The following is a 57,671-nucleotide window of genomic DNA, read 5'->3' as shown; positions in this document are numbered from 1 at the left end:
CTAAATAGCAAGCGGTCGAATTCGTAAGATTTTTTGCAAATTCGGCCGCTTAGTTTTTAATAGGAGAATCAGATTAGGCTTTTTCTCTAGCAACTGCACGATAACCAATATCACGACGATAGAAACGTCCTTGCCATTGGATTTGTTCAGCCAGTTTTAGCGCTTTTTGTTGCGCCTCAAAGACGGAATGACCAAGAGCTGTTGCACATAGTACACGTCCGCCATTAGTCAGTAATTTACCTTCTTTTTGTTCCACACCAGCGAGGAACACTTTCTGCGATTTTGATGCTAGTACTGGAATACCTGTAATTTCATCGCCTTTACGATAATCTGCAGGATAGCCTTCTGCTGCAAGTACAATGCCTAGTGAAGCTTGCTCACACCATTTTGATTTAATGGTATCTAATTTTTCATCACAAGCTGCTAAGCAAAGTTGGACAAGATCAGACTCTAAACGCATCATGATCGGTTGTGTTTCAGGATCACCAAAACGACAGTTAAATTCAATCACTTTCGGTTGTCCGTTCGGCATAATCATCAAACCAGCATAAAGGAAGCCAGTATATGGATTTCCTTCTGCCGCCATGCTTTTCACCGTTGGATAAATCACTTCTTGCATAATACGGTTATGAATTTCTGCAGTGACTACAGGTGCAGGAGAGTAAGCCCCCATACCGCCAGTATTTAAGCCTTGATCGCCTTCGCCAATACGTTTATGGTCTTGACTTGTTGCCATTGGCTCAACATTTTTACCGTCTACCATCACGATGAAACTCACTTCTTCGCCATCTAAAAACTCTTCGATAACTATACGATGCCCTGCGTCACCGAATGCATTACCAGAGAGCATATCTTTTACTGCATAGGTAGCTTCTTCCAGTGTCATTGCTACAATCACACCTTTACCTGCAGCTAAACCATCCGCTTTAATTACGATTGGTGCACCTTTTTCTTTTAAGTAAGCTAGAGCAGGTTCCACTTCAGTAAAGTTTTGATATTCAGCTGTTGGAATTTGATGACGAGCTAAGAAATCTTTAGTAAAAGCTTTTGAGCCTTCTAACTGTGCCGCCGCTTGAGTTGGACCAAATATTTTTAAACCATTTGCACGGAATGCATCAACCACACCAATAACAAGCGGCGCTTCAGGACCAACAATTGTTAAACCAATTTGGTTTTCTTTTGCAAAAGCGACTAATGCTGGAATATCAGTTGCTGAAATAGCTACATTTTCAACTCCTTCTTCTAACGCTGTACCTGCATTCCCAGGTGCAACAAAAACTTTTTTAACTAAAGAAGATTGGCGAACCTTCCAAGCAAGCGCATGCTCACGACCACCGTTACCAATAATTAATACATTCATCTGGATTCCTTATAAATCAACAAAAGCAAACGTTTGCGCAATTCTACGCTATTTTAAGGAAAACGCCTAGTGGAATTGAAAACAGCTCAAAAATCCTCCTGCACTTTCATGAGTATAAGGATTTTTGTGTTACCAAATGTTGCAACTTTCTATTTATACCCGAATTATTCGTGGGCGTGATTCAATGGAAAAATACCAGAAAAGATAGTAGAACATTTACTTGAAGAAGGTTAAATTCTTTGTATTTCTATTACTGAAAAACAATTTGCCAATATGGAAATTCTGGTTGGTGAGAAAAAATTGCAAGAAAAAGGTAAAATCAAACTAACTTTTGTTATTTTAAAGCCATTTTTCACTTATAAAAGATTAAGTGCTAACAGGATGTTTTACAAAAATATTTGATTAAGTTTTAATTTTCTGTATAATCTCGCCGTTCAGTCACATTCAGTTTTAATCCTTGCTTCCACAAGTTGGTGACTGGCTAAAGTTGGAGGCTGCTAACCCGTAAGGATAGTCAATGCGTCACTACGAAATCGTTTTTATGGTTCACCCGGACCAAAGCGAACAAGTACCAGCAATGATTGAGCGTTACACAGCATCTGTAAAAGAAGCTGGCGGTCAAGTTCATCGCTTAGAAGATTGGGGTCGTCGTCAATTAGCGTACCCAATCAACAAACTTCACAAAGCACACTACGTGTTAATGAATGTAGAAGCACCTCAAAGTGTAATCGACGAGTTAGAAACTAACTTCCGTTATAACGATGCAGTTCTTCGTAACTTAATCGTTCACACTAAAGCGGCAGTAACTGAAGCTTCACCAATGGTGAAAGCGAAAGAAAGCAAAGTTGCTGAAACGGTAGCTGAAGTTGAATCAGAGGAAGCTGGCGAGTAATTCGCCAATTGATAATTGCTTAATTTTAAGTGGTTCTGTCGCCTCAATAGTTAAGCAAAGCCAAAGCCCGTTAGGCATTCCAAATTATCGCTTTTGGCTTGAACATCGTTCAATGCAAACTGAAGTTAATTTAGTACGCCAAGCGTGGTGTAAAATCCAAGTGATTTTAAATGGCAATCAATTTAGTTTAATAACCCAACAAATCAAGCTCGGTGATAGAATTAGAGTTTATGGATTTATCCATACTCACAAAGACTATCATGGTTTAAACCAATTAGTTATTCACGCCGAACACATTGAATTTATAGATCAGGAGAAGCCAAATGGCACGTTATTTCCGTCGTCGTAAGTTCTGCCGTTTCACAGCGGAAAATGTTGTTGAGATCGATTACAAAGATATCGCTACATTAAAGAACTACATTTCTGAAAGCGGCAAGATTGTTCCTAGCCGTATCACTGGTACTCGTGCGAAGTATCAACGTCAATTAGCTCGCGCAATCAAACGCGCTCGTTACTTAGCGTTACTTCCATACACTGACAACCATCAGTAATAGAGAGGTCGAGTACAATGCAAGTTATTTTATTAGATAAAGTTGCTCACTTAGGTTCTGTGGGCGACCAAGTAACTGTTAAATCAGGTTTTGCACGTAACTTCTTAATCCCACAAGGTAAAGCAGTTATGGCAACAGCAGCAAACATTGCTCACTTTGAAGCACGTCGTGCTGAATTAGAAGCGAAAGCAGTAGCAGCATTATCAGCAGCACAAGATCGTGCAGCTAAAATTGCTGAAATTGCAGTAGTATCAGTATCTGCAACAGCAGGTGATGATGGTCGTTTATTCGGTTCTATCTCTGCAAAAGACATCGCTGATGCATTAACTGCAGCAGGCGTTGAAGTAGCTAAAGCAGAAGTTCGCTTAGGTGAAGGTCCACTTCGCACAACTGGTGAACACGAAGTTAAAGTTCACTTACACGCTGAAGTGAACGCAACTGTAACTGTTAATGTAGTTGCTGAATAATCATTAGATTGCTCAAAAAACCCAGCTTAGGCTGGGTTTTTTCATTTTGGAAATGAGCTAATTCGTTATTAAAAAACCCCCACCATGCGGTAGGGCTGAATTAAATAATTAGGCTACTTTTTTCTTTAAAATTGCATAAAGCTCATCTTTTATATGTAATTTTTCTTTTTTGAGCGCTTCAACTTCATCATTGGTTGCAAGCTCTATATTTGACTCCATATTTTTTATCCGTTGATCCAACTCATTATGCTTCTCAAATAAGCGAGAAAAATGCGCATCACTGTTTTTTAATTTAGTGATCAGTTCACGAAATTCAGGGAACATATACAACTCCTATACTGTCTTAGTTGAACTTTAGGTTGATTTGATACTACTCCTTTTTCGCTGAGTTTGGATAACTTTCTGTTAAATCTTTGAAGTCGATCACAAAATTTTCGTGAAATAAAGATTGATGAATTTACTCTATATTTGGCTTAGGTATAATACAGCCTCTTTTGTTTAGTGGGGACAATAATAATGCGCTACAAAGCTCTCTTATCTTTTTTCTTTGCAGTATTGAGCAGCACTGTGGCTGCTAAGTGGGAAAAAATTAATGATGTTGATTACACTTGGGGACCATTCAAAATTTATAATATTTCCCTATTTACAGAAACAGGCGAATATAAAAATAATGAGCGCCCAGTAATGCTAACACTCAAATATAGCAAACCTGTTGATGGGCGAGATTTTGCTATTTCGGTAGCAAAATCATGGGCGAATTTAGGGATTGCTTTGCCTGAACAAGATGAAACAATCGACCGTTTGCGTAAAATCTTACCTGATCTCAAACCGAATGATTCACTTAGTTATATTGCACTTTCTGATCGTGGCTATTTTGTGCTAAATGATCAGGTAATTGAGCAAGATTTCAATGCAGAATTTAATGATGCTATGCTGGCGATTTGGCTAGATCCAAAAGTTGATCTAAGCTATAAATTAATTGCGAAAAAAGTAGATGGTGCAGAGCAAGAGGTACATCATTCAGCAGAATATCGCCAAAGTTTGGAGGAAATTTCGATTGAGCCGAAGCAAGCCAAATTATCGAGCAAAACTGAATTAGTTGATCTGCCTGCCTCAACAGAACAAGCGGTGGATTCTGAAAGCCAATCGACCAAACTTGAGACCTCACAAGCGGTTAAAAAAGTAGAAAGTTTTGCAAAGAGTGAAGAATCTAAAGCAGTCTCCCAAGTGAAACAAATGCCCGCGAAAGCGATTGTCGCTACGACGGAAACAGCGCCAGAGTCGAGCTCAGAAAATGTAACCGAAACTCCAGCTGACAACCAAGAAGCAGAGCCTCAACCAACGGAAAAAAAGGCAAAGCCAACGAAGGAAGAGCTAGAAAATCCAGAAAGAGAAATCATGCCTGAATTGGATCCTACCCCGATTCATCAATTACCTGTATCCTAATGAAACTAACGATTAAAGACATCGCTATACGTTGTAACGTGGGAAAATCCACCGTTTCTCGGGTGTTAAATAATGATCCTAACGTGAGCATTAAAACCCGAGAACGAGTGCAAGCGATGATTAAAGAATTAGGGTTTCAGCCCAACCAAAGCGCTAGAGCAATGCGGGGGGCTTCTTCCCCTGTTGTTGGAATTATTGTCACCCGACTTAACTCAACGGCAGAATCCCAGACATTAAGCACAATTTTACAGCAACTCTATGCTAAAAATATTACCCCTCTGATAGTGGAAAGCCAGTTTAAGCCTGAATTAATTACTCGCCATTTTGAATTATTTCGCCAACGGCTAGTAGATGGTGTGATTGTATTTGGTTTTTCAAAGCTCTCGCTTGAGACCATTCAGCAATGGCGTGGCTATCTGGTGACTGTTGCTCGTGCTTATCCCAATATTCCAGCGGTTTATTATGATGATGAAAATGCGGTGCGAGCATTAATGACTAAACTATATCAGCAAGGGCATCGTCAGATTGCTTATTTAGGCGTGAATGATTGCGATGAAACCACTGGATATCAGCGTAATCAAAGCTATCTACATTTCTGCAAAACTCATCAGTTAGAAGCGAATTTAGTGAAAGCCGAATTAATGCTTGAAAGTGGCTACCAGCTCATGCCAAAACTAATGAGTAAACCTGTATCAGCAATTTTATGTGCGAGTAGTTCGCTGGCGATGAGTGCATTGAAATATTTGCAAGAAATGCAACAAAATCGACCGCTTGCTTGCATTGGGCAAAATAGTTTATTGCAGTGTTTTGCACCTGATTTATTAACGCTCGATTTTGGTTATCCGCAGGCAGGAAAATGGGCAGTCGAATTGCTGTTAATGCAACTCAGTGGTAACCTGACCACTGAGCAACGTAAAGTGCCATTTAGCCTTTCTTAACCGCTTTCACAAATAGTAGAGGAGGGCGATGTTGTAAATCTTTAAATTCCGAATGCCATTCTGGTTGAGTGGCTAACATCGGCTCTTCCACTTGTACAATCTCAAAACCAGCTTGAACCAGCTGATTAAAAATAGTAGCAAGCGTACGATGATAAGTTTTAAAGGCTTGCTGAAACCAACTTCTATCCCGTTCGCCTTCCTCTCGATAATAATTTAAACGATAAGCAACTTGTTGTTTCTGTTCATTTTTTTCCCAGCGATAGCCATCTCTATAACAAGTTACAATTGGGTGTTCTTGAGAGAAAATCAGCGTGCCGCAAGCAGTCATTTTTGCCGAAATTTTTGCAAGTAAATCGGCAAAATCTTCAACATAGTGAAAAGCAAATGAGCTAGTCACAACATCAAAATTTTGCTCGGGAATGCGATCTAATTGCTCCATTGGTAAGCAATAAAGTGAGAAAGCGGTCGATTCTTGCCAATTTTTTGCAAGAGCAATTTTAGCTTGAGCTAACATCAATTCAGATAAATCTAACCCCACCACGCATTGTGCTCCAAGTTTTAAATAGTGTGCTAAATGTACACCTGTGCCGCAACCTAAATCTAATATTTTTTTATTGGTTAGTTCGGGTAAAAGCGAAAACATGGTGGGCTTTTCTACCACTTCATTCATACTGATCGGGTTTTCCCGTAATTGCTGATAACGCTCAAAAAAAATCGGCGTGTCGTAAATACTTTTTTTCAAATTTTACTCCAAATAACAATCCGCCCGTAAAACGGGCTATTTTTCGGCTTCCCTGTATTTCACATGCCTCTCAAGAGATATGTGAAATACTGACAACCGTTCAATAACTCTGTAGCCCCCCTTAAAGGTATCTACTCATAACTTCCCATAGCGCGTTTTCGTCTTTCTCCTATACGTTAAATTTTGGTTGTCAGCCTTATTTATTATAGGAGTATTTTTTATTCCGCCCATTGCTTAAGTTCTTTGATTCCATACATATAGTGTATGGTTGTATATAGCCAGATTATGTCTAGCTATAAAACAAAGGCTAAACCAAATAAAGTTTAGCCTTTGTTTTTTTATTGTGAGGAATTAAAAGTTAAAACCGAGCTTCACATTTACGCTGGTTGCTTTTCCTTGCTTAAACCAACTTTGGATAATGTCCGTTTTAATCAACCAATTCTGTTTAGTAAACGCAACGGCAAGTTGCGAATCTAAGCGGTTAGTATAGTCATTAACCGCTTTGCTCACTAAAGTTGTATCAGCAATGCGACTTGTGATTTGTGTGCCGTTGTGGTGATTAAGACGATGCGTATAATTTACTGCGAAGGTTGGCGTAATTGTCCAATCTTTTGCTGTCAATATTTTCTGAACTTTAACGCCTGAGGCAGCATTCAAGTCTGTTATTCTATAACTATCCGTTGATGTTGCAAGCAAACCACTTTCATTTGCAGATTTCATCGATAATCTCACCCCTTGTAAACTTACAGAAGGCTCAAATGTCCAGCCATTGAATTGGAATAATGAGCCAACGCGCGCTTCTAGTCCTAAGGTTGAGCCTGTGGTTTTAACTTCACCTAATGTTGTGCCACTAAAACTACGGTGTTGTTTATAAGAAATTTTACCAACATTGCTAGCTAAATCTACAAACCAGTTTGGCAGTTGATAACGCGATCCAAGCGTAAATTGCGCTTGCTTAATGGTTGCCGAAGCAAAAGGCTTAGTAAGTTTGTCTTTACTATGAGAAATTTCGCCATACATTACTACGCCATTTGCTATTTTATGTGCCGCCCCTAATGCAATTTGACTGCCTTCACCTGAAAGTTTATCGGCATAGTTTGAATGCGCTGATTTTACTTTTTGACCACTGTTATCAAGCCAAAGCGTTGTTTCTTTCTCAGTTAAGGTTTGATTATCACTTAGTTTGAGATGAGCACGATTGAGCTGAGCCGAGCCTTGACTTCTTAACAACGCTAAACTATCCGCATAAATACTATTACTCACAGCATAATGAAAATCTTGAAGCTGATTTTTCTCAAGGGCGTTTTGTAACCAAGTATTATACACCCCCGCTTGCAATGCTAAGGCTGAATCGCGTAGTCGGTTCAATACTTTCAAACCAGCTTTACCATTGGCATTTGCATTTGGATCAGAGATAGTCTGGTTGGCATTGATTTTTACATCAATACCTTTTGGTGTGAAATAAAGATCTTGACGTAACCCTTTTTGCGTTAAGTATTTATTCTTTGTTAGTGTTGAGAAGCCACCTTGATACGTTGCATTATCTTGTAATGCCAATACACCAATACGATCACCTTTTTCTGCTGTTTTGAGTAAATTATTTTCTACTGTTAATGAACCAGCTAATTGCACCGTCGCTTTATCTGTTGCTGTAATAGCATTATTTGCCAAAACGTCTAAACGACTATTTGCTGATGAAGTGTAGCTTTGTTTAATAGTAAGATCACTTGCTGATAACTCAGCATTATTTATTAGATGCTCAACACTATTTTTACCCGTTAACGCAACTTGGCCATCATTGATAGTTAAATCACTTAAGTAATTTTCACCTGTTAATGTTAAAGTGGCTTTTCCTACTTTGGTAAAATGATGTGAACTAGTTAAATCATTTTCCCACGTATCTTGTTGAGTGATATTGAACGTTTCATCTTTTAACAACTGTTTCGGGCCTTTCACCGCACTTTTTAAATCAACTAATCCCCAACCATATTGTTCATCAACGCCTTTTTCGCCTAAATCTTCTGCCGTAGTAAGTAAGACATCACGAATTTGCGATGCGGTTAAATCAGGGAAACGCTCTTTTAATAATGCTAAAGAAGCTGTGACAACAGGAGTAGCATAAGAAGTACCCGACTGTTGCTCTAATGTATCAATACGCTTATCTTTATCAGCCCCTATTGTACCAAGTAACGAAAACGTACCTGGTGCAGTAATACACCAATTTTTACTCACACCACAGTAGTTGGAATACGATTCCCATTTTTTAGCAGTATCCACCGCAGCTACAGAGAGATAGTGAGATTCAAGTTCTGGAAAGTAACGAGGCAGCGCAGCCATAATACCTGGCTGTTTTTTACCTTCATTACCTGCCGCAAAAACCATCAAAGTACCTTGGTTTGTAATAATCTGTTTAATCGCTTCTACAAGAGAATTTTCTTTGGTTGTGAGCTCTTCTTTGTATTTTTTATCAACTTCCGCTGCGGTATCAAAAGTAGAATCATCATTCCAGCTATTATTGATTGCGAGCGGTTTTTTCCCCGCGAGTTTTAACAATGCAGTGGCAATAGGTAAGCGTGCGTATTTAACCTTTTCCGACTGTCCAATAACAAGTTCTGTTGATTTATCATTTTCTCCTTCATCCTCTTGTCCTTCACCTGTGGTCTTTGTTGCTTCTGCGGTTGCAACAAAAAGAGTTGCTTGAGGTGCGATCCCCCCTTGGTAGCCTAAAGCCTGAAGCTTTTTAGCACCAATCGTACCCGTAACTTGTGCACCGTGCCCCGTATAAACTCGCTTTGAGTTGCCATTTTCCTGCTCTTCTATTTCTGTTACATACGCCGTTGGATCAAAGGTCTCTTCCTCGCCTTTTAAATTTGTGAGGGTAAACGAAATTGGCTTGAGTAAATCCTTATTTACAAGGGCGTGCTTAAAAAAATAGCCATTATCCAATACCCCTACAACGACATTTTTACCCGAATATTTCGTAATAAGCGCTTCGCTAAGCCCTATAGTGCTATGCGGATTAATTATTGTATTTTCTTGCGCTGACACTGCTGAACAAATTGCCAAGGCAATTAATGTTTTTGAAAAGTCTTGTTTAAACATAATTTCCCCTTTTATAAAAATTGAAATTTAAAAATAATTATTATTAAAAATATTGTGGGCATTATACTCAGATAAAACTCTATAAAAACAGAGGGATTGTAAATCTCATTGCTTACCATTAATGGTCAGAGCTGATATAGATCGGCATCTATTTTGTTTGTAACAATTTATATTTTAATGTTAAAAAATTTTTCTTTCTTATTGCTTTTTGACTGCTAGCAGCACTCAGTGGCAGTTTTTTGCGTATCACAAACTTACTCAATTGGGCGAACATCCGCTCAATACCAAGCCTGATCAATTCTTTATTCTTAAAAAAGGGACATCAAGCCTAAAATTAGCCTAGGTGTTAAAAGGGTGAAAAACTTATCCCTTGTTCTCTTATGAGATACTTATTCTTACCTCTATTGTCGAACAAGATCTAGGTGTTGTAAGCAAGCGCCCACAAGTTACCACAGTGTTTATTAACCGCTTGAAAATTAAGATAAAATTGCAAACTGATCCAACGGTAATTTTACGGAATGGGCGAACGTTATGATAGCAATGAAGTGAGAAAGCGGTCGATTCTTACCAATTTTTTACAAGAGCAATTTTTGCTTGAGCTAACATCAATTCAGATAAATCTACCCCTCCAGGCGCTGTGCTCCAAATAAAAAAGCCCACAAATGTGGGCGATATGTTACTGATATAGGGCAAGTTTTTGTAAGGTTTGATATGCTTTATCGGTTGTGAGTAGGGCTTTTACGCGTTGCACATTGGCTTTAAGATCTCGCTCACCAAAGGTGCGCATCAACATAGCGGTATTCACTGCGACCGCATCAATATGTGCGGCTTCGCCTTTGCCTTGTAATAAAGCGGTGATTTTTGTCGCATTTTCTGCAGGCTCTCCTCCTTTGAGCGCCTCAATGCTGTGGCGCTGAATCCCGAAATCTTCTGGCGTAAGGGTGAAATAATGAATCTCGCCATTTTCAATTTCAGCAACTTGTGTTTCAGCATGTACCGCAACTTCATCTAGCCCCGCCCCATGTACCACAATTGTATGTTCATGATTTAGACTTTTTACCGTTTCGGCATAAATTTTTAGCACCTCAGGTGAATAAACTCCGAGTAATTGACGTTTAGCATGTGCGGGATTAACTAATGGCCCTAAAATATTAAATAACGTGCGTGTTTTTAGTGCTTGGCGCACAGGAATCGCATATTTAAAACCTGCATGATAGAGCGGTGCAAATAGGAAACAGAGATTACACTCATCTAACGCTTGGCGTGCAGTTTGTGGCGAAATTGCTACATTAATCCCTAATGAAGAAAGTACATCGCTGGCACCTGTTTTGCTTGATACGCTACGGCTACCGTGTTTAGCGATTTTATAACCTAAGGTCGCCGCCACGATAGCACTGGCAGTGGAAATATTTATTGTATTTTGCCCATCGCCACCTGTGCCAACAATATCTGCAAATAGATAATCTGGTGTTGCAAATGGCGTAGAATGTGCAAGAGCTGCTTCCACTGCACCAGATACTTCAGCGATAGATTCGCCTCGCAATTTCAATGCAATAAGAGCCCCAGCAAGCTGCTCGTTGGTTAATTTGCCTTGAATAATTTGTTCGAAAAAGTATTGTGCTTCTGCTTTGTTTAAGGTTTGTCCATTAAAAAGCTGGCTAAGAAGATTGTCGAGTTGCATATTTTTATCCTGTTATTTTGTTATAGAAACAAGCGGTCATTTTTGGGGTTAATTTTGCAAGCCAAGTAGCCATTCAACCGATTGTTTTAATAATTTCGTACCTTCTACAGTTAAAATCGATTCAGGGTGAAATTGGAATCCACAAATAGGCAGTTGTCTATGACGAACCGCCATCACAATATTCTCAAAACGTGCATTAACCACCAATTCTTCAGGCAAGTTATCGCCCATTAATGAATGGTAGCGAGCAACAGGCATCGGGTTATTAATGCCGTGGAACATGGCTTGATTGTCGTGTTCTATTCGAGAAACTTTGCCATGCAACACGCTACCTGTATGCACCACTTTACCTCCCAATGCCTCAATAATCGCTTGATGCCCGAGGCAAATACCAATCATCGGCAGCACGCCTTTAAGCTGTTTGATGATTTCAAGCAAATTGCCTGCTTCTGCAGGAGTACCAGGGCCTGGCGAAAGTGCTACGATACAATCTTTTATATTTTTTGCTTTTAGTAAAAAATCGTCTAATGGATAATCGTTACGAAAAATCGTTACTTGATGACCTAATTCACGAAATTGATCGACTAAGTTGTAGGTAAATGAATCAAAATTATCAACAAAAAGAATATGAGCCATAAATATCCGCCTTATTTTATATTTACTTGTGCAATTGCTTTTAATACCGCTTTCGCTTTATGACGAGTTTCATCCGCCTCGGATTGAGGATCGGAATCCAGTACCTCACCGCAGCCAGCCTGTACATAAGCTATTCCGTCTTGTACAAAAGCGGAGCGAATCACGATACAGGTATCCAAATCGCCTTTCGATGTTAAATAACCAACCGCTCCACCATAGCTATGGCGTTTTTGTTGTTCTACTTGATAAATCAATTGCATTGCTTTGATTTTCGGCGCGCCCGTGAGAGTCCCCATATTCATACAGGCTTGATAAGCGTGTAAAGCATCTAAATCAGTGCGCAAAGTGCCAACTACGCGTGAAACAAGGTGCATAATTTGTGAATAGCGGTCGATTTGCATTAAATCGACAACCTTGCGTGAGCCCGCTTGGCAAACACGAGCAACATCGTTACGAGCAAGATCCACTAACATTAAATGTTCTGCTAATTCTTTTTGATCTAAACGTAACTCTAACTCCAAACGAGAATCTAATTCAGGATCGATATTGCCATTTGCATCAAAACCACGAGGGCGAGAACCCGCAATTGGATAAATTTCTAATTGGCGGTTTACGTGTGAATATTTCAACGCACTTTCAGGTGAGGCACCAAATAGCGTGAAATTTTCGCCCTGCATTAAGAACATATACGGACTTGGATTATTAATTTTGAGCTGGCGATACGCTGCTAAAATATTCGGGCAAGGTAAGCTAAAACGGCGTGAAGGTACAATTTGGAAAACATCACCAATATTAATATGATGTTTGAGTTTTTGTACAATTTGCTTAAATGCTTCGTCTTCAATATTAGTACTCACTTCACCGCTAGCGACTTGAATAGGTAAACGTAATTCACACGGCTGATATTTTGCAAGAATTTGGCTAAATTCGACCGCTTGTTGTTGTAGCTGACCTTGTTGTGTTTCATCGAAGCAGAAAGTATGTAATACCGATTCTTGTTTTTGGTGATCAACAAATACTAATTGTTCGGCGAGGTAAAAGCTGTAATCGTGGCAACGCAAGCCATCATCGTGCAATTGAATACCGTCCATTGGAATAAAGTGAGCCACCAAATCGTAACTAAACAAACCGCCTAAATAAATGGGATTTGCTTCATCAGCAAACAACTGACTCACCGCTCGTAAACCGTCAAAAACGGTGCTGGTTTTGAGCTTACTATCTTCATCTAAGTTTCGTGCAATGAGTGGAAAAGTCGCAGACAAGCGGTCAAATTCGGCATTAAATTTGCAATTTGGCGCAGGACTTAATTGAGCTAATGCCGCTTGGATATGTGGAATAACGGCTTTGCCATTTTCGGTCAGCGCTTCAAAAGTAACACTTTGCGCATCGCAATAAATATGCAGTGCAGCTTGGGCAAACAATAAGCTTTTTAAACTGTTTTTACTTTGAATTTCGGCAGAATCCAATAACAGTGTGTGCGGTTTATTGGCGCATAAATGATAAAAAGTGACTGTTGTATCTTCATAGTAAGGGAGTTGTGTTTGTTGAATATTGACCTTCATCTCGCAATTCCTTTTATTTTTAATATCTGCACTATTAAACTAGTGTAACAAGAATAAGTCAAGCAATTTTTTAGCGAAAAAGCATTTTCGGTTTGTTGTTCTTTCGTAGCTTTTGTACAATTAGCTTTTACTTTTATCATTACTCTTATCTATTGGAATATATTATGGCGACTCCACAATCGGGCATTACGCTCACCCACCGTAAATCGGGAATTTTTATTGAAGCCAATGTGCTTAATATCGACGCATTTCACCCTAAGATTGCAATCATTTACCAAAATTTCCAGCAATTTCAGCAACAATTCGCAAGCGATGAATTGGGGCTAACACTTGCTTTTGGTAAAAGTCTTTGGACACAACTAAAATCAGGCTCCGCGACTGAACTGGCAGATTTCGTAGCATTAGGTAAAGCAGACAGGGAATTTGCGCCAGCAACACAACGTGATTTGTTAGTACATATTCAATCAAATCGTCCTGATGTAAATTTTTCTATTGCGCTGATGGTGGTCGAACAGCTAAAAGATATAGTTCAAATTGTGGAAGAAACACATGGTTTCCGCTGGGTAGAAGAGCGTGATCTTACGGGTTTTATTGACGGTACAGAAAATCCGCAAACTGCTGAAAAATTACGAGAAGTGGCGTTAATTGAAGAAGGCGAAGATGCAGGTGGAAGTTATGTTCTAACTCAACGTTATGTGCATCAATTAAACAAATGGCACAAAATGAATACCGAACGCCAAGAAGAAGTGATCGGTAGAACCAAAACGGATAGCGTAGAGCTTGACAATGTGCCAGAAACTTCTCACGTTGGGCGAGTCGATTTAAAAGAGGACGGCAAAGGGCTGAAAATTTTACGCCATAGCTTACCATACGGGTTAGCAAGTGCTGAACATGGTTTATATTTTATCGCTTTTGCAAAACGTTTACATAATATCGATCAACAGCTGAAAAGTATGTTTGGTGAATTAGATGGAAAAACCGACCGCTTGTTAGGCTTTACTAAGCCTATTTCAGGCAGTTATTACTATGCGCCATCAGTGGAGCAATTGATGGGATTGTAATGCGTTTATAAAAAATAAACGAGAAATAGACAACAGGATTATCAATAGAACTTATGATGATTGTTATGCTTTTATCTACATTCACTTTTCATGTTAGACATAGCATCAGAATTTATCATTTATAAGTTTAGCATTATATCATTATTATGTAAGGGAATACGGCATAATTCCTTAGAGAATCTAAAAATGTTGGTGTATAATACACCAACATTTTTTTCGAAGGATATTACGCTATGAGCCAATTTTTTTATATTCATCCTGATAATCCTCAGGCACGTTTGATTAATCAAGCAGTAGAAATTATTAAAAATGGTGGCGTTATTATTTATCCGACAGATTCAGGTTACGCTTTAGGCTGTGCAATTGGTGAAAAACATGCAATGGATCGCATTGTGGCTATTCGCAAATTGCCTGAAAATCACAATTTTACGTTGGTATGTAGTGATTTATCAGAGCTTTCTACCTATGCATTAGTAACTAATCAATCTTATCGCTTAATCAAAAATAACACCCCGAATCCTTACACTTTTATTTTACCTGCTACGAAAGATGTACCACGTAGATTAATGACTAAACGTAAGACAATTGGGATTCGTGTGCCAGATAATGCTATCGCTTTAGCCCTGATTGCAGCTTTAGGCGAACCTATTTTATCTTGCTCGTTGATGCTACCAGATACTGAAGTCACGGAATCGGATCCTGATGAAATTCGAGAGCATTTAGAGCGTCGTGTCGATCTGATTATTCACGGTGGTTATTTAGGGCAACAGCCAACAACGGTGATCGATTTAACCGAAGACAGCCCTCGAATTATTCGTGAAGGCTCGGGCGATATTACGCCGTTTAACTAATCATTTCCTCCTTGCATAAAGGAGGAATTTCTATTTAAAGACGCTCGTGAGAGCGACAAAGGAATCTTAATGAAAACATTTCAAACTAAAAATACAGAACAAAGATCAGCAAAATTTTCTAAAAATCCACGTTTAGCTGAACGCAATGAAAAGCGTGCTGAGCGTCCAACCTCAAAACCGTTAAAAACTAAAACCTCTTCATCTTTTGCGAAAAAAGCGCAAAATCCGACCGCTTCATCAGCAGAATCACAAGAGAAAAAAACAAAAGTTGTAGGTGAAAAACTACAAAAGATTTTAGCGCGAGCAGGACAAGGTTCTCGCCGTGAATTAGAAGAAATTATTGCGGCAGGCCGTGTGAGTGTAGACGGTAAAATTGCAAGTTTAGGTGACCGTGTACAAGTGAGTAGTTCAACAAAAATTCGTATCGACGGTGATCTCATCAGCTTAATTCCTGCACAAAAAGAAATTTGTCGCGTATTAATGTATTACAAACCTGAAGGCGAATTATGTACTCGTTCAGATCCAGAAGGTCGAGCGACAGTATTTGACCGCTTACCTCGTTTAACGGGTGCACGCTGGGTTGCAGTAGGGCGTTTAGATATTAATACTTCTGGTTTATTACTATTTACCACTGATGGTGAACTAGCAAACCGCTTAATGCATCCAAGTCGTGAAGTTGAACGTGAATATTCGGTGCGTGTGTTCGGTAATATTGATGAAGCCATGTTACAGCGTTTACGTAAAGGCGTTCAGCTAGAAGACGGTCCTGCAAACTTTAAACAAATTAAAACCATCGGCGGAACAGGTTTAAACCAATGGTTTGATGTTACTCTAACAGAAGGGCGTAATCGTGAAGTACGTCGTTTATGGGAATCACAAGGGGTTGAAGTGAGCCGTTTGATTCGTATTCGTTACGGGAATATCAAATTAGAAAAAAGTTTACCTCGTGGCGGTTGGGAAGAAATGGGCTTAGAGCAAGTAAACTATTTGCGTGAACTGGTTGGTTTACCTGCTGAAACTGAAACCAAAGTGGATGTAACCAAAAATCGTCGTCGTACTAATATTCGCCAGATCCGTAAAGCAGTGAAACAGCATACTAAATATCGTACTAAATCTTAATTTCTATAATGAATGTTATAGAAAGGAAGCACTAAAGAGATTTGATAATGCTCTAATCAGATATAAAGGACAACATTGCTACTAAAAAGCCTACTAACATCTATATTATAAGGTGTTAGTAGGCTTTGACGTTATTAGTCAAAAGAGCTTTTATTATGCTATCCCTAAAAACAAAAAAATAGCAAAATAAATAATATCCTGTGCCATTTTGCTAATGGTAATGTAAATAATAAGCCTCTAATAAGTATTGAGATAAAGAAGGAACAACCTTATCAACATGATCAAATTTTGAGTTTAGCGGGACTCAAAAGCCGATTAAATCAGATATATCAATCTTCTAATACCATTAGACCAGGTAAAGTTGCGAAACTTTGCGATTTCACGGTGTTATGGAAATCATTTAGGTAAGCATAGTTCTTATCAGCTTCTCGATATGCTCCATAAAGGTTACTGTATAACCCCTGTTGGGTAATTTTTTTCGCTACCACATAGCCTCGGTCAAGATATGGTTTTACCGCCCAATACGGTAGCGTTGCAATACCTCGTTTACTTGCAACTAATTGAATAATAGCGATCGTTAATTCGCTTGTTCTACGAATCGGGTTGATCCCTGCTGGACGTAGTACTTTCCGCAATAAATCTAACATATCATCAGGCACTGGATAGGTTATCCAAGTTTCATCAATAAAATCTTCGGCTTGCCAAACATCTTTGCTTGCAAGTGGATGATCTTTAGCGCAAATCCCCACCATTTCATAAGAAAAGAGTGGGCGATAGATAATACCATCCGTTTCTTCTGCTTCAGCAACCACTGCCCAATCTGCTCGGTGAGTTAATAATAAGCCGACTGTGTCTGTATGGAAGCCCGACACGATATCAAGTTCTACTAACGGCCAACTTTGGCGGAAAGTATCCATTGCTGGCATTAACCAGTCAAAACAAGTGTGGCACTCCACTGCAATACGTAATTCACCCACTTCACCTTGTTTTACTCGCGCGAGATCGAGTTCTGCTTCGGAGACTTTAGGCAAAATTTCATGCGCTAATTTTACTAGTCGCTCGCCTGCAGACGTAAAACGCAAAGGCTGGGTCTTACGTTCAAACAGCGTTAATTCATACTGTTCTTCTAGTAATTTAATCTGATGAGAAAGCGCGGATTGCGTTAAATGAACACGCTTTGCTGCAAGCGAAACACTTCCGCTTTCTTTTAAAGCGAGCAATGTTTTTAGATGACGAAGTTCAAGAAATATGGGTTTCATTTACAATTAATACAGTATTCATAAAATTAAGTAGTGGATAAAGTATAATATAAATTATTGTTTTCAATAAGTAAATTTTTTTCATTCTGATTCAAGAATAAATTATTTAATTCATGGAACTAAATAAATAAAATCTGGTCAACTTATAATTTTTACATGTTGATTTATACATTATAAATTATTTTTTAACAATTGACTTTAATTTATATGCTGTTATTTTATGTTTAATAAATAAAACTTACAAAACTGTAGATCATTTATTTCAAACTATATACACTTCGGTCAATTGTTTATCAGGACTGACCAGGAGTGTATATTATGCAAAAAATTACAAAAATAAGTTTAACGTTATTAGCGAGCTTAGTTTTAAGTGCTTGTAGTAGCAATAGCGGCGGTAGTGATAATCATGAATTCATCAAACGCTACACCAAATAGCGTTACAACAGATCATTCGAATCAATCGAATAACGCTACTAATAATAGTGGTAATTCAAACCAATCGAATGGTACTATTAATAATAGCGGTAATTCAAATTCGAATAATTCTACTAATAGCAATAGTTCAAATAATCAATCCTCACCCAATAATATGTCATCAAGTTCTGCAACAGGTGCTACTATTATTTTAAAAGAACGAGATGATAAAGTATTAGAAGAGCGTGTAGATGTAACTAATCCAAGTACAGAATATTTAAATGTAGATGGAAAATCACTTAGAGTAAGCTATAAAAATTCGGGTATTTATGCAGGTACTTGGTTAAATATGGGGGACTTACTTGCCTGCTGTGATAAGTATAGTTCAGTACGCTTTGGCGTGATCGAAGGTGGCCCAAATTCAGAAAGCTATTTCTTCTATAACGGCATTCCAACCAGCTCAATGCCAACAAGTGGCACTGCAACCTATCATGGCTATACGCTAATTTCAGGCAATACTCCACAATTTAATCATGATGATTGGTTAGCAGATACCGCACAATTTAATGCTGATTTTGGCGCGAAAAAGCTAAATGGTACTTTAAATGTGGCTACACTTGATCCAGTGAATATTAGTGCGGATATTTCTGGTAATAGTTTTGCAGGTAAAGCAAGTTCAAATACTTTTGCAACTCAAGCTAACGTAGAAGGTAAATTCTACGGGGAGAATGCTAAAGAGCTCGGTGGTATGTTTAGAGATGAAACCCAAATTGGTGACGACGTTGATGGCGCTGGTGGCGCTTGGGGTGGCGTATTTGGTGCAAGCAAATAATTAAGCAATTTAGCCTTAATATTGCTTAGTTAACAAGCGGTCTGATTTTGTCTTTTTTTTGCAAAAAATCGGTGAAATCAGACCGCTTGTGTTTTATGTAAACTTGCCTTCCTTTGAAAAAGGATTATTAAAAATTTTCATAATTAAATTGAAAATTATGAAGTTGCATAATATTTACCATTCTTGCATTATTTAAACATCCAAGTTGAGCCACAAGTAAGGTTCAGCAAACTGAATAACAACATAGCAGGAGTGCCATATGACAACATCACATATCTTAGGTTTTCCACGTGTAGGGGCTAAGCGAGAATTAAAATTTGCGCAAGAACGTTATTGGCGTAAAGAGTTAGCTGAGCAAGATCTATTAGATTTAGCGAAAGCATTACGAGAAAAAAATTGGCAACATCAAGCCGAGGCAAATGTGGATTTTGTTGCAGTAGGTGATTTTACTTTCTACGATCACATTTTAGATCTGCAAGTGGCAACAAGTGCGATTCCTGCCCGCTTTGGTTTCGATAGCCAAAATCTAACATTAGATCAATATTTCCAATTAGCACGTGGTAATAAAGAACAATTTGCGATTGAAATGACCAAATGGTTCGATACTAACTATCACTATCTCGTACCTGAGTTCCACAAAAATACCGAATTTAAAGCGAACCCAGCTCATTATGTAAATCAAATCCGTGAAGCTAAAGCCGCTGGACATCAAGTAAAACCCGTAATTGTAGGGCCGCTTACTTTCTTATGGCTAGGTAAGGAAAAGGGTGAAGCATTTAATCGTTTTGAATTGCTTTCTCAACTGGTTCCTGTTTATCAACAAATTTTAAATGCGATTGCTGCCGAAGGCGTGGAATGGATCCAAATTGATGAGCCAGCACTGGCATTAGATTTACCCGCAGAATGGCGTGTGGCCTACCAACATGTTTATACGCAATTAGCACAAGTAAATGCCAAATTATTACTAGCGACCTATTTTGGCTCAGTTGCCGAACACGCATCATTACTCAAAGCGCTACCAGTGGACGGCTTACATCTTGATTTAGTACGTGCACCAGAGCAATTAGCCGCTTTTACAGATTATCCCAAAGTACTTTCAGCAGGGGTCATTGAAGGACGTAATATTTGGCGTGCAGATTTAAATCGTATATTAGACGTACTAGAACCATTAAAAGCGAACTTTGGTCAGCGTTTATGGATTGCACCAAGCTGTTCGTTACTCCACACACCTTATGATTTAGCGGTAGAAACACAACTTGCACAAAATAACCCAGAACTTTATAGCTGGTTAGCATTTACCCTACAAAAAGTTAAAGAGCTCAATGTGTTAAAACAAGCGTTGAACCAAGGCCGAGCAACGGTTGCTGAACAACTCAATGAAAACCAAAATGCAGCTCAGGCACGTGCGCAAAGTAAAATGATCCATAAAACGGCAGTGACAGAACGTTTAGCTAACTTGCCTGCGAATGCAGATAAACGCCAATCTCCTTTTGCAGAGCGAATTAAATTGCAAAATGCGTGGCTAAATCTACCGCTTCTCCCTACCACAAATATCGGTTCTTTCCCGCAAACCTTAGAAATTCGCCATGCACGTGCAGCCTTCAAAAAAGGGGAGCTATCGCTAGCAGATTATGAAGCTGCAATGAAAAAAGAAATTGAGTTTGTGGTGCGTAAGCAAGAAGAACTTGATTTAGATGTATTAGTGCATGGCGAAGCAGAACGTAATGACATGGTGGAGTATTTTGGTGAATTGCTTGACGGTTTTGCCTTTACCAAATTTGGTTGGGTACAAAGCTATGGTTCTCGCTGTGTAAAACCTCCTGTGATTTATGGCGATGTGACCCGTCCAGAGCCAATGACCGTACGTTGGTCGCAATACGCACAAAGCTTAACGAATAAAGTGATGAAAGGTATGCTAACGGGGCCTGTAACGATTTTACAGTGGTCATTTGTGCGCAACGACATTCCTCGCTCAACCGTATGTAAACAAATTGGTGTAGCGCTTTCTGATGAAGTATTAGACCTTGAAAAAGCGGGCATTAAAGTGATTCAAATAGATGAGCCTGCAATTCGAGAAGGCTTACCACTAAAACGTGCTGATTGGGATACTTATTTACAATGGGCGGGTGAAGCGTTCCGTTTAAGCTATATGGGGGTAAAAGATGACACACAAATTCACACTCATATGTGTTATTCAGAATTTAACGATATTTTGCCTGCAATTGCAGGGCTTGATGCCGACGTAATTACGATTGAAACATCTCGTTCAGATATGGAGTTACTAACTGCTTTTGCCGATTTTAAATATCCAAATGATATTGGTCCTGGTGTGTATGATATTCATAGCCCACGCGTACCAACCGCAAATGAAATCAAGCATTTATTACGTAAAGCGCTAAACGTGATCCCAAAAGAACGTTTATGGGTAAACCCAGACTGTGGCTTAAAAACGCGAGGTTGGAAAGAAACCCTTGAGCAATTACAAGTAATGGTAGATGTAACCAAAAAACTGCGTGCAGAACTCGCTTAAGCATTCACAATAAATAGCGTCTAATTTATCGCTTATGTAAGCGGTCGAATTTGTAAAAATTTTTGCAAATCCGACCGCTTGTTTATTTTATAAATACTTAAAGTTTATTTTTTCTTAAATTAATCCCATAAAAAATTTATAACTATTTATTTTTTGGTATAAATTAAAGGTTATAAAACAACCGTTTGTTATAAATAATCAAATTTAAATGCTTTTACGAATAATTCTTATTGAACCGTTTTAGCAAAATTGCTAGTATCAAAAAACTGTAACTTTTCCATTGAAATACAAGTATCAACGAATGATATTACGTATTTAATCGTTTTAATCTATGAAAAAACACCTAGCAATTTTTAGCTCAATTTTATTTTATTTCTCCAGTATTCATAGCGTTTATGCAGAACAACCTATTAATACCCCTGAAAAAAATATAGAAATTGCTAGGCTGCTAAAAGATACAAAAAAATTGCCTGAATTAGAAAAACATTCCGCAGAAAATATTACTTTTGCAGAACAAGACTTGCTCAAAAATAAACAACTTACTGAACAATTATTAAATCATGCTATAGAGGTTGGAAATCCTAATACGATTGAATATTTACTCTCCATTTATCGCAGTTTTTCTGATACAGATCCGATTTTAATACTATTTGCACAAGCGCAGATTGCTAAAAAACAACAGAAATATAGCCAAGCGATCACCTTTTATAGAACGATTCTGGCTCAAAAACCAGAATTAACACCTGTGCGTATTCAGCTTGCAATTAGCTTATTCCAAGCACAACAAGATAATGCTGCTAAAGATCAATTTGAAAAAGCGTTAAGTGATCCACAGATCCCGCCAGATATTGCGCAATTGGTTCAGCTTTATTTACAAACACTTGCGCAACGGAATGAATGGCAAGTGTCATTAACCGCCAATTACTTACGAGAAGAAAACGTCAATAACGTTTCCAATGATCGCTATATTGAAAATACCGCTTTTGTAAAAAGCGAAACGATGTTGCCTCAAAAGGCGCACGGGATTGGCTATTACTTTGACCTAGAGCGCGATATTAACTTATGGAATGCGCACTACTTACATATAGAAAATAGCTTATACGGCAAAAGTTATTGGGATTATCATGATTATGATGACATTAGTAACCGCTTGTCCTTAGGTTATGTGCATAAGGCAGATCGCCAACGCTTTGCATTTTTACCGTTTTATGAACAGCAATGGTATGGCGGACATCGTTACAAACGTAGTAACGGCGTACGTATTGCTTTTAATCGCTGGTTGAATGCGAATTAGCAAATCTCAAGTGCGGTGGAATATGCTCAAAATTTCTACTCAAATAACCCAAATTTAAATGGCAATAGCAAGCTAGGATCTTTGACCATACTTTTGCGCCCAAGCCCTCGTTATTACTTTTACGCTGGGGCAGATTATACGCAAGAGCGTACTAAAGCCCGCCATTACAGCTATGATTTGAAAACAGCCCGTATTGGCTGGGGACAAGAGTGGCAATGGGGAATTTCTTCTCGTTTAAGTTTCTCTGCTTCAAAACGAAGTTATCAAGATAATCTTGCATTAGGTTCGGTATTTCATTTTGATAAACGCAGACAAGACGAGATTTATCATATTAATGCAACAATCTGGAAACTAGATTGGCACTTATGGGGCATCACCCCGAAGTTAAACTACCACTGGAAAAAACAGCGTAGTAACTTCGCAAGCCTCTATTCTTATTCGGATAAAAGTGTAAACGTATTACTGGAAAAAACTTTTTAAATAACAATTTTATATAGGTGCTTATCTATGCATAAAAATATTTTGAATAAACAAGTAGTAAATGTCGCAGTCGCAATTTTGTTATCGCTTGGCGTAAGTGCGTGTTCTTCTAGTACAGGAAGTAGTGCTTCTGCTGGTAATACTGCCCAAACAGCTTCTACAGCAACACCAGTATCTTCAGGAGTTGCAACGGCAGATGCAATGAATAGTACAACTAATTCATCTTCTTCTGATTCAACGGATACTTCTGATAATAATACTGCAGACACTACTGATAATACTACGTCAAATAGTTCTACATCTGGTTCTGATAGTGACACTACCGACAATACTACTTCAAATGATTCTACGTCTGATTCGAATGACGAGCATACTGATAATAATACAGTAACAGATGATGATTCATCAAAGACACAAACTGATGTAATTTCTACGGAAAATCCGAAAGTATTTAGTTCTACAAATACAGCCACTGATGAGACTTCTTATCTTTATAAGTATATAAATGAGCCATTAACTTTAATTGAGGCAATGTCTTCTTCTCAAACTCAAACGGCTTCATCTTGTACTAATAGTGCATCAAGTTATGACGGATCTTGTCGTAAAACTGTTTCAGCAGGTACAGTTATGTTAAAAAATGAGCAAACATATTCAAGCTATGCGGTTATTCGTGAGGAAATAAAAGATAGTAGTCCAGCGAATTCTTATGTTGCAGTAGTTACAACAGCAACGCCAGAGTCTAATAAGTCTTCTGCATTAAATGCAAGTTATGCAGGTAAGGCTGCATATTCCCTCAATAATGCTGTAGCCGTAACATCAGCTAATTTTGCTATGAGTGTAGATAACAATGGGGGAATTACAGGTTCTATTTATACTGGTGGAACAAATGGTGGATCAGTTAAAACTTTTGCAACCTTTGATAATGGCACAATTTCTATTACTAATGGTTATGCGACCTTTAATGGCGATGCTACTTTTGCTGTAAGCTCATCGCTAAATGAGTCTGGTACATACCAAGGTTATTTTGCTGGATCTGAAGCGAATGAAGTCGTTGGCACATTTGAAACAGATGCAACAGCAAGTAAAACAGTACAAGGTGCATTTGCAGGTACAAAACAATAGAAATATTGTTCAGAAATTTATGCAAAATCAATTGGTTACATTAGGATGAATTATGCAAAAAACAAAGATAGCGCTATTAGTAAGTAGCACTTTTTTCGCTTCAAATATTTATGCTGAGAATACTATCCGCTTAGATGAGGTTATCGTTAAAGATCGAGCTTTCAGCCAAAAAATAGGTACACAAAAAATTACTGCTGAGCAGATTAAACGTTTACCAAGTACGAATGGCAATATTACAGAGTTATTAAAAAATAACCCTAATGTGTTGTATTCAAATATGGCTGAATTATCTACAAGTGCGGGAGAAATTAGTCCAGATGAAGTTTCTTTCCATGGTGAAAAATACTATAACAATAATTTCACAATTGATGGTATTTCAAATAATGACAATATAAATCCTGCCACGAATAACGCAGGGCGTGGTGGAAAGAACCCAACAGGCTTTGAAGCGTATGACTTACCTTCAGCTGGTTCACAGTCATTTTGGCTAAATACAAAATTAGTTAAGAACATGGAAGCTTTTGACAGTAATGTATCGGCAAAATACGGTAACTTTACTGGTGGTGTAATCAATGTGGAATTGAAAGATCCTGACTTTGATGAAAATCACGGCAGTATCTCATACCGTACAACACGTGGTTCATGGGCAAAATTTCACGTGCAAGAAGATAAACAAGATGATTTTGCAAATTCGAAAAGATTGGATTACCAGCCTGACTTCACTAAAAATCAATATAGTGTGAATGTAAGTCAACCATTAAGTGATAGCACTTCACTACTTTTTTCTTATAATCGTACGGATTCAGATATTAAATCTATTCATTCTTATATGTATTCAAAAGCGGATCCAAGCGGTTATACAACGGCGAAACAGAAACGAGTGAGTGAAACTTATTTATTAAAAGGAGTGCATTTTACTGAGAACGGAGATCAGTGGAAAGCTACTTTAATGTATTCGCCACATAAAGCAAAATATTTCCGTCAGAATGTAATGAATGGTGGTTATAGTAATACTGGTGGAGGGTATAGTGCTCAATTAGATTGGGAAAAACAATTCGAACATTTCAAAATGACAACCAAATTCTCTTATAAGAAAACGGGGAATGAAATTGAAAATGATGAAGGCGTTTATCGTCGCTATGTTTCATCTGATTCCATTGGCTGGGTAAGTAATAGCTCTGGTCAAGCGTTATATGGTGGATATGGTAAATACGAAACAGAAAAAGACACATTTACCTTAAAGCAAGACTTTAAACTAAATGAGTTTGATTGGAAAGATAGTTCTCACAAAGTAATTTTAGGCTGGCAAGCGGATCTTTCTAGGGCAAAATATATTCGTACTTCAGAAGCTTGGCAGTATTACTACACAAATAACTCTAATATTGTATGTGGTGATATGAATGAGTGTATTGAAGGTGAACAATATGCGACTAGTGCTCAAGCTTATCCAATCCGTAATGTAAAAGTAAATGATAGTAATTATGCGATTTATGCTGAAGATAATATTCAGTATAAAAACTTAGATTTGAACTTAGGTATTCGTGCAGATTACAATCAATTTTTAAAAAATATCAATATAGCACCTCGGACATCACTTTCTTACGACGTATTTGGTGATGAGCAAACCCGTCTATTTGGTGGTTTTAACCGTTATTATGCAACTTCTATGTTGGCATATAAATTACGTCAAGGTATCGGAAATCGAGATAGATGGATTCGAAATGCTGATACAAATTATGAATGGGTATATAGTTCTTCAGGCTCAACTCCTGTTCAAACAGCAACTAGTGATCTAGATACACCTTATAGTGATGAATATGTGTTAGGTATTGGTCAAAAAATATTAGGTACAGATGTGACGTTAAAATGGGTGCATCGTGATGGTAAAAAAACAATTTACTCGTGAATTGGTTGATGGGCGTTATACATTAAATAATGCAGGTTGGAGTAAAAATGATACTGTTACTTTGACTGTAGATAATATTGGCGAATATAAATTTAAATATGCCAATATTGACTGGGGAATGAGTTCAAGAATTAGCCATAATCGTACAAATAACAGTACCTATGATGCAAATTCTTTAGAAGATTACTCATATGCCGTATACAAAGGTATGCTAATTAACAAAGATGATTTACCGTCAAATGACTTTAACTCTAAATGGGGAATCACATTTAATCTAAATACTGAATTCCCAACGCTTGGTTTAACTTGGGACCAACGATTTAGTTATGTAGGTAAACGTAATTATATTCAAGCCAAATCATCTTCAATTAACTGTCAATATTCTACAAACCAAAGTATTTGTGGAAGTTTATATGGACAAGATATTGATGCTGTTGAGTACGAAGATGCGCAAATTGGTAGTCAATTCTTAATAGATTGGCATTTTGTTTATAAATTACCTACAGTACGTAAACAATATCTAGAACTAACACTTGATGTAAATAACGTTTTAGATAAAACCGCTGTAGCAAAATCTTCAGGCTCTACAACCTATTACAAAATGGGGCGTAATTTCTGGGTTGGAGCAAGTTATAACTGGTAGTAAGGTAAGCGGTTAAATTTTTCGGCAAATTTGCAAATTTTTGTTAAAATTTGACCGCTTAGATTGATTCCCTCTCGCTGAATTAAGCGAGAGGATTTTTCGTTTTTAGAAGGTTAAAAAATGCGTTTTATTTTAACAGCACTAGCGCTATTAGTTGTATCAAGCGCAAGTTATGCTGAAAAGAGTGAGCCAATTCAAGGCAAATTAGATAACGGTTTGAAATATACCATTTTGCCGTTGCATGATGAAAAAGGGCATATGGAAATCCGTCTGCGTGTTAATGCGGGCGGGGTGGATGAAAATGATGACCAAGCGGGTGTAGCGCATATGGTGGAACATCTTGTGTTTCGAGGGACAAGCGCTCACCCAAATGGTTTAATGCCTTATTTACACGAACAAAAATGGGTACGTGCGAAAAACTATAATGCAGTTACCACGACAGACAGTACCACCTATTTATTGACACCGCCAGCGACAGCAGGACTTGAGCAAAGCTTTGATGCACTTTCTCAAATGGTATTTAACGCACAATTGACCCAACAAGATTTAGATGATGAGCGCAAAATCATTATGGAAGAGTGGCGTCAAGGCTTAGGCGTCGGAGCAACCATGAATGAACAGCGTATGGCAGCGGTGCGAGCGGATTCTCGCTATGCTCGTCACCGTGTGATTGGTACGCCAGAGAGCATTCAATCAATGCCTGCAACGCAATTACAACAATTCTATCAAACATGGTATGTACCAAACAATATGAATTTATTGGTGGTAGGTGATGTTGAGCCTGAAAAAGCGAAAGAAGCAATCCAGCGCTATTTTGGCGAAGTAAAAAGCAAGCAATTACCGAAGCGTGATTACTTAGAGCCAACGTTAAAAGATCGTTTGTTGATTAACAAACTACAAGATCCTCGTAGTGGCGTCAGCCAAGTAGCTTATATTTTCCGTTTTGATGAAAGCAAGAGCCGTGCGCAAACCGAAGAAGGGCGTTATCAACGTTTAGTCGATCGCTTGGCATTATCGGCATTAGTTCAGCGCTTACGCAATCAGGCAGAAGTTCTGCCAAAAGGCGTTTCTTCGGTGGTGCCTCGTAAATCAGATATTGGTCGTAATACAGTAGCACTAGCGATTTTTGCAAGTGTAGCTCCAACTTCGCACCAATTAGGTTTAAAACAAATTTTTGAAGAAATTGAACGTATTAAACGTTTCCCAATTAGCCAAGAAGAATTGGATAAACAGAAAGCGCCAATCTTCGCTCAAATTGAAAATGCGAAAAAACACGATGGCGATCGTGATTTTCAAAAATGGATGCAAGCAATGGTGGATACGGTGTTAGTGGATAAACCGTTTTTAACTCAACCAGAGATTGCAAATTTAACCGAACCTATGCTGAAAAATATTTCAGTAAAAGAAGTGAATCAGCGTATTCAAGATTGGTTTAGTGCAAAAGATCGTTTAGTGAATTACCAACCACCTCGCAAAACACAAGTAGAGCCAATCACCGAAACAATGGTAAATGAGCTACAAGCACAAGTGGAAAAAGCTGAAATTACGACACCACAAAAAGAGAAAGAAATTGTGCCAATGTCGCTAAATGCATTGACTGGCAAAGGTTCGATTGTAAGTGAGCAAGCATTTAATGAACAGAATGTAAAACATTGGACGCTTTCTAACGGTGATAAAGTGGTATGGCTAAAATCGCCACTTGCGAAAGATCGTACTTTCTTTGTTGCACAAAGTTCTGCGGGTTTTAAAGCGCAAGACTTAGGTATTTGGCAAAGCCAAATTGCTTCGCAATTAATTGCGCAAAATGCACCGCTTGATTGGGAAATCGAACAGCTCCAGCGTTGGAAAGAGCTAAATAAAGTAAATCTCTCAATCAAGCAAACTGCGACTAAACTTACCTTTGATGGTTCGGCAGAAAATAACAAATTAGCGGAATTATTACGCCTCTATTACGCTTATCAAGTCGAAACTAAAGTGAAAGATGGTTTAGATGAAACCAAAGAAGCAGTGGCTCGTACCATTGATCTACAAAATGAAAAAAATGATGAAACAGAACGTTTAAAAGCAATTTCTAAGCTACGTTTCAACCTTGAGAAAGTGGATGATACTTTGCCAAATAAAGCTTCATTGGTGCAATTAACCGAAAATGATCTTAATCAACAATGGGCGAAAATGGTTAAAGCACCAACGACATTCTATTTGCTAAACGATATGGAAGAAGCTGAAGTGAAGAAATTAATTTCTGAATTTTTAGCGGATCTTGCTCGTGATAAGCGGTTAGAATCGAGCCAAACTTTACCAGTGGGAGGGAAGGCACAAGCCCGTTTTGCGATGAACCTAGAGCCAAAAGACGATGTGCGCTTATGGAGCTTTACGCCATATCAATGGCAGGGTAAAGATGCAATGTTAGTAGCACTGGTGCGTAATATTGCAAGCAATAAATTAAAAAATAGCTTACGAGACCAACAACTTGGTGTGTATAGCTTACGTTTTGACAGTAGCTTAAATCAAGAAACGCAGCGAATTGAATCAGCGTTAAGTTTTGTTGCAAATCCTGAAATCACCGACAAATTGGTGGAACAGGCTCGCTTAGTACTTAGCGATTTACCAAACCAAATCACTGAAGATGATGTGAAACAAGCCAAATCCATCTTTTTGCAGCAGGAAAAAGATCGTTTAAACGATCCAAGAACTTGGCTTTCACGTTTGATTTTAGGCGAAGAACAATTCGGCAATCCGCAATATCTTTCAGATATGCAAAAATTGGCGGATGAAATTAGCCTCGACAAAGTAAAAGTGATGGCAACAAATATTTATAATCCAGATAGTGAAAAGCTATTTATTACCACGCCCAAAAAATAGGCACAACTGATTTTATAGGCGGAGCATCGTCTCCGCTTATTTTTTGTTTTTCTCGGAAGTTTTAGGAATTTTTATGCAGTTTTTTAAAAATTTATATGCATTATGCAAGCCGTATTGGGCGATTAAATCCAACTGGCGCGCTTGGTTAATGGCGATTGTAATTATCGCAATCGGTTCAGGTTTTACTTATATCAACGTAAAAATTACCGAATGGTCAAAAGTGTTCTACGACACACTCGCAGGACTTGAGGTGGAAAAAGCCTATTCATTATTAGGTGAATATTTTATTTATATTGCGATGTTTGTACTTGCCAATGTCTATCGCACATGGTTACGTAAATTGTTGATTATTCGCTGGCGTCAAGCAATGACTGAGCAATTCCTCAATCAGTGGTTTTCTAAACAAATTTATTATCGCTTAGCGCATCGCAAGAAAATGGATAACCCCGACCAGCGTATCGCCGAAGATATCCGCCTGTTTATTGAATTAACCATTGAATTAACCATTTCGTTTATCTTCAACGTAATTCAATTGTATGCGTTTTTTATGGTGCTGTGGAATTTATCAGGCACTCCCGAATTTAGCTTGTTCGGACACACCGTTGTGGTAAAAGGTTATTTGGTTTGGGTAGCTGTAATTTATTCAATTTTGGGGACGATATTCACCCATTTAATTGGTCGTAAGCTACATGGACTAAAATATCAACAACAAATGTTTGAAGCAAATTTCCGTACTAGCTTGATTCGTAAACAAGACAATGCAGAACAAATTGCGCTTTACCAAGGCGAAGAAGCAGAAAAGCTCACACTTACCAATGAATTTAAAGCGATTGTGACTAACTGGCGTAGCTTAATGACTAAAGAGCTACAACTCGGTTTATTTACTGTTAGTTATGATCGTATGTCTAATTTATTACCAGTGGTTTTCTCAATTCCACTTTTAGTGATGAAGGTGATTACTTTTGGCGGCATTATGCAGATTCGTAATGCATTTAGTGTGGTAATTAGTGCATTCAGCTGGTTTATTTTCGCTTACTCTCGCTTGCCAGAATGGAGCGCTTCAATTAAGCGTTTAACGCAATTAAAGCAAGAAATGGATGCGTTAGAAAATATCGTCAATGCTGAAATTAAGCAGAGCGATAAAGCATTAGATACGCAAAAACTTGCAATTTATACCCCTGAAAATGACCGCTTGTTTAGTGAATTATCATTAGCAGTGGATCATTCGCAATGGGTACGTTTAAAAGGTAAAAGTGGCTTAGGTAAATCGACCTTATTACGTGTGCTAAGCGGTATTTGGGATTATTACGAGGGCGAATATAAACAGCCGAATAAATCTAGCCTACTTGTGCCACAACGTAGCTATTTAAATGAAGGAACTTTAGCTGATGTATTAAGCTACCCAACGAAGGATTGTTATAGTGAAGTAGAAATGAATACTGTACTGGAGCAAGTAGGGCTAAGCAATTGGATTAATCGTTTAGCAGAAACACACGCGTGGCACCATATTTTCTCAGGAGGGGAACAACAACGTATTGCGTTTGCTCGTATCTTGCTAAATAAACCAGAAGTGATTTATTTAGATGAAGCTACCAGCAGCCTAGATGAAGAATCCGCTACGCAAATGTTTCATCTGATTAAACAACAGCTACCAACCGCTTCGGTAATCTTTATTACCCACCAGCAAGAACTAGCTTATTTTGCAGATCAAGAAATTGATCTCACTGCTTATAAAGCCTAGGAGAAACTAAAGTCACCCATCAATCCCCTTCTTTAGCAAAGAAGGGGGATGTTTAGTAAAAATGAAAAATCAGCCTCCCGATTTTCGGCAAACAAAATCAAACCAAGAAGTAGGAAGCAAGCGTCTTAGCCACCAAAACAGTTTGGTAGGGAAAGTCACTTGATAACGAGCTTTCGGTTTTTTATCGGTAAGTGCTTGCAAGCAGGCTTCCGCAACGGCGGAGGCTGGTTTTGCAAACGGGTTGTCGTTCTTTTTAGTCGCTAAACGCTGATATTGTTGCTGATTAAATGCTGTTTTAGCGGTGTTTTCCACATCAATATATTTAGTCAATTTATCCAAAGAGTTGGAACGAAAATCGCTTAAAATCGGGCCTGGTTCAATTAAACTCACATAAATATTCGAACCATATAATTCATGGCGAAGCGTATCCGCCATTCCTTCCACTGCAAATTTTGTAGCGTTATACGCACCACGAAAATGCATTGCAGCAAACCCTAAAATACTACTGGTCAGTAAAATACGTCCGTGATTTTGAGAGCGGAAAATTTTGAGAGCATGGTTCATCACTTCCCATACCCCAAACACATTAATTTCAAATAATTCACGTAACGCTTCACGAGGAATATCTTCAACACAGCCTGGTTGTCCCTGACCTGCGTTGCAAAATACCGCATCTAAGCCACCGTTTGTTTTGATATATTCAAATGCTTGGGCGATTTGTGCTGAATCTAATACATCAAGCGCAATACATTCAAAACCTTCGGCTTGCAAGCGGTCAACATCCGCTTGTTTTCTGCAACTTGCAATCACCCGCCAGCCATTGGCTTGCAACAATTTTGCACTCGCATAACCAATGCCTGAAGAACAGCCTGTAATTAAAATGGTTTTCATATTTTCTCTGTTATTATTTAACAAATTACGCTTACAAAGCCTTCGGTTGATTCAGTTTCTCGAGCTAACGAAATATTATCATCTTCTTTCGGCGATCCCACCAATAATAGACCGATCACTTTATCGCCTGTACGACAGCCAAACATTTCACGTAATTTAGCACCTTCCACCCATTTTTTACTGATCCAAACTGTTTCAAAGCCCTGTGCATTAGCTGCCAATTGCATTGCATAAGTCGCGCAGCCAGCGGTAACAATTTGCTCCCAAGCAGGTACTTTTGGCGAGTCGTGATCAATTTTCGCAACAATGCCGATCACCATTGGCGCTTGATTGGAAAGCTTATCTGCCTTCGCCGCATTCTTTTCATCCATATTAAATTCAACCGCCGCTGCTGCTAAACATTCTCGTAATTTCGGCATACCACTTTTTTCAATTACCACAAAATGATAGGGCTTCATTTTGCCATGGTCTGGCGCACGTAGTGCCGCTTTAATTATATTTTCAAGTTGCACTGTATTTGGCGCAATATCACCAAATTTTTTATTTGAACGACGGTGTTGTAATAAATATAAAGTATCCATAGTCTATATTTCTAGTGTAAAAATTTAGCTTAGAATAACATATTTTGTTAATTCCTAGCTGATTTTGTGTTAGTTTAACTTAAAGTTTTTCCTCTTAAATTTAGGAGTATTATGTTAAAAATATTAAAAGGTTTTTATCAAATTTTTCGTTGTATTCGAGAATTTGTATTAAGCCTATTTTTTATCATCTTTGTGTTAGTATGCTTTGCATTTACTACTCTCTTACAGCAAGAATCAAAAACAAAAAACAACCCATCTAATTTTGAAAAAGGTGCTTTACTGCTTAATTTAGATGGTTATTTAGCCGATAATCATGATGAATACGGTGATTTACGCCGTTTACTTCAATCTGAATTAGGTAATAGCGAACCAATTAAAATATCCACTTTCGATGTTGCTCGTTCAATTACTAAAGCGATGAATGACGATCGTATTACAGGCTTAGTCCTTGATTTAGCACATTTCAGTGGTGGTGATCTTGCTTCAATACAATTTATCGGTACTCAAATTAACTATTTTAAACAAAGTGGCAAACCCGTAATTGCTATTGGTGAACAGTACAGCCAGCCACAATATTACTTAGCAAGTTTTGCCGATAAGATTTATCTAAACAAAGCAGGCTTCATCGATATTCATGCGCTAAGTCATAACAATATCTATTTTAAAACCTTACTAGATAAGATTGAAGCCGTCCCACATATTTTCCGTGTTGGTACTTACAAATCTGCGGTTGAACCATTTATTCGCGACAATATGTCCACTGAAGCGAAGCAAAATGCACAAACTTGGCTAAATTCTGTATGGAATAATATTCGCAACGATATAGCACAAAACCGCAATATTCAACCAAATCAAGTATTACCAGACAGCCAAACTTATATTGCCCAATATAAACAATTAAAAGGCGATGATGCTCAATACGCACTGTCTCAAAAATTGGTAACCGATGTTACAACTAATGCACAAATTCAGGCCGCTTTAACTGAGCAATTTGGAAAAGATAAAAAAGGTAATTACAAACATATTGATTACTTTGATTATGCCCAACAATTAAGCGACCGTTTTGAGGTAAATGCACCTCACAAAATTGCAATTGTGAATGTAGAAGGACAAATTATTACGGGCGAAAGCGATCAAGATTCCGCAGGAAGCGATACTATCGTAAAATTATTACGTAAAGTGCGAGAAGATGAAAATGTAGATGGCGTGATTATTCGGGTAAATAGTCCTGGAGGTAGCGCTGTTGCTTCTGAAATTATTCGCCAAGAGTTAGAAGCTATTCAACTCGCAGGTAAACCTGTGGTTACATCAATGGGTGGAATGGCGGCTTCAGGTGGTTACTGGATTTCAGCAACCAGCGATAAAATTATCGCTAGCCCAACAACGATTACAGGCTCAATCGGCATTTTTGGCTTAGCTACCAGCTTTGAGAAAACAGCGAAAAATTTAGGGGTCACAGAAGATGGTATTTCACTTTCACCCTTTGCTTCTCAAAGTCCGTTGAAAACCCTTTCAAAAGAACAAGCAGAAGTGATCCAAATCAGCATTGAAAACGGCTATGAACGCTTTTTAGATCTAGTTAGCCGTGGGCGAAAAATGGAAAAAAATGCGGTTGATAAAATTGCTCAAGGGCAAGTTTGGTCGGGTGAAGATGCCTTTAAACATGGTTTAGTCGATGAGCTTGGCGATTTCGACACGGCTTACGACGCGGTAACCGCATTAGTAAACCAACAACGTACAAGCAAAGGTGAAGCGCCAATCAAAAACTTTAGAGCGCAATGGTTCATTGATAGTAATGACAGCTTGTTAGGCTCCTTCTTAAAAGGAGCAAACCTAAAAATAAACCTTAGCTCAATGCTAAGTTTACCGAGCAACACACAAGCCAAGCAACCACTTGAGTTATTACAAAAATTCAACGATCCTAAACATGCTTATTTATACTGCCTAAACTGTGGCACGATAAAATAAACTAATAAGCGGTCAAATTTGCTGAATTTTTTGCAAATTTGTCCGCTTGTTTTTTCTTTTCTCCCCTCACATTTTTGTTTATAGTAACGCCCTTTTTGTCTTTTCGGATCAATTAAAATGAACAAAAAACAGTTAATAAAACTCGCCGTATTACTTGCTGTTGCGGTAATTTCTTATTTTTTTAACAATCAAAACTCAAAATCAGAAACCAGCAGTAAGCAAAAACCTGCTCAGCAATCATCTGTTCAACCAACACAAAATGAATATAGCTCAGAAACAGATGTACCGATTGCTAAAGCACCACAAGCACAATCAGCCTCAGCAACACAAGCCGCACTTTCAATGAATTACGATTCAAAGATGCATGAAGATAAGATTGGGCAAAATGCAAACGCCCCTGTCGATTACTATATGTTAGCGCTTTCTTGGTCACCTGCATTTTGTGAATCACAACGTAGTCGCAATCAAGGTAGCGTTCCGCAACATTTAGCTTACCAATGTGCGGGCGAACAAAATTTTGGCTGGGTAATTCACGGTTTATGGCCACAAAATGGCAAAGCGCGCTCAGTTGAAGATCATCCTCGTTATTGCCAAGGCGATTTACCCGAAGTTTCAGCCCAAATTGTTGAACAATATTTGCCTGAATCACCAGGCGCTGCCTTATTACAAGGTGAATGGGAAAAACACGGTAGCTGCGCTTTTGAAAATGCAGAAAGTTATTTTGCAAAACAAAAAGAATTATTTTACAGCTTAAAATTACCTACAAAAAACCTGCGTAGAAATGATTTATTCCAATGGATGCGTAAGCACAATCCACAATTACGAGGCATTTATTTGGGTGCAAGTAAAACTGAATTGTATGTGTGTTACGACAAAAAATGGCAGCCAATGGATTGCCCGAAATAAGTCAAATGAGTAAATCCGCCTCTAATCACGCCCAAATGCGTCAATTAAAAATGCAAGTTCAGCGCCAACTGAAACGCAATTTGGAGCAAGCCAATCACTATTTCAACAAAGGCTTTACGCCACCGACGGTAAGTTATGCCGTGCGTGGCGAAAAAGCTGGTGTTGCCTATCTTCAGCGCAATGAAATTCGCTTTAACCCCGTGTTATTAGCTGAAAATAAACAAGCTTTTATTCAACAAGTTGTACCTCACGAACTGGCGCATATATTGGTTTATCAACAGTTTGGTCGAGTTCAACCACATGGTAAAGAATGGAAAATGATGATGGAGCAAGTACTAGGCGTACCCGCCGAGACTTATCATTGTTTTGATACTCGAAATGTCATCGGTCAGCAATTTGCTTATCAGTGTGGTTGCCAAACGCACTATCTTTCTATTCGCCGCCACAATGCAATTGTACGTCATCAGCGACGCTATATCTGTAAGCAGTGTAAACAAACATTAACATTTAAAGACAATTTATAACAAGAGTTAAAATAACGTTAAAAGGTACTAGACTTTATTTCATTAGCGCCTAAAATTAACTCAATTTCTTGACTTTTATCAATTTATTATCATTTGGAGTATTTCATGACAATGGAAACAATCGTTATTGTCGGTGGTGGTGCAGGTGGTTTAGAGCTTGCAACCTACCTCGGTGATAAACTCGGACGTAAGAATAAAGCGAAAGTAATTCTCATCGACCGTAACACTAGCCACCTTTGGAAACCACTTTTACACGAAGTGGCAACAGGTTCTTTAGATGAAGGTACGGATGCATTAAGCTATCGTGCACACGCTAAAAATCATGGTTTCGAATTCCAACAAGGCACGCTCACTGCAGTAAGTCGTGACAAAAAAGAAGTCACCCTTGCTCCAATTTATAACGAACAAAATCAGCTTCTAGTTGAAGAACGTCATATCGCCTACGATAAATTAGTGATTGCAATCGGTAGTAAATCTAACGATTTCAACACCAAAGGCGTGGCGGAACACTGCATTTTCTTAGACGGTTCTGAACAAGCAAAACAATTCCAAAAACGTATGATGGAATTATTCTTACAGTTCTCGCACAGCGAAGATCAAGATGTAAAAATTGCGATTGTAGGTGGTGGTGCAACGGGTATCGAACTTTCTGCAGAGCTTTATAATGCAGTGAAATACTTAAACTCTTACGGCTTTGGTAAATTACACCGTGCAAGTTTAAAAGTAACATTAATAGAAGCTGGCGCGCGCCTGATCCCTGCATTAACGGAAAAAGTTTCTGCTTCTGCGTTGTCTGAATTACGCAAAGCGGGGGTAGATGTTCGCTTAAATACCATGATTACCGAAGCGGTAGAAGACGGCTTAATCACCAAAGACGGCGAAAAAATTGAAGCCAACTTAATGGTTTGGGCTGCGGGGGTTAAAGCACCTGATTTCGTTAAAGAATTTGGCTTTGAAACTAATCGCTTAAACCAAATTGAAATCAAAGATACATTACAAACTACGGTTGATGATTCCGTTTATGTTATCGGCGACTGTGCCGCGCTTATTCAAAATGGCAAAGCGATTCCGCCTCGTGCTCAAGCAGCACACCAAATGGCAACCCAATGCGGTAAAAATATCGTTGCTGTGCTTGAAGGGAAAGAACAAAAACCGTTTAAATTCAATGACAAAGGCTCATTACTTTCGTTCTCACACTTCGGTACCGTGGGTAACTTAATGGGTAACTTAATGAGTGGCGATATGTTTATCGAAGGTAAAATCGCGCGCCTTGCATACCTTTCTCTCTACCGTATGCACCAAGTCGCATTACACGGCTGGGTAAAAACAGGCTTGATTTTATTAGTTGGTCAAATCAACCGCTTCCTCAGACCATCAATGAAGTTACACTAAGCCAAACAAGCGGTCGAATTTTATACCACGCACGAGCCGTGCGTGGTTACGAAGCTCTGCGAGCCTGTTGAGCCACTTTATGGCTCGCCTCCGTTTCCTCACCATAAGGAATCGAAATTTCATAACTTGTTAATATTTAAAGGAAACCCCTCGCTTTAGAAAAAGGAGTTAGGGGAGATTTGATTACGATAGTGATTGGATACAAGCGGTCGAATTTCCACAAAATTTTGCAATTGAACGTTATTACACCCTCGTCCCTTGAGGGAGAGGGACGATTAGCACTTCGTTCAGAGGCGGAAATCAGGGAGAGGAGTAAGTGGTTGCTATTGGAGGTAAACACCTCGATAGCGCCCATCTCCTGACGGATGCGTTTGCTAACGTATCTTTTCTCCTACACACTCCCCCTTCGGACTTACGCCAAAATACCGTTTATATTCTCGGCTAAATTGGCTTGGGCTTTGGTAACCTACTTGGAATGCAACATTGGCGATATTGCTATGTTTTGCTTGAATCAATCTCTGTGCGACTAACAGACGATGCGATTTTTGATATTGCAACGGTGACATATTTGTCAAATGTTTGAAATGTGCATGAAAGCCAGACACCGACATTCCCGCCCGTTTTGCCAGCTCTTCCACCCGTAATGTCTCTGCGTAATGTTGCTCAATCCAATTCGCTGTTTGGGCAATACGCTGAGTATGGCTTCCTTCATTTACTAACTCCCACAATTTCTGTCCTTGCTCGCTTTTTAGCAAAGTATAATAAATTTGTTGCTGAATCAGCGGTGCAAGAAATGCGATATCTTCTGGAGTTTTAAGCAATTCTATTAACCGTTCAAATTGAGTAAGTAGCTCCGCATCCAAATGCCATTGCAAGAAAACGGTCAAATTTTGTGAATTTTTTGCAGGCGCAGGCACATAAGGCAAAATGCTTGCCACCATTTTTAGATCGATTTTCATCGTCATCATCAAATAAGGATTCGTTTCACTTGCTTGAATAACTTCAACCGAAAGTGGCATATTAACAGGGCAAAACATAAAATGTTGCTGGGTAAACAGCGTGCATTGGTCGCCAATGCAAATTTTCCGCTCACCTTGCAACACAATACAAATACGCGGTTCAAGAATATAGCTACTCAATGGCGTAGGGCGATCAGCGTGCTGAATCACTACCCCTTCAATCGGTGTTTGCCAGATCTGATTTTTGGGCACAAGCGATAATAATTTATCAACAATTTGCATTTTTAGAGAATTAGGCAAGAAATTTGCAGAAATAATATATCGATTTTTACAACTGCTCAATATAATGACCATACTTTCAATATATAACAGAAGGAATAATCTATGAAAATTTTCTATCAAACAAGTGCAACCGCAACAGGCGGACGTGATGGTCGTACACAAGTAGATGATGGCTCAATCGGCTTTGATTTAGTCAGTTTCCAAAACGAAAATGGCAAAGTAGGAACAAACCCTGAACAACTTTTCGCAATGGGCTATGCGGCATGCTTTGACAGTGCAATGAACCACGTTGCGCCAAGTTTAGGCTTAAAACCAACCAAATCAAGCACTACAGTCGGTGTAGGCATCGGGCAAAAAGCCGATGGTACTTTTAGCTTAGATTTAGATATTACTATCACTGTGGAAGGCTTAACTGAAGAACAAGCCAAAACCTTAATCAGCCGTGCGCATGAGGTTTGCCCATATTCAAATGCTACCCGTGGCAATGTGGACGTGCGTTTACACGTGAAAGTGGTGAATAACTTTTCGTTATAATAAATGCGATGTAAAATTTCAGCGATTTTACACCGCTTGTCCATAAAGGAGGACTTATGATTACATTGCATTATCTTGAACGTTCTTGCTCACATCGCATAGTGTGGTTATTAGAAGAACTGGGTTTGGACTACGAACTAAAAATGTATCAACGCTTACCTGATACCCAGCTTGCACCACCAGAACTCAAAGCGCAACATCCGCTTGGTAAAGCGCCTGTGATGCAAGACGGAGAATTGGTTTTAGCAGAAGGCAATGCCCTGATTCAACATTTGCTTGATCGCTACGATAACGGTCGTTTAGTACCCGCCAACAAAACAGATGATTATTCAAAATACCTTTATTGGCTGAGTGTTTCTGCCTCAATGTTCTCCGCAAATTTGCTCGCATTAATGGCAAAACAAGGTGATTTTGGCGCTTACAATGGTTACGTAAACGCCCAAGTTGCACTGTATTTCAACCATGTTGAAAACACGTTAAACGGACAACAGTGGATTGTAAGCGATCAATTAACAGGCGCCGACTTCGCACTTAGCTTCCCATTACAATGGGGAATTAATTACGTTGAAAAAGCCAACTACCCAAATATCACTCGCTACCTCAACCAAATCGAAACCCACCCAAGCTACTTAAAAGCCAACGCCAAAACCGCAGGCAGTTTGGATTTGAGTAAGTTCTAAAAAAACAAGCGGTCAAAATTTTTGCAAACCTGACCGCTTCTTGTACTAAGAAAATCCTGCTACTTCTTCCAACCTTTTAACGCATCAGCAAACGCATTGTTGGCGAATTGATTGCGTTGTGGTTTGTTTGATAAGCGGTCGGATTTTTCAGGATTTTTGCGAATTTCTGGCGAATTTCGACCGCTTGTTGGTTTGTCTGTAGGTTTATCTTCTAAGCGCATGGTAAGCGCGATACGTTTACGTTGCACATCCACTTCTAAGACTTTTACTTTTACCAAATCCCCCACTTTGACCACTTTATGTGGATCTTCCACAAAGCTGTTGGAAAGCATCGAAATATGCACTAAGCCGTCTTGATGAACGCCAATATCTACAAAGGCGCCAAAGTTTGCCACGTTGGTCACTGTCCCCTCTAAGATCATGCCGACTTTCAGATCTTTAATATCTTCTACACCATCCATAAAAGTAGCTGTTTTAAATTCACCACGTGGATCTCGCCCTGGTTTTTCCAACTCTTTGAAAATATCATTTACAGTTGGTAAACCGAATTGTTCGTCCACAAAATCTTGTGCATTAAGTTGATGAATACGAGTTGCATTACCCATTAATTCCGCAAGGCTTGAGGTGGTTGCCTGTAAAATTTTCTCCACCACAGGATAAGCTTCTGGGTGAACACTTGACGCATCTAGCGCATTTTTACCGCCGACAATACGCATAAAACCTGCGCACTGTTCAAAGGCTTTTGGCCCTAAACGAGGCACTTTTTTCAGTTCAGAACGTGTGCTAAAACGTCCGTTTTCATCACGGTATGCCACAATATTTTGCGCTAATGTTTTACTCATGCCCGCAACACGTGCCAGTAATGGCGCAGAAGCAGTATTCAGATCCACACCAACCGCATTTACGCAATCTTCCACCACCGCATCCAATTTGCGGGCAAGCTGTGATTGATTGACATCGTGTTGATATTGCCCTACACCAATCGCTTTTGGTTCGATTTTTACTAGTTCCGCCAACGGATCTTGTAAACGACGCGCAATGGATACTGCACCACGCAACGAAACATCAAGCCCAGGAAATTCATTTGCCGCCAATTCAGACGCCGAATACACTGATGCACCCGCTTCACTGACCACAACGGTTTGTGGAATCAGCATATCAGGTTTGCTCTCTTTAATTTGCTTTAAAACATCCTTCGTAAAACGTTCTGTTTCACGCGAGGCTGTGCCGTTACCAATCGCAATCAGCTCCACATTATGCTGTTTAATTAATTTATAGAGCGAAACTTCTGCCGCTGCTTTGCCTGTGGTGTGTGGATAAATGGTCTCTGTCGCAAGTAATTTGCCCGTATTATCCACTACGGCAACTTTCACACCAGTACGCAAACCAGGGTCTAAGCCCATAGTATTTTTAGCCCCTGCTGGTGCTGCCATTAAAAGCGCGGACAGGTTTCGAGCAAAAACATCTATCGCTTCTTCTTCCGCTTTCTCACGCAATGCGCCCATTAATTCGGTCTCTAAGTGAAGAGCGGCTTTAATTTTCCAAGTCCAAGCAATTACTTGTTCACGCCATTTATCCGCAGGCTGATTGTTGAAAATTACACCTAAATGTTGACGAATAATTTCCTCACAATGGCTTGATTTTACGCCCTCTTCCGCATCAGGATCCGCATTGAGTGACAGCGATAACACGCCTTCATTTCTACCTCGGAACATCGCCAACGCACGATGCGAAGGAACGCTTTTGAAAGGTTCTTGATGCTCAAAATAATCTCGGAATTTTTCGCCTTCTCCCTCTTTACCTTCAATCACTTTCGATTCCAATGTGGCGTAAGCGGTCAAATATTGGCGTAATTTTGCAAGTAATTCCGCATCTTCAGAAAAGCGTTCCATAAGGATATAGCGTGCGCCATCAAGTGCTGCTTTTACATCTGCCACACCTTTTTCCGCATCCCAAAAAGATTCTGCGAGTGCTTCTGGTAACTGGCTTGGATCATTCCATAAACTGTCTGCCAATGGTTCAAGCCCCGCCTCAATCGCAATTTGCCCACGGGTACGACGTTTCGGTTTATAAGGGAGATAGAGATCTTCTAATTCGGTTTTGCTCTCAGTGCTTTCAATCTTAGCACGCAGCTCATCGCTAAGTTTACCTTGTTCTTCAATTGATTTCAGAATGGTTTGGCGACGATCATCCAATTCACGTAAATAAATTAAACGCGTTTCAAAATGACGTAATTGGGTGTCATCTAATCCGCCTGTTACCTCTTTACGGTAACGTGCAATAAAGGGAATGGTGTTGCCTTCATCAAGTAATTTGATTGCAGCAAGAATTTGATGGACACCAACTGCAAGCTCTGTGGCAATAAGTTGGCTGATTTGGGTATTAAGCTCTGACATTGCGTTTTCCTAACAAATAAAATTCGCTTTATTTTAACAGTAAAAAAAGACAATGCCCAAAAATAAAAGTTCTAGCTAGCGAAGCTTGTCAGCTCTGGCTTTATCGAGCTTTTCTAATTGGTTTAGCGCTTGGTTTAGCTTGCCTAAATTCGGCTCTTGTTTGGCACACAAGGCGATATTTTCTAAACTATCGGCTTGATGATAATAAGGCTGCTCACTTTTCACCGCTTGTTCAAATTGTTGATAAGCCTGCTCAAACTTAGCTTGCTTACACAAAAAGGTACCGTAGTTATTTAATACATCAGGGCGGTTATTACTTAATTTCAGCGCTTGTTGGTAGGCTTGCTCAGCATGAATTTGATCACCAATTTGTTGGTAATAATAAGCTAATACCGAATGAGGTAAGTAATCGTTTTGATCGTGGCTTAATGCTTTATCAATATTTTCTTTCGCTTTTGGCAAATCATTTTGTTCAAGATAAGCCAAGGCTAGATTGATCCGAGCTTTCACCGCTTCCGAGCGATTAAAAGTAACTTGGGAAGGAACATAATTAGAAGAACAACCAAACAATGCAAATAACAGCGTACAAGCGGTCAAATTTCGTAAAAATTTTGCAATGTTCATATTGTTCTCCTAACCTGATTTTTCTTGAGATAAATTAATGATTTTGTACCGAGATACCTTTGCCAAACTTACGTTTTTCCATAGTACGTTTGGTTCGGTCGATTACATCTCCCGCCAATTGACCGCAAGCAGCATCAATATCATCACCACGTGTTTTGCGTACAATTACTGTAAAACCGTATTCCATTAATGTTTTTTGGAAACGATCCACACGGCTATTTGAGCTCTTGCCGTAAGGCGCTTCTGGGAACGGGTTCCACGGAATTAAGTTGATCTTACACGGAGTATTTTTTAATACTTCCGCTAATTGATGTGCATGTTCTGTGCCGTCATTAACGTGATCTAACAACACATATTCAATCGTTACTTTACCGTGGTTCGCATTCGATACTTCAAGGTATTTATGCACGGAATCCATTAACGTCTTGATATTATACTTTTTGTTGATTGGCATAATCTCATCACGTAATTCATCGTTCGGTGCATGGAGTGAAATCGCTAATGCCACGTCAATTTTCTCACGCATGATATCAAGCGCTGGCACAACTCCTGCGGTTGAAAGCGTTACACGTCGTTTAGATAAACCATATGCGAAATCATCTAACATAATTTCCATCGCTGGAATCACATTATTTAAGTTAAGTAATGGCTCGCCCATGCCCATCATTACTACATTGGTAATTGGACGCACACCTGTTACCCCGAAGTTACCGATAATTTTTGAAGCACGCCATACTTGCCCGATGATCTCTGATACAGTTAAGTTGCGGTTAAAGCCTTGTTGTGCGGTTGAACAGAATTTACACGCTAATGCGCAGCCAACTTGTGAAGAAACACATAAGGTTGCACGATCTGCTTCTGGGATATATACCGTTTCAATTTGTTGATCGCCTACTTGCATTGCCCATTTGATCGTACCATCACTTGAACGTTGTTCAACAGAGACTTCAGGTGCTTTAATTTCAGCAATTTGTTTCAATTTTTCACGCAATACTTTATTGATATTGCTCATATTATCGAAATTATCTTCACCAAAGTGATAGATCCATTTCATTAATTGATCCGCACGAAATGGTTTTTCGCCCATTTCTGCAAATAACTCTCGCATTTCTTGGCGAGTTAAATTCATTAAGTTAATTTTTTCTGATTTAGGGTGCTGTACCGCGATATTCGTTGCTTGAATTTCGCTTGCACAAGTTTGGGTTTGTTCTGACATGAGAGTAAAAGCCTCGTTGTTACACGGTTTACGGCAAAAGGATTAGTTTTGCAGGTTGATAAAATAAAAAAGACCGCAAATTTTACTCGTCTATGCGTATTAAGGCTAGTGATTTTTAAGCAAAATGAAAGTTTTTAAACCGAAATTTTCGATCGAGATCGCAAAAAAGAATAAATATAAAGAAAAGAAATAAAATTAGTTGATCTTTGCTTTGGATTAAATAACTAGAATTTAAGATAAGAAGTGGTGGGCGATACCGGTCTCGAACCAGTGACCCCCTCCTTGTAAGGGAGGTGCTCTCCCAACTGAGCTAATCGCCCTCATGATATAGCATTTTGCTATAGCTTGAAGTTTATGATGAAAATCTAAAGTGGTGGGCGATACCGGTCTCGAACCAGTGACCCCCTCCTTGTAAGGGAGGTGCTCTCCCAACTGAGCTAATCGCCCGTGTTGTGGAGTGGCATTATAGAGATTTTTCATTTATCGTCAAACCCTTTTTTTGATATTTTGGCTTGTTTGTTGAATTTTTCGTCCAAAACCCTCATTTTTTACGTTTTTAACCTACAACCGCTAGATTAACCGTAGTAGAATAGACAAATCTTTTGTTTAAAAAAGCCGTTCTCGGCAAATCACTTTATAGGCTTATCAGAATGAATATCGAAACTCTTTTCCCTTTAGATCCAAATGTAAAAGTGCGTACCCGTTTTGCGCCTAGCCCAACAGGCTATTTACACGTTGGTGGTGCACGTACTGCGCTTTATTCTTGGTTATATGCAAAACACTTTAACGGTGAATTTGTATTACGTATCGAAGATACCGATTTAGAGCGCTCAACTCCTGAAGCGACCGCTGCAATTATTGAAGGTATGGAATGGTTAAATCTCGCGTGGGAACACGGTCCATACTATCAAACCAAGCGTTTTGATCGTTATAACCAAGTTATCGATCAAATGATCGAGCAAGGTTTAGCCTATCGTTGCTACTGCTCAAAAGAGCGTTTAGAAAACTTACGTAACGAACAAGAAGCAAATAAAGAAAAACCACGCTACGACCGTCATTGCTTAGGTAATCACGAACATTCAGTAGATGAACCACATGTTGTGCGCTTTAAAAACCCACAAGAAGGCTCTGTAGTATTTGATGATGCGGTGCGTGGTCGTATTGAAATCAGTAATAGCGAATTAGACGATTTAATTATTCGTCGCACAGACGGTTCACCAACTTATAACTTCTGTGTAGTCGTGGACGATTGGGATATGGGTATTACACACGTTGTACGTGGTGAAGACCATATCAATAATACCCCTCGCCAAATCAATATTTTAAAAGCATTAGGAGCTCCAATCCCAACTTATGCACATGTATCAATGATCAACGGCGATGATGGTCAGAAATTATCAAAACGCCACGGTGCAGTGAGCGTAATGCAATATCGTGATGACGGCTATTTACCAGAAGCATTAGTAAACTATTTAGTACGTTTAGGTTGGGGACATGGCGACCAAGAAATTTTCAGCCGCGAAGAAATGATCGAATTATTCGATATTCACTCAGTGAGTAAATCAGCAAGTGCATTTAACACAGATAAATTACAATGGTTAAACCAACACTACATGCGTAGCTTACCAGCAGAACACGTTGCAAAATATTTAACATGGCATATAAATGACCAAGGGATTAATACAGCGAATGGCCCTGCTTTAACAGAAATTATTCCTGTATTAAGCGAACGTGCAAAAACCTTAAAAGAATTAGCAGCTGCAAGTCGTTATTTCTATCAAGAATTTGATAACTATGACGAAAAAGCTGTAGCGAAAAACTTCAAAGCAGAAGCCATTGCTCCACTTGCAAAATTATTGGAAAAACTAACTGCTTTAACTGATTGGAACGTAGAAGCAATCCACGATGCAATGAATGCAACTGCGGCGGATTTAGAAATCGGTATGGGTAAAGTAGGCATGCCATTCCGTCTTGCGGTAACTGGTTCTAGCCAATCACCATCAATGGATATTACAGCCAAATTAGTTGGACGTGAGCGTACATTAGCCCGCATCCAAAAAGCGATTGAGTTTATTCAAGCACAGGCTTAATTTTCTATTGACAGTCATAGTGGTGACATTTATTATGTTGCTACTTTTTGGGGATATAGCTCAGTTGGGAGAGCGCTTGAATGGCATTCAAGAGGTCGTCGGTTCGATCCCGATTATCTCCACCAAATTCAACAAAACGCTAAGTCATTCGGCTTAGCGTTTTGCTTTTTAGGCGTAGACAAGCGGTCAAATTTTCCGAATTTTTTGCAAAATCTTGGGGAAAATTAACCACTTATTATTTTGCAATTAGTCTTCTAGTTTTTCACCCGTTTCTGGAAGTAGCACAGGAATACCATTTTGAATTGGATAGGCTAATTTTGCCTCACGGCTAACCAAGCGATTTTGTTGTTTATCCCATTCAAGCTGAGTGTTTGTGACTGGGCAAACGAGATTATTGAGAAGTTTTTCGTTCATATTCTTTTCCTAAAAATTTAAAAATAGGTTCAAGTAAACAAGCGGTCGATTTTTCTGAAAATTTTGCAGAAACAGGCACATACCACCAATTTTCTTGCGCAAATGCTTGGCATTTTACCGCATCTTTTTCGGTCATCAATAATGGCTGCTGCCCATCAGTTAACGCTAATAATTGTTGCGCGTTAAAGTCTTGATGATCGGCAAAGCCTTGTGTTCGTACCAAATGAATGCCGAGTTTTTCTAACATCGTGAAAAAACGGGGTGGATGCCCGATCCCTGCCATTGCTATACAATGTTTGCCGATAAAATCACTGATTGGCACAGATTCGCCCGAGTGTAAATTCACCGCGACTTTTGGTTCAAGCTGCATTAAATGCTCATCTACTTGCGGTGTACCACCGTTGCAAATTACCACTTGTACTTGTTTTAGGCGGCTAGGTAATTCACGTAAACCGCCTGCGGGTAACACAAAACCATTACCAAAACGGCGTTCGCCATCCACTACAACCCATTCAATATCTCGCTGCAATGCATAATGTTGCAAGCCATCATCGGTAATAATTAAATCCAGTTCAAATTGACTTAATAGCAATTCGATACTTTGTTGGCGATTAGGTGAAATTGCCAGTGGTACGCCCGTTCGTTGCACAATTAACATAGGTTCATCGCCCACCATTTCTGCCGAACTCTGTTTGGTCACTAACTGCGGAAATTGTTTAGTTTTCGCGCCATAACCTCGAGAGACCACGCCGACTTTAACTCCTCGTTGCTGTAATTGTTCAACCAACCAAACCACTACAGGCGTCTTACCATTTCCGCCTACAGAAATATTACCCACCACTAAAACGGGTATAGGCGAGCGGTAGGATTTTAAGATTTTTTTGCGAAACAAAAATAGGCGAATTTGACTCACAAGCCAAAACAATAAAGAAAACGGCGCAAGTAGCCAAGTGATAAAAGATGTAGATTGCCAAAGTTTCATTATTTTTTACTCAATAAAATAGGTTCTATTTTTTCGTTCGCCTTGTGCTTGAAGCAAATTGAGCTCTACAAATTTAACTAAATAACGTCGCACGCTAGCAGAACTCAAATTCAGTATATGATACTGATAAATCACGGTTTCAATTAGGATCCTTTCAAAAATCGGATTCCATTTACTTAATATCAGGCTTTGCCACAACCGCCCAATACGCCTATTTCCGCCTGAAAAAGAATGAATAATTTCCAGCTCAAAATGAACGATACAACTTAAAATCAGAGCAGGAATTTAACTCTGTTTCGCCCAGTTAAAAAGCTCTTTGACGAATTTGGGTACAAACTCTGCCCTTGCGCCAACATGAACAATTTTATCACCACGATAAACCGCTACATCTTTACTACGAAATTTACCTGCGTCTTTAACCAAGCCTTCTATTAGCAAGCGGTGAGATTTAAGCAAATCTTTACAATTAAATGGCTCTAACGAGAACGCAATTTCATAGGCTTGATAAGCATTTTCGACTTCGTGAATCTCTTGGGAGGCGCAAGCACTCGCTTTTCAAACGATAAACGTGTAGATATAGCCGAAATTTCGACCACATAATTTACCATTACAGCTGTAATGGTAAACTTAGGCTCCATAGCTTCCTCTCAAAAGAAATGAACAATGAAAAGTATTTCATTGTTCATTTATCGTATTATTCCACTTTTGGCTTATCGCCGTTTTCCACACAACCTTTACCAATCGTTACTTTTTTCACATTTTTTTCTGCCGTAAGCGTTGGTAAATTGTACATTGTATCCAACAATAGATTTTCCACAATTGAACGTAAACCTCGGGCGCCCGTTTTGCGAGAAATAGATTTCTGCGCAATTGCAATTAACGCATCTTTGGTAAACTTCAACTCTACCCCTTCCATTTGGAATAATGCTTGATATTGCTTGATAATCGCATTTTTCGGTTCGGTTAAGATCTGAATCAGCGCTTCTTCATCAAGTTCTTGCAATGGCGTAACCACAGGTAAACGTCCGATAAGCTCTGGAATCAAACCAAACTTCACTAAGTCTTCTGGCTCAACTTGTTTGAATAATTCAGTTAAGTCTTCACGTTCTTTATCTTTTTTCAGCTCAGCGCCAAACCCTATTCCGCCTTGTTTATTCGTGCGAGCTTCCACAATTTTATCTAAACCAGCAAAAGCACCGCCGCAAATAAACAAAATTTTAGACGTATCCACTGGAATGGTTTCACCTTTCGGATGTTTGCGGCTACCTTGTGGGTTAATATTTGCCACCGTGCCTTCCACCAATTTTAGTAAAGCCTGCTGCACGCCTTCGCCAGAAACATCACGAGTAATCGATGGGCTTTCTGATTTACGGGTAATTTTGTCAATTTCATCAATAAATACGATACCACGCTCTGCTTGCTCTGCATCAAAATCACATTTCATCAGTAATTTTTGAATCACGTTTTCTACATCTTCCCCCACATAACCTGCTTGAGTAAGAGTAGTCGCATCTGCTACTGCAAAAGGTACATTTAAACGACGAGCCAAAGTTTCTGCTAATAAAGTTTTACCACTTCCCGTTGGACCAATTAATAAAATATTACTTTTACCCAGCTCTACACCATTGGTTTCTTTATGCCCCGAAAGCGCATTACGTAAACGTTTATAATGGTTATAAACCGCTACAGATAACACTTTTTTCGCATGTGCTTGACCGATTACATACTCATCTAAATGTGCATGGATTTCGTGTGGCGTTGGCACATTTTCAAAGAATTTCTCTTCATCTTGCGCTTCATCAATTAACGGTTCTTCTTCACCATTGAGTAACGCATAAGATTCTTCAATACATTCGTTACAAATATAGCCTTCGGTTCCTTCTACAAGCTGATCAACTTCAGTACGTCTTTTGCCACAAAAACTACAATGCGGCTCTTTTTCAAAATTTGCCATTATTTAGTATCTCTGTGCGTTAAAACTTTATCAATTAAACCATATTCAGCCGCTTCAAATGCTGACATAAAATTGTCGCGTTCTGTATCTGCTGCCACTTTTTCGAAAGGCTGACCGCTATGTTCTGCCATTCTTCTCGTCAGCGTTTCTTTTAATTTTAAAATTTCTTGTGCTTGAATTTGAATATCGGTTGCTTGTCCTCTCGCGCCCCCCAAAGGTTGGTGAATCATCACTCGAGCATGAGGCAACGCAAAACGTTTACCTTTCGCACCACCAGAAAGTAAAAATGCGCCCATTGAGCAAGCTTGTCCTGTACAAAGCGTTGCAACATCAGGTTTGATAAAATTCATTGTGTCATAAATTGCTAAACCCGCAGTCACCACACCACCTGGTGAGTTAATATATAAATAAATATCTTTTTCAGGATCTTCTGATTCTAAGAATAGAAGCTGTGCCACGATCAAGTTTGCCATATGGTCTTCAACTTCACCGTTTAAAAAAATGATACGTTCTTTAAGTAAACGTGAATAAATATCGTATGATCTTTCGCCTTTTGAGGTTTGTTCAACCACCATTGGGATTACTGCCATTTTAGGTTCCTTATCCAAAATCTGAGAAATACGGGCAATTCTATCAAACTTTAATAAAATCATTAACAACAAGCGGTCAGATTGTTACAATCTTTTGCAAATTTTAAAGGAAATCGAAAGAAATATGACATTATCCGATATTTATCAAAAATTCGACATTTGCAAATCTTGGCAAGAAAGATACCGCTTGTTAATTCAATTAAGTCGTCAGCTAGCTAAGCCAAGTGAACAAGAGCTTGCTGAGTTGCCTGAAATTCACGGTTGTGAAAGTCGTTTATGGTTTAAGTTTCAAGCCTATCCACGCCAAGTGCAAGCCTATAGCGATGCGCGTTTGATGCAGGGGATTTTATTTATTGTAGTTACGCTATTAAACGAAGCGAATGATAGCCAACTTGCAACACTCAATTTGTCTAAAATTTTCGAACAATTAAAAATTTCACAACATCTCACCAGCACACGTTTAAATGGATTAATGCAAATTAATCAACTTATTCTTACGGCTTAACCTTAACGGGTTGAGCCTTGCTTTTCTTGTAGCATAATATCTCGCCCTATTTTTTGTTTGATAAAATCAAGACGCATTGCATGCCCTGCATCTTTGGGATCTAATGCGCAACAAACCGTGCCTTCTGCTAACGAAAAATGATATAGATCTTTTAATTTATCAAACAAAATGCGATCTTCACCGTCTCCTTGTACAAAGGATTCAGACCAGCAATGTAGATAAGCAAGTGTTTTGAGCTTATTTAGCGTTAAACCTGATGGGCGTACAAAGCCACCAAACTTTTCCTTAAAAATGCCTTTACCAACACCAACGCTCTCTAACTCATCTAAACAAAGTATTTCGCTACTATTACCATCTGCATAATAGCAAAGTGTATGTCCCCAATACACATTAGGATGCTGACAAAATACCGAATGCATTTTTTCAATATGTTGCGGTAAAAACCAATCATCATCGTCTAGGTAAGTGACTAATTCACTATCAGCAAGCAAAGTAAGCGCTGAGCGTAATGAGCCACCGTAATAGCAATCATGCACACCACCATGTCGTTTAGAAGTGGAATAGCCCAAATCGAGCCACACAATATTGATATTACTTGGACACTCTTGCATAAGGATTTGGCGGTAAGATGGAAGCTGTCCAGATAAATCAATATCAATTCCAATCAAAATTTGAATATTGCCACTAAATTGTTGAGCAAATATAGAGCGAACCGCGCGTAGTAAAGAGCTTCGCCCAACAGTAATGATGACCACCGCTAATTGATAGCGAGCGGCAAAGGTTTTAGATTCAGACATAATTGCCTCGAAAGCCAAATGCAAAAAAGCCTCCGATTTCTCAGAGGCTTTTTTATATAAAAAGTGGCGGAACGGACGGGACTCGAACCCGCGACCCCCTGCGTGACAGGCAGGTATTCTAACCAGCTGAACTACCGCTCCACACGGCATTATTGAATAATACTATTAAATTCAATAATTAAAAATTAATTGGCGGAATGGACGGGACTCGAACCCGCGACCCCCTGCGTGACAGGCAGGTATTCTAACCAGCTGAACTACCACTCCGCAACTGGTAAGGCGCATAATACGGATTTTAGCCTAGACCGTCAAACAATTTTTTAGTAAATAAATTTATTTGATTATTTTAAAATCAAATAAATCAAACAATTAATGAAGTTGATCTGAAACTGGTTCTGTAGGCTTTAGCCAAATACAGTTTCCTTTTGATTTTTTATCGATCAATTTTAAGTATTCTTCATGCGCTACTTGTTCTTCTTCACTTAATTGCAATACGATCAAACCGCTTGTTTCAAAGCTAGTGAATGAAGTTAATTCAAGTTCAGCGGTATCCTCGTGAGCAGTTGTTGCTTCTTCTTCGGCTAATAATGCAAGTTGTCCCCCTGTCATCATTAAGAAAACATCAGCAAGAATCTCCGCATCCAGCAACGCTCCGTGAAGTACACGCTTACTGTTATCAATGCCTAAGCGATCGCATAACGCATCTAAATTATTACGCTTACCTGGATACATTTTTCGAGCAACCGCAAGACTATCAGTTACACTACACATTTCAGCGGTTTTCGGTGGAGGATTTTCCAGATAAGAAAATTCTTGATCCATAAATGCCACGTCGAAGGGCGCATTATGAATAATAAGCTCTGCACCTTTAATAAATTCGAGAAATTCATCAGCAATTTCGGCAAACATAGGCTTATCTTGCAAAAATTCGTTGGTAATGCCGTGAACCTTAATCGCTTCTTCTTCAACTTCACGAGGCGGTTTTACATAAACATGAAAAGTGCGTCCTGTTAAGCGGCGGTTAATGACTTCCACTGCACCAATTTCAATAATATTATGTCCAATTTGTGGTGGCCCACTAAAACTCATCCCCGTCGTTTCAGTATCCAACACAACTTGGCGGATAATTTTTTCCTCTGCCATATTTTCCTTTCAATAAATTTTTTCGTAAAATTCTATCAAAACTTAATCATTTAAGTATATTTTTATACCAAAATTTAATAAATTGAGTTAAAATTACAAAATCATACATTATGGTAGTGATTACTTTTTAAGATATCATTTTTGATAGAAAATTATTGCTTTAATTTGTAAAGGAGAAAAATATGAAAAAAGCGATGAAATTTTTCACTTTTGTATCTGTTATGGCAACATTAACAGCTTGTTCAGGTATCCGTGGTCATGATGGCTCAGGTCCTGTGTGTCAAAATGTGACATTTATGGGTATTTCAATTATTGAAGCTGTTTCTCCATGTAAAAAATAAATTCTATTTTTTTACATGGAATTTATTAACAAAAAGCTCAAATCTGTTGCAGATTTGAGCTTTTTCTATTACTTAGCAATTCGTTTATATTTCATACGATGTGGCTGAGTAGCGACTTCTCCAAAGGTTTTTTTCTTCCACTCTTCGTAGTCGGAGAAGTTGCCTTCGTAGAAGGTGACTTTGCCTTCATCGCCGTAGTCCAAAATGTGGGTGGCGATACGGTCTAAGAACCAGCGGTCGTGCGAGATAACCATTGCACAGCCCGGGAATTCTAAGATCGCATTTTCTAACGCACGCAAAGTTTCTACGTCTAGGTCGTTGGTCGGCTCATCCAGTAATAGTACGTTACCGCCACGTTGAAGCAGTTTTGCCAAATGCAAGCGACCACGTTCACCGCCTGACAGCTCGCCCACACGTTTTTGTTGATCCACTCCTTTGAAGTTAAAACGCCCTACATAAGCACGGCTTGGGATCTCAAAGTTGCCGATAGTCAAAATATCCTGACCGTTAGAGACTTCTTCCCACACGGTTTTCTTATCGTCCATCGCATCACGGAACTGATCCACCGAGGCAAGCACCACAGTTTCACCCATCACGATTGAACCACTATCCGCTTGTTCTTGCCCTGAAAGCATACGGAACAGAGTTGATTTACCCGCACCGTTAGCACCGATAATCCCTACAATTGCACCTTTTGGAATTGAGAATGATAAATCATCAATTAAGGTACGATCACCGTAAGATTTGGTTAAATGACTCACTTCGATAACCTTATCACCTAGACGTGGACCAGGTGGAATAAAGAGTTCATTAGTCTCATTACGTTTTTGGTATTCGCCAGAGTTAAGCTCATCAAAACGAGCCATACGCGCTTTACTTTTCGCCTGTCTTCCTTTGGGATTTTGGCGCACCCATTCTAACTCTTTCGCAATTGATTTTTGACGAGCAGATTCCGCTGCTGCTTCTTGTTCTAAGCGTTTTTCTTTTTGCTCTAACCAAGAAGAATAGTTACCTTCCCAAGGAATACCTTCACCACGGTCAAGCTCTAAAATCCAACCCGCTACGTTATCTAAGAAGTAACGGTCGTGGGTAATTGCCACTACAGTGCCTTCGTAGTCATGTAAGAAGCGCTCTAACCACGCTACAGACTCTGCATCTAAGTGGTTGGTTGGTTCATCTAATAAGAGCATATCTGGTTTTTCGAGTAATAAACGGCAAAGTGCCACACGACGGCGTTCACCACCCGATAAATGTTCGATTTTCGCATCCCAATCAGGTAAACGTAACGCATCTGCCGCACGCTCTAATTGGTTATCTAAATTGTGACCATCATGCGCTTGAATAATCGCTTCTAAATTCGCTTGTTCTGCTGCTAACTTATCAAAGTCTGCATCAGGATCTGCATATAATGCATACACTTCATCTAAACGAGTTAATGCATTTTTAATTTCAGCTACTGCTTCTTCAACTGCTTCACGCACAGTTTGTTGCGGATCTAATTTTGGTTCTTGAGGTAAATAACCAATTTTAATACCAGGTTGCGGACGCGCTTCACCCTCAAACTCTTTATCCACTCCTGCCATAATGCGTAAAAGTGTCGATTTACCTGCACCATTTAAACCAAGTACCCCAATTTTCGCACCAGGGAAAAAGCTTAAAGAAATATCTTTAAGAATATGACGCTTCGGCGGCACAACTTTGCCGACACGATGCATCGTATAAACAAATTGAGTTGACATTCTGTATTCCTCATAGAAAAAAACTTATCTATTTTACTTGAAAATAGTGGCGAAATATAGAAGTTCCTGCATTTGCAAATTTTTTCAAAAATTTGACCGCTTGCTGTAAGAAACCCAAACAAAAATATATACCAAAAACTATAAATAAACTGTAGAGGTATCACTATGCTAAAACAAACTTTACTCACTATCGGTACACTTTTCCTTGGTTTCTCAGTGGTTAGTATTGCAAATGAAAGGAATCAGCAACACGAAAAAACACAAGTAATTCAAGCTAAAAAAGCTCAAGGAATTTGGATTGATGTGCGTTCTGCGGAAGAATTTGCTGAGGGACATATTGAAGGTACGATCAATATTCCTGCTGAACAAATTGCATCGCAGTTCAATCAAATTACTACGGATAAAAATGCGCCTATTCACTTATACTGCCGTTCTGGACGTCGTGCTGGTGTTGCGCTAATAGAATTACAGAAACTCGGTTACAACAAAGTGACTAATCATGGTGGCTACCAAGATTTGCTCGCAAAAGGAATAAAATAATTGCAAAAGATTGGACAAAATAGACCGCTTCTCTAGCGGTCTATTACTATGTCTGGACTATCATCTAACTCGTAATGTCTAAGCATTTTTACACTTTGCTCAGAATAATTTGTAAGAAGCCAAATGTCTTAACGTCCAATTTGGCGCAACTTAATTATCACTTATAAAAGGAGACCTCCATGAAAAAATTTATTTCACTTTCTGCGATTATGATGGGTTTAGCATTTAGCATTAGCGCACAAGCTAATGAAATGAAAAATTCACATCATCCGATGAATGATGAAAAGATGATGTCTGATAAACATATGATGAAAGACGACAAAATGATGTCTGATAAACATATGATGAAAGACGACAAAATGATGTCTGATAAACATATGATGAAAGACGACAAAATGATGTCTGATAAACATATGATGAAAGGCGACAAAATGATGTCTGATAAACATATGATGAAAGATGACAAAATGATGTCCAAAAAACATAAGAAGAAAATGATGAAAAAAGCTGAACAATAGCTTAAATAAAAAAGGCTGTGAGAGCATCACAACTCTACACAGCCTTTTTATATGAATAATGAATTACTCACCAGTAAACTGTTCTTCAAAACGTTCAATATTTGCACCAATAGCCCGCAATTTCTCTTCAATATGCTCATAGCCACGGTCGATATGATAAATACGATCAACAATGGTCTCACCTGAAGCGATACAACCAGCCAACACAAGGCTAATTGAAGCACGTAAATCCGTTGCCATTACTTCTGCTGATTTTAATTTTTCTACGCCTTGGCAAATCGCAGTATTGCCTTCAATTTCTGCTTTTGCGCCCATACGATTTAACTCAGGGATATGCATAAATCGGTTTTCAAAAATGGTTTCCGTAATACGGCTTGTGCCTTCTGCCACCACGTTTAATAGAGTAAATTGTGCCTGCATATCGGTTGGGAAACCTGGATGTGGCATAGTGCGGATATTCACCGCTTTAGGACGCTGACCTTTTGAATCTAATGTAATCGTATCTTCTGTTACAGTCACTTCCATACCCGCTTCACGTAATTTTTCAATTACCGCATCTAAAGTATCCGCTTTGGTGCCACGGCAAGTGATTTTACCGCCAGATACCGCAGCAGCCACAAGGAATGTACCTGTTTCGATACGGTCTGCAACCACACGGTGTTGGCAACCCGCTAAGCGTTCTACACCTTCAATCGTAATCGTATCTGTACCCGCACCAGCAATTTTAGCGCCCATGGCATTTAAGAATAATGCCGTATCCACAATTTCAGGTTCACGTGCAGCATTTTCAATTACGGTTGTCCCTTCCGCTAAAGTTCCTGCCATCATCACGGATAATGTAGCTCCCACGCTAACTTTATCCATATAAATACGTGCACCTTGTAAACGACCATTTGAAGTTGCTTTCACGTAACCTTCATCCAATTCAATTACTGCGCCCATTTTTTCTAAGCCAGAAATATGCATATCAACAGGACGAGCACCAATAGTACAACCACCAGGTAATGAAACTTGACCTTCGTGGAAGCGGGCAACAAGCGGCGCCAATGCCCAAATAGAAGCGCGCATGGTTTTAACTAATTCATAAGGTGCAACATAATGGTCAATTTTACTCGCATCAATTTGTACTGCCCCTGTTTCATCGCGCTCAACGATAACCCCCAGTTGGCGTAAAATTTTAAAAGTCGTGTCCACATCTTTAAGATCTGGCACATTTGTTAATGTTACAGGTTCGCTCGCTAAAATAGCAGCAAACAAAATCGGAAGCGCTGCATTTTTAGCGCCAGAAATATCAACAGTACCGTTTAGAGAAGCAGGTCCGTGAACACGAAATTTTTCCATTATAAAATCCTTAGAAAATAAATAAGTGATAATGGACAATGCCTAAAACTCAAGCGGTCATTTTTGCAAAAAATTTTACAAAAGCGACCGCTTAGTCCCATAATAAACTATCCATTATTTATTGAAAACGTTAGCCTACGATATTAAGTAAGCGTTCTTTTTTCCACTGTTCAGTTGAGAAAACTTTGATCGTTAATGCATGAATAGCATTCGTTGCAAAATACTCACCCAATGGCGCATAAACAGCTTGTTGCTGTTTAACTTTAGATAGTT

52 protein-coding genes, 5 tRNA genes and 3 pseudogenes (1 of these 60 only partly in view) are annotated in these 57,671 nt (G+C 39.0%); 31 read left to right on the top strand and 29 right to left on the bottom strand.

Going from position 1 to position 57,671, the window contains the following annotated elements; all coding sequences use genetic code 11:
• Nucleotides 1-73: 73 nt before the first annotated feature.
• Nucleotides 74-1,360 carry a phosphoribosylamine--glycine ligase gene (gene purD / locus F8M47_RS06505; protein WP_150539324.1) on the bottom strand — a complete coding sequence of 429 codons (1,287 nt, stop codon included), beginning with the start codon at nucleotides 1,358-1,360 and terminating at the stop codon, nucleotides 74-76.
• Between the two features lie 130 nt (nucleotides 1,361-1,490).
• On the opposite strand from purD, the pseudogene cas2 reads away from it, so the two are divergent.
• The 5 genes and pseudogenes from cas2 to rplI form a co-directional block, all read left to right on the top strand.
• Nucleotides 1,491-1,672 (top strand): annotated as a pseudogene (gene cas2, locus F8M47_RS12465) (CRISPR-associated endonuclease Cas2); the annotation flags it as partial.
• 205 nt (nucleotides 1,673-1,877) lie between these two features.
• Nucleotides 1,878-2,252: a 30S ribosomal protein S6 gene (rpsF, locus tag F8M47_RS06495; protein ID WP_150539323.1), complete on the top strand. Its 375-nt coding sequence runs from the start codon at nucleotides 1,878-1,880 to the stop codon at nucleotides 2,250-2,252.
• Nucleotides 2,227-2,601 (top strand): primosomal replication protein N, encoded by a 375-nt coding sequence (gene priB, locus F8M47_RS06490; protein WP_150539322.1) that lies wholly within the window; start codon nucleotides 2,227-2,229, stop codon nucleotides 2,599-2,601. The genes rpsF and priB overlap by 26 nt, the downstream gene beginning before the upstream one ends.
• Nucleotides 2,576-2,803 (top strand): 30S ribosomal protein S18, encoded by a 228-nt coding sequence (gene rpsR, locus F8M47_RS06485; RefSeq protein ID WP_005598105.1) that lies wholly within the window; start codon nucleotides 2,576-2,578, stop codon nucleotides 2,801-2,803. The genes priB and rpsR overlap by 26 nt, the downstream gene beginning before the upstream one ends.
• A gap of 17 nt (nucleotides 2,804-2,820) precedes the next feature.
• Complete coding sequence (gene rplI, locus F8M47_RS06480; RefSeq protein WP_150539321.1) at nucleotides 2,821-3,270, top strand: 50S ribosomal protein L9; 450 nt, start codon at nucleotides 2,821-2,823, stop codon at nucleotides 3,268-3,270.
• Nucleotides 3,271-3,378: 108 nt separating this feature from the next.
• Here rplI and F8M47_RS06475 read toward each other — a convergent pair whose 3' ends face one another.
• Nucleotides 3,379-3,594 (bottom strand): HP1242/YdcH family protein, encoded by a 216-nt coding sequence (locus F8M47_RS06475; protein WP_150539320.1) that lies wholly within the window; start codon nucleotides 3,592-3,594, stop codon nucleotides 3,379-3,381.
• Between the two features lie 192 nt (nucleotides 3,595-3,786).
• On the opposite strand from F8M47_RS06475, the gene F8M47_RS06470 reads away from it, so the two are divergent.
• Both F8M47_RS06470 and F8M47_RS06465 read left to right on the top strand, forming a co-directional pair.
• On the top strand, nucleotides 3,787-4,716 hold the full coding sequence (locus tag F8M47_RS06470; protein ID WP_150539319.1) for a hypothetical protein: 930 nt from the start codon (nucleotides 3,787-3,789) through the stop codon (nucleotides 4,714-4,716).
• Nucleotides 4,716-5,654, top strand: coding sequence for a LacI family DNA-binding transcriptional regulator (locus F8M47_RS06465; protein ID WP_150539318.1), 939 nt, complete (start codon nucleotides 4,716-4,718; stop codon nucleotides 5,652-5,654). Before F8M47_RS06470 ends, F8M47_RS06465 begins: the two co-directional genes overlap by 1 nt.
• Here the strand turns inward: F8M47_RS06465 and F8M47_RS06460 are convergent.
• Both F8M47_RS06460 and F8M47_RS06455 read right to left on the bottom strand, forming a co-directional pair.
• Nucleotides 5,641-6,396, bottom strand: a complete 756-nt coding sequence (locus F8M47_RS06460) for a class I SAM-dependent methyltransferase (protein ID WP_150539317.1) — start codon at nucleotides 6,394-6,396, stop codon at nucleotides 5,641-5,643. The genes F8M47_RS06465 and F8M47_RS06460 overlap by 14 nt on opposite strands.
• A gap of 351 nt (nucleotides 6,397-6,747) precedes the next feature.
• Nucleotides 6,748-9,498 carry a S8 family serine peptidase gene (locus F8M47_RS06455; RefSeq protein WP_150539316.1) on the bottom strand — a complete coding sequence of 917 codons (2,751 nt, stop codon included), beginning with the start codon at nucleotides 9,496-9,498 and terminating at the stop codon, nucleotides 6,748-6,750.
• 379 nt (nucleotides 9,499-9,877) lie between these two features.
• On the opposite strand from F8M47_RS06455, the pseudogene F8M47_RS06450 reads away from it, so the two are divergent.
• A pseudogene (locus tag F8M47_RS06450) lies at nucleotides 9,878-10,067 on the top strand (endolytic transglycosylase MltG); the annotation flags it as partial.
• 107 nt (nucleotides 10,068-10,174) lie between these two features.
• Here the strand turns inward: F8M47_RS06450 and trpD are convergent.
• From trpD to F8M47_RS06435, 3 genes are read right to left on the bottom strand one after another with little or no spacing between them, the layout of a single operon-like run.
• Entirely contained in the window at nucleotides 10,175-11,179 is a 1,005-nt protein-coding gene (gene trpD, locus F8M47_RS06445; RefSeq protein ID WP_150539315.1) for an anthranilate phosphoribosyltransferase, read from the bottom strand.
• A 48-nt stretch (nucleotides 11,180-11,227) separates the two neighbouring features.
• On the bottom strand, nucleotides 11,228-11,815 hold the full coding sequence (locus tag F8M47_RS06440; RefSeq protein WP_150539314.1) for an aminodeoxychorismate/anthranilate synthase component II: 588 nt from the start codon (nucleotides 11,813-11,815) through the stop codon (nucleotides 11,228-11,230).
• Nucleotides 11,816-11,826: 11 nt separating this feature from the next.
• A complete protein-coding gene (locus F8M47_RS06435) occupies nucleotides 11,827-13,377 on the bottom strand; it encodes an anthranilate synthase component 1 (RefSeq protein WP_150539313.1) in 1,551 nt (516 codons plus the stop codon).
• Between the two features lie 164 nt (nucleotides 13,378-13,541).
• Here F8M47_RS06435 and F8M47_RS06430 point away from each other — a divergent pair, with 164 nt between their 5' ends.
• The 3 genes from F8M47_RS06430 to rluB all read left to right on the top strand — a co-directional run bounded on the left by F8M47_RS06430 (nucleotide 13,542) and on the right by rluB (nucleotide 16,408).
• A complete protein-coding gene (locus tag F8M47_RS06430) occupies nucleotides 13,542-14,438 on the top strand; it encodes a Dyp-type peroxidase (RefSeq protein ID WP_150539312.1) in 897 nt (298 codons plus the stop codon).
• A gap of 233 nt (nucleotides 14,439-14,671) precedes the next feature.
• Nucleotides 14,672-15,289, top strand: coding sequence for an L-threonylcarbamoyladenylate synthase (locus tag F8M47_RS06425; protein ID WP_150539311.1), 618 nt, complete (start codon nucleotides 14,672-14,674; stop codon nucleotides 15,287-15,289).
• Nucleotides 15,290-15,358: 69 nt separating this feature from the next.
• Complete coding sequence (rluB, locus tag F8M47_RS06420) at nucleotides 15,359-16,408, top strand: 23S rRNA pseudouridine(2605) synthase RluB (protein ID WP_150539310.1); 1,050 nt, start codon at nucleotides 15,359-15,361, stop codon at nucleotides 16,406-16,408.
• Between the two features lie 329 nt (nucleotides 16,409-16,737).
• Here rluB and F8M47_RS06415 read toward each other — a convergent pair whose 3' ends face one another.
• Nucleotides 16,738-17,667: a LysR family transcriptional regulator gene (locus tag F8M47_RS06415; RefSeq protein WP_150539309.1), complete on the bottom strand. Its 930-nt coding sequence runs from the start codon at nucleotides 17,665-17,667 to the stop codon at nucleotides 16,738-16,740.
• 406 nt (nucleotides 17,668-18,073) lie between these two features.
• Between F8M47_RS06415 and F8M47_RS12380 the strand changes: the two genes are divergently transcribed.
• The 8 genes and pseudogenes from F8M47_RS12380 to F8M47_RS06375 all read left to right on the top strand — a co-directional run bounded on the left by F8M47_RS12380 (nucleotide 18,074) and on the right by F8M47_RS06375 (nucleotide 31,491).
• Entirely contained in the window at nucleotides 18,074-18,913 is an 840-nt protein-coding gene (locus F8M47_RS12380; protein ID WP_208790037.1) for a Slam-dependent surface lipoprotein, read from the top strand.
• 259 nt (nucleotides 18,914-19,172) lie between these two features.
• Entirely contained in the window at nucleotides 19,173-21,443 is a 2,271-nt protein-coding gene (gene metE, locus F8M47_RS06405; protein WP_150539308.1) for a 5-methyltetrahydropteroyltriglutamate--homocysteine S-methyltransferase, read from the top strand.
• 331 nt (nucleotides 21,444-21,774) lie between these two features.
• A pseudogene (locus tag F8M47_RS06400) lies at nucleotides 21,775-23,217 on the top strand (surface lipoprotein assembly modifier).
• Nucleotides 23,218-23,244: 27 nt separating this feature from the next.
• Complete coding sequence (locus tag F8M47_RS06395) at nucleotides 23,245-24,339, top strand: hypothetical protein (protein ID WP_150539307.1); 1,095 nt, start codon at nucleotides 23,245-23,247, stop codon at nucleotides 24,337-24,339.
• Between the two features lie 52 nt (nucleotides 24,340-24,391).
• Nucleotides 24,392-26,245: a TonB-dependent receptor plug domain-containing protein gene (locus tag F8M47_RS06390; RefSeq protein ID WP_150539306.1), complete on the top strand. Its 1,854-nt coding sequence runs from the start codon at nucleotides 24,392-24,394 to the stop codon at nucleotides 26,243-26,245.
• A complete protein-coding gene (locus tag F8M47_RS06385) occupies nucleotides 26,220-26,888 on the top strand; it encodes a hypothetical protein (protein WP_150539305.1) in 669 nt (222 codons plus the stop codon). The genes F8M47_RS06390 and F8M47_RS06385 overlap by 26 nt, the downstream gene beginning before the upstream one ends.
• 120 nt (nucleotides 26,889-27,008) lie before the next feature.
• Entirely contained in the window at nucleotides 27,009-29,750 is a 2,742-nt protein-coding gene (locus F8M47_RS06380; protein WP_150539304.1) for a M16 family metallopeptidase, read from the top strand.
• Nucleotides 29,751-29,823: 73 nt separating this feature from the next.
• Nucleotides 29,824-31,491 (top strand): ABC transporter ATP-binding protein/permease, encoded by a 1,668-nt coding sequence (locus F8M47_RS06375; RefSeq protein ID WP_150539303.1) that lies wholly within the window; start codon nucleotides 29,824-29,826, stop codon nucleotides 31,489-31,491.
• Nucleotides 31,492-31,560: 69 nt separating this feature from the next.
• Here F8M47_RS06375 and F8M47_RS06370 read toward each other — a convergent pair whose 3' ends face one another.
• Both F8M47_RS06370 and F8M47_RS06365 read right to left on the bottom strand, forming a co-directional pair.
• Entirely contained in the window at nucleotides 31,561-32,382 is an 822-nt protein-coding gene (locus F8M47_RS06370; protein ID WP_150539302.1) for an SDR family NAD(P)-dependent oxidoreductase, read from the bottom strand.
• A gap of 17 nt (nucleotides 32,383-32,399) precedes the next feature.
• Nucleotides 32,400-32,963 (bottom strand): nitroreductase family protein, encoded by a 564-nt coding sequence (locus tag F8M47_RS06365; RefSeq protein WP_150539301.1) that lies wholly within the window; start codon nucleotides 32,961-32,963, stop codon nucleotides 32,400-32,402.
• Between the two features lie 111 nt (nucleotides 32,964-33,074).
• Between F8M47_RS06365 and sppA the strand changes: the two genes are divergently transcribed.
• The 4 genes from sppA (at nucleotide 33,075) to F8M47_RS06345 (ending at nucleotide 37,753) form a co-directional block, all read left to right on the top strand.
• Complete coding sequence (sppA, locus tag F8M47_RS06360) at nucleotides 33,075-34,931, top strand: signal peptide peptidase SppA (protein WP_150539300.1); 1,857 nt, start codon at nucleotides 33,075-33,077, stop codon at nucleotides 34,929-34,931.
• A gap of 117 nt (nucleotides 34,932-35,048) precedes the next feature.
• Nucleotides 35,049-35,837: a ribonuclease T2 family protein gene (locus F8M47_RS06355; protein ID WP_150539299.1), complete on the top strand. Its 789-nt coding sequence runs from the start codon at nucleotides 35,049-35,051 to the stop codon at nucleotides 35,835-35,837.
• Between the two features lie 35 nt (nucleotides 35,838-35,872).
• Nucleotides 35,873-36,361: a SprT family zinc-dependent metalloprotease gene (locus F8M47_RS06350; RefSeq protein ID WP_425292570.1), complete on the top strand. Its 489-nt coding sequence runs from the start codon at nucleotides 35,873-35,875 to the stop codon at nucleotides 36,359-36,361.
• Between the two features lie 111 nt (nucleotides 36,362-36,472).
• A complete protein-coding gene (locus F8M47_RS06345) occupies nucleotides 36,473-37,753 on the top strand; it encodes an NAD(P)/FAD-dependent oxidoreductase (RefSeq protein ID WP_208790039.1) in 1,281 nt (426 codons plus the stop codon).
• Between the two features lie 374 nt (nucleotides 37,754-38,127).
• Here F8M47_RS06345 and F8M47_RS06340 read toward each other — a convergent pair whose 3' ends face one another.
• Entirely contained in the window at nucleotides 38,128-38,994 is an 867-nt protein-coding gene (locus F8M47_RS06340) for an AraC family transcriptional regulator (protein WP_150539297.1), read from the bottom strand.
• Nucleotides 38,995-39,096: 102 nt separating this feature from the next.
• Between F8M47_RS06340 and F8M47_RS06335 the strand changes: the two genes are divergently transcribed.
• Together F8M47_RS06335 and F8M47_RS06330 are read left to right on the top strand one after the other, a co-directional pair.
• Nucleotides 39,097-39,528: an organic hydroperoxide resistance protein gene (locus tag F8M47_RS06335; RefSeq protein ID WP_150539296.1), complete on the top strand. Its 432-nt coding sequence runs from the start codon at nucleotides 39,097-39,099 to the stop codon at nucleotides 39,526-39,528.
• 56 nt (nucleotides 39,529-39,584) lie between these two features.
• Nucleotides 39,585-40,208 (top strand): glutathione S-transferase family protein, encoded by a 624-nt coding sequence (locus F8M47_RS06330; protein WP_150539295.1) that lies wholly within the window; start codon nucleotides 39,585-39,587, stop codon nucleotides 40,206-40,208.
• A 59-nt stretch (nucleotides 40,209-40,267) separates the two neighbouring features.
• Here F8M47_RS06330 and F8M47_RS06325 read toward each other — a convergent pair whose 3' ends face one another.
• The 5 genes from F8M47_RS06325 to F8M47_RS06305 form a co-directional block, all read right to left on the bottom strand.
• On the bottom strand, nucleotides 40,268-42,604 hold the full coding sequence (locus F8M47_RS06325; RefSeq protein WP_150539294.1) for a Tex family protein: 2,337 nt from the start codon (nucleotides 42,602-42,604) through the stop codon (nucleotides 40,268-40,270).
• 75 nt (nucleotides 42,605-42,679) lie between these two features.
• The gene (gene pilW, locus F8M47_RS06320; protein ID WP_150539293.1) at nucleotides 42,680-43,228 is read right to left on the bottom strand and encodes a type IV pilus biogenesis/stability protein PilW; all 549 of its coding nucleotides are present in this window, start codon (nucleotides 43,226-43,228) and stop codon (nucleotides 42,680-42,682) included.
• A 34-nt stretch (nucleotides 43,229-43,262) separates the two neighbouring features.
• On the bottom strand, nucleotides 43,263-44,444 hold the full coding sequence (gene rlmN / locus F8M47_RS06315) for a dual-specificity RNA methyltransferase RlmN (RefSeq protein ID WP_150539292.1): 1,182 nt from the start codon (nucleotides 44,442-44,444) through the stop codon (nucleotides 43,263-43,265).
• Nucleotides 44,445-44,688: 244 nt separating this feature from the next.
• Nucleotides 44,689-44,764: transfer RNA gene (locus tag F8M47_RS06310), tRNA-Val, on the bottom strand.
• Between the two features lie 51 nt (nucleotides 44,765-44,815).
• Nucleotides 44,816-44,891: transfer RNA gene (locus F8M47_RS06305), tRNA-Val, on the bottom strand.
• A gap of 203 nt (nucleotides 44,892-45,094) precedes the next feature.
• On the opposite strand from F8M47_RS06305, the gene gltX reads away from it, so the two are divergent.
• Both gltX and F8M47_RS06295 read left to right on the top strand, forming a co-directional pair.
• Nucleotides 45,095-46,534, top strand: coding sequence for a glutamate--tRNA ligase (gene gltX, locus F8M47_RS06300; protein WP_150539291.1), 1,440 nt, complete (start codon nucleotides 45,095-45,097; stop codon nucleotides 46,532-46,534).
• Between the two features lie 49 nt (nucleotides 46,535-46,583).
• Nucleotides 46,584-46,659 (top strand) — tRNA-Ala (locus F8M47_RS06295).
• Nucleotides 46,660-46,780: 121 nt separating this feature from the next.
• Here F8M47_RS06295 and F8M47_RS06290 read toward each other — a convergent pair.
• The 6 genes from F8M47_RS06290 to clpP form a co-directional block, all read right to left on the bottom strand.
• Nucleotides 46,781-46,948 carry a Trm112 family protein gene (locus F8M47_RS06290; RefSeq protein ID WP_150539290.1) on the bottom strand — a complete coding sequence of 56 codons (168 nt, stop codon included), beginning with the start codon at nucleotides 46,946-46,948 and terminating at the stop codon, nucleotides 46,781-46,783.
• The gene (lpxK, locus tag F8M47_RS06285; RefSeq protein ID WP_150539289.1) at nucleotides 46,926-47,930 is read right to left on the bottom strand and encodes a tetraacyldisaccharide 4'-kinase; all 1,005 of its coding nucleotides are present in this window, start codon (nucleotides 47,928-47,930) and stop codon (nucleotides 46,926-46,928) included. Before lpxK ends, F8M47_RS06290 begins: the two co-directional genes overlap by 23 nt.
• A gap of 6 nt (nucleotides 47,931-47,936) precedes the next feature.
• A complete protein-coding gene (locus F8M47_RS12460) occupies nucleotides 47,937-48,167 on the bottom strand; it encodes a hypothetical protein (RefSeq protein ID WP_425292569.1) in 231 nt (76 codons plus the stop codon).
• A 48-nt stretch (nucleotides 48,168-48,215) separates the two neighbouring features.
• On the bottom strand, nucleotides 48,216-48,386 hold the full coding sequence (locus tag F8M47_RS12375; RefSeq protein WP_342211849.1) for a hypothetical protein: 171 nt from the start codon (nucleotides 48,384-48,386) through the stop codon (nucleotides 48,216-48,218).
• A gap of 238 nt (nucleotides 48,387-48,624) precedes the next feature.
• Entirely contained in the window at nucleotides 48,625-49,884 is a 1,260-nt protein-coding gene (clpX, locus tag F8M47_RS06275) for an ATP-dependent protease ATP-binding subunit ClpX (protein ID WP_150539288.1), read from the bottom strand.
• Nucleotides 49,884-50,474 (bottom strand): ATP-dependent Clp endopeptidase proteolytic subunit ClpP, encoded by a 591-nt coding sequence (gene clpP, locus F8M47_RS06270; protein ID WP_150539287.1) that lies wholly within the window; start codon nucleotides 50,472-50,474, stop codon nucleotides 49,884-49,886. The genes clpX and clpP overlap by 1 nt, the downstream gene beginning before the upstream one ends.
• 124 nt (nucleotides 50,475-50,598) lie before the next feature.
• Between clpP and F8M47_RS06265 the strand changes: the two genes are divergently transcribed.
• Nucleotides 50,599-50,979: a SufE family protein gene (locus tag F8M47_RS06265; RefSeq protein ID WP_150539286.1), complete on the top strand. Its 381-nt coding sequence runs from the start codon at nucleotides 50,599-50,601 to the stop codon at nucleotides 50,977-50,979.
• A gap of 2 nt (nucleotides 50,980-50,981) precedes the next feature.
• On the opposite strand, the gene F8M47_RS06260 is transcribed toward F8M47_RS06265, so the two are convergent.
• The 4 genes from F8M47_RS06260 to dnaQ form a co-directional block, all read right to left on the bottom strand.
• Nucleotides 50,982-51,776 carry a glycosyltransferase family A protein gene (locus tag F8M47_RS06260; RefSeq protein ID WP_150539285.1) on the bottom strand — a complete coding sequence of 265 codons (795 nt, stop codon included), beginning with the start codon at nucleotides 51,774-51,776 and terminating at the stop codon, nucleotides 50,982-50,984.
• Nucleotides 51,777-51,840: 64 nt separating this feature from the next.
• Nucleotides 51,841-51,917, bottom strand: a tRNA-Asp gene (locus tag F8M47_RS06255).
• Nucleotides 51,918-51,966: 49 nt separating this feature from the next.
• Nucleotides 51,967-52,043 (bottom strand) — tRNA-Asp (locus F8M47_RS06250).
• A gap of 102 nt (nucleotides 52,044-52,145) precedes the next feature.
• A complete protein-coding gene (dnaQ, locus tag F8M47_RS06245; protein WP_150539284.1) occupies nucleotides 52,146-52,919 on the bottom strand; it encodes a DNA polymerase III subunit epsilon in 774 nt (257 codons plus the stop codon).
• Nucleotides 52,920-53,101: 182 nt separating this feature from the next.
• Between dnaQ and F8M47_RS12060 the strand changes: the two genes are divergently transcribed.
• A complete protein-coding gene (locus F8M47_RS12060) occupies nucleotides 53,102-53,260 on the top strand; it encodes a hypothetical protein (RefSeq protein ID WP_167509602.1) in 159 nt (52 codons plus the stop codon).
• 68 nt (nucleotides 53,261-53,328) lie between these two features.
• On the opposite strand, the gene ettA is transcribed toward F8M47_RS12060, so the two are convergent.
• A complete protein-coding gene (gene ettA, locus F8M47_RS06240; RefSeq protein WP_150539283.1) occupies nucleotides 53,329-54,999 on the bottom strand; it encodes an energy-dependent translational throttle protein EttA in 1,671 nt (556 codons plus the stop codon).
• A gap of 165 nt (nucleotides 55,000-55,164) precedes the next feature.
• Here ettA and F8M47_RS06235 point away from each other — a divergent pair, with 165 nt between their 5' ends.
• The gene (locus F8M47_RS06235; protein ID WP_150539282.1) at nucleotides 55,165-55,539 is read left to right on the top strand and encodes a rhodanese-like domain-containing protein; all 375 of its coding nucleotides are present in this window, start codon (nucleotides 55,165-55,167) and stop codon (nucleotides 55,537-55,539) included.
• Nucleotides 55,540-55,718: 179 nt separating this feature from the next.
• On the top strand, nucleotides 55,719-56,057 hold the full coding sequence (locus F8M47_RS06230; protein WP_150539281.1) for a hypothetical protein: 339 nt from the start codon (nucleotides 55,719-55,721) through the stop codon (nucleotides 56,055-56,057).
• Between the two features lie 63 nt (nucleotides 56,058-56,120).
• On the opposite strand, the gene murA is transcribed toward F8M47_RS06230, so the two are convergent.
• Nucleotides 56,121-57,398, bottom strand: coding sequence for a UDP-N-acetylglucosamine 1-carboxyvinyltransferase (gene murA / locus F8M47_RS06225; RefSeq protein WP_150539280.1), 1,278 nt, complete (start codon nucleotides 57,396-57,398; stop codon nucleotides 56,121-56,123).
• Nucleotides 57,399-57,528: 130 nt separating this feature from the next.
• Nucleotides 57,529-57,671: the 3' portion of a BolA family protein gene (locus F8M47_RS06220; RefSeq protein WP_150539279.1), read on the bottom strand. 118 nt of this gene lie beyond the right edge of the window; only the last 143 of its 261 coding nucleotides appear in the window; its start codon lies beyond the right edge, outside the window; it ends in the stop codon at nucleotides 57,529-57,531.

Source organism: Actinobacillus vicugnae, from assembly GCF_901687125.1.
GTDB classification, from domain to species: Bacteria; Pseudomonadota; Gammaproteobacteria; order Enterobacterales; family Pasteurellaceae; genus Actinobacillus; species Actinobacillus vicugnae.
The sequence above is the reverse complement of the archived record's forward strand: the minus strand, read 5'-3'. Positions and strand labels throughout refer to the sequence as shown.

What these genes read in the sequence shown, in the direction of transcription:
- purD (WP_150539324.1), bottom strand. Translation starts at nt 1,360, where the DNA reads ATGAATGTATTAATTATTGGTAACGGTGGTCGTGAGCATGCGCTTGCT.
- rpsF (WP_150539323.1), top strand. Translation starts at nt 1,878, where the DNA reads ATGCGTCACTACGAAATCGTTTTTATGGTTCACCCGGACCAAAGCGAA.
- rpsR (WP_005598105.1), top strand. Translation starts at nt 2,576, where the DNA reads ATGGCACGTTATTTCCGTCGTCGTAAGTTCTGCCGTTTCACAGCGGAA.
- rplI (WP_150539321.1), top strand. Translation starts at nt 2,821, where the DNA reads ATGCAAGTTATTTTATTAGATAAAGTTGCTCACTTAGGTTCTGTGGGC.
- F8M47_RS06475 (WP_150539320.1), bottom strand. Translation starts at nt 3,594, where the DNA reads ATGTTCCCTGAATTTCGTGAACTGATCACTAAATTAAAAAACAGTGAT.
- F8M47_RS06470 (WP_150539319.1), top strand. Translation starts at nt 3,787, where the DNA reads ATGCGCTACAAAGCTCTCTTATCTTTTTTCTTTGCAGTATTGAGCAGC.
- F8M47_RS06465 (WP_150539318.1), top strand. Translation starts at nt 4,716, where the DNA reads ATGAAACTAACGATTAAAGACATCGCTATACGTTGTAACGTGGGAAAA.
- F8M47_RS06455 (WP_150539316.1), bottom strand. Translation starts at nt 9,498, where the DNA reads ATGTTTAAACAAGACTTTTCAAAAACATTAATTGCCTTGGCAATTTGT.
- trpD (WP_150539315.1), bottom strand. Translation starts at nt 11,179, where the DNA reads ATGCAACTCGACAATCTTCTTAGCCAGCTTTTTAATGGACAAACCTTA.
- F8M47_RS06440 (WP_150539314.1), bottom strand. Translation starts at nt 11,815, where the DNA reads ATGGCTCATATTCTTTTTGTTGATAATTTTGATTCATTTACCTACAAC.
- F8M47_RS06435 (WP_150539313.1), bottom strand. Translation starts at nt 13,377, where the DNA reads ATGAAGGTCAATATTCAACAAACACAACTCCCTTACTATGAAGATACA.
- F8M47_RS06430 (WP_150539312.1), top strand. Translation starts at nt 13,542, where the DNA reads ATGGCGACTCCACAATCGGGCATTACGCTCACCCACCGTAAATCGGGA.
- F8M47_RS06425 (WP_150539311.1), top strand. Translation starts at nt 14,672, where the DNA reads ATGAGCCAATTTTTTTATATTCATCCTGATAATCCTCAGGCACGTTTG.
- rluB (WP_150539310.1), top strand. Translation starts at nt 15,359, where the DNA reads ATGAAAACATTTCAAACTAAAAATACAGAACAAAGATCAGCAAAATTT.
- F8M47_RS06415 (WP_150539309.1), bottom strand. Translation starts at nt 17,667, where the DNA reads ATGAAACCCATATTTCTTGAACTTCGTCATCTAAAAACATTGCTCGCT.
- F8M47_RS12380 (WP_208790037.1), top strand. Translation starts at nt 18,074, where the DNA reads ATGAATTCATCAAACGCTACACCAAATAGCGTTACAACAGATCATTCG.
- metE (WP_150539308.1), top strand. Translation starts at nt 19,173, where the DNA reads ATGACAACATCACATATCTTAGGTTTTCCACGTGTAGGGGCTAAGCGA.
- F8M47_RS06395 (WP_150539307.1), top strand. Translation starts at nt 23,245, where the DNA reads ATGCATAAAAATATTTTGAATAAACAAGTAGTAAATGTCGCAGTCGCA.
- F8M47_RS06390 (WP_150539306.1), top strand. Translation starts at nt 24,392, where the DNA reads ATGCAAAAAACAAAGATAGCGCTATTAGTAAGTAGCACTTTTTTCGCT.
- F8M47_RS06385 (WP_150539305.1), top strand. Translation starts at nt 26,220, where the DNA reads ATGGTAAAAAAACAATTTACTCGTGAATTGGTTGATGGGCGTTATACA.
- F8M47_RS06380 (WP_150539304.1), top strand. Translation starts at nt 27,009, where the DNA reads ATGCGTTTTATTTTAACAGCACTAGCGCTATTAGTTGTATCAAGCGCA.
- F8M47_RS06375 (WP_150539303.1), top strand. Translation starts at nt 29,824, where the DNA reads ATGCAGTTTTTTAAAAATTTATATGCATTATGCAAGCCGTATTGGGCG.
- F8M47_RS06370 (WP_150539302.1), bottom strand. Translation starts at nt 32,382, where the DNA reads ATGAAAACCATTTTAATTACAGGCTGTTCTTCAGGCATTGGTTATGCG.
- F8M47_RS06365 (WP_150539301.1), bottom strand. Translation starts at nt 32,963, where the DNA reads ATGGATACTTTATATTTATTACAACACCGTCGTTCAAATAAAAAATTT.
- sppA (WP_150539300.1), top strand. Translation starts at nt 33,075, where the DNA reads ATGTTAAAAATATTAAAAGGTTTTTATCAAATTTTTCGTTGTATTCGA.
- F8M47_RS06355 (WP_150539299.1), top strand. Translation starts at nt 35,049, where the DNA reads ATGAACAAAAAACAGTTAATAAAACTCGCCGTATTACTTGCTGTTGCG.
- F8M47_RS06350 (WP_425292570.1), top strand. Translation starts at nt 35,873, where the DNA reads ATGCGTCAATTAAAAATGCAAGTTCAGCGCCAACTGAAACGCAATTTG.
- F8M47_RS06345 (WP_208790039.1), top strand. Translation starts at nt 36,473, where the DNA reads ATGGAAACAATCGTTATTGTCGGTGGTGGTGCAGGTGGTTTAGAGCTT.
- F8M47_RS06340 (WP_150539297.1), bottom strand. Translation starts at nt 38,994, where the DNA reads ATGCAAATTGTTGATAAATTATTATCGCTTGTGCCCAAAAATCAGATC.
- F8M47_RS06335 (WP_150539296.1), top strand. Translation starts at nt 39,097, where the DNA reads ATGAAAATTTTCTATCAAACAAGTGCAACCGCAACAGGCGGACGTGAT.
- F8M47_RS06330 (WP_150539295.1), top strand. Translation starts at nt 39,585, where the DNA reads ATGATTACATTGCATTATCTTGAACGTTCTTGCTCACATCGCATAGTG.
- F8M47_RS06325 (WP_150539294.1), bottom strand. Translation starts at nt 42,604, where the DNA reads ATGTCAGAGCTTAATACCCAAATCAGCCAACTTATTGCCACAGAGCTT.
- pilW (WP_150539293.1), bottom strand. Translation starts at nt 43,228, where the DNA reads ATGAACATTGCAAAATTTTTACGAAATTTGACCGCTTGTACGCTGTTA.
- rlmN (WP_150539292.1), bottom strand. Translation starts at nt 44,444, where the DNA reads ATGTCAGAACAAACCCAAACTTGTGCAAGCGAAATTCAAGCAACGAAT.
- gltX (WP_150539291.1), top strand. Translation starts at nt 45,095, where the DNA reads ATGAATATCGAAACTCTTTTCCCTTTAGATCCAAATGTAAAAGTGCGT.
- F8M47_RS06290 (WP_150539290.1), bottom strand. Translation starts at nt 46,948, where the DNA reads ATGAACGAAAAACTTCTCAATAATCTCGTTTGCCCAGTCACAAACACT.
- lpxK (WP_150539289.1), bottom strand. Translation starts at nt 47,930, where the DNA reads ATGAAACTTTGGCAATCTACATCTTTTATCACTTGGCTACTTGCGCCG.
- clpX (WP_150539288.1), bottom strand. Translation starts at nt 49,884, where the DNA reads ATGGCAAATTTTGAAAAAGAGCCGCATTGTAGTTTTTGTGGCAAAAGA.
- clpP (WP_150539287.1), bottom strand. Translation starts at nt 50,474, where the DNA reads ATGGCAGTAATCCCAATGGTGGTTGAACAAACCTCAAAAGGCGAAAGA.
- F8M47_RS06265 (WP_150539286.1), top strand. Translation starts at nt 50,599, where the DNA reads ATGACATTATCCGATATTTATCAAAAATTCGACATTTGCAAATCTTGG.
- F8M47_RS06260 (WP_150539285.1), bottom strand. Translation starts at nt 51,776, where the DNA reads ATGTCTGAATCTAAAACCTTTGCCGCTCGCTATCAATTAGCGGTGGTC.
- dnaQ (WP_150539284.1), bottom strand. Translation starts at nt 52,919, where the DNA reads ATGGCAGAGGAAAAAATTATCCGCCAAGTTGTGTTGGATACTGAAACG.
- F8M47_RS12060 (WP_167509602.1), top strand. Translation starts at nt 53,102, where the DNA reads ATGAAAAAAGCGATGAAATTTTTCACTTTTGTATCTGTTATGGCAACA.
- ettA (WP_150539283.1), bottom strand. Translation starts at nt 54,999, where the DNA reads ATGTCAACTCAATTTGTTTATACGATGCATCGTGTCGGCAAAGTTGTG.
- F8M47_RS06235 (WP_150539282.1), top strand. Translation starts at nt 55,165, where the DNA reads ATGCTAAAACAAACTTTACTCACTATCGGTACACTTTTCCTTGGTTTC.
- F8M47_RS06230 (WP_150539281.1), top strand. Translation starts at nt 55,719, where the DNA reads ATGAAAAAATTTATTTCACTTTCTGCGATTATGATGGGTTTAGCATTT.
- murA (WP_150539280.1), bottom strand. Translation starts at nt 57,398, where the DNA reads ATGGAAAAATTTCGTGTTCACGGACCTGCTTCTCTAAACGGTACTGTT.